General features: G+C 44.4%; 51 protein-coding genes and 1 pseudogene (1 of these 52 running past the window's edge). 24 read left to right on the top strand and 28 right to left on the bottom strand.

Translation table 11 applies throughout. The annotated features are described in order from the left end of the window. Positions 1 to 1320 carry the 3' end of a pullulanase-type alpha-1,6-glucosidase gene (pulA, locus tag AB4517_RS16145; RefSeq protein ID WP_372148726.1) on the top strand. Its footprint begins 2283 nt before the window's first position, so only the last 1320 of its 3603 coding nucleotides appear in the window; its start codon lies beyond the left edge, outside the window; its stop codon occupies positions 1318 to 1320. Positions 1321 to 1752: 432 nt separating this feature from the next. Next, positions 1753 to 2082, top strand: coding sequence for a hypothetical protein (locus tag AB4517_RS16140; RefSeq protein ID WP_017058851.1), 330 nt, complete (start codon positions 1753 to 1755; stop codon positions 2080 to 2082). 102 nt (positions 2083 to 2184) lie between these two features. Here the strand turns inward: AB4517_RS16140 and AB4517_RS16135 are convergent, their stop codons facing one another. Both AB4517_RS16135 and lamB read right to left on the bottom strand, forming a co-directional pair. Next, positions 2185 to 3012, bottom strand: coding sequence for a MalM family protein (locus AB4517_RS16135; RefSeq protein ID WP_372148723.1), 828 nt, complete (start codon positions 3010 to 3012; stop codon positions 2185 to 2187). A 163-nt stretch (positions 3013 to 3175) separates the two neighbouring features. Continuing rightward, positions 3176 to 4399 (bottom strand): maltoporin LamB, encoded by a 1224-nt coding sequence (lamB, locus tag AB4517_RS16130; RefSeq protein WP_372148720.1) that lies wholly within the window; start codon positions 4397 to 4399, stop codon positions 3176 to 3178. A 434-nt stretch (positions 4400 to 4833) separates the two neighbouring features. On the opposite strand from lamB, the gene glgX reads away from it, so the two are divergent. The 3 genes from glgX to AB4517_RS16115 all read left to right on the top strand — a co-directional run bounded on the left by glgX (position 4834) and on the right by AB4517_RS16115 (position 9662). Then, positions 4834 to 6819 (top strand): glycogen debranching protein GlgX, encoded by a 1986-nt coding sequence (gene glgX / locus AB4517_RS16125; protein WP_104216189.1) that lies wholly within the window; start codon positions 4834 to 4836, stop codon positions 6817 to 6819. 240 nt (positions 6820 to 7059) lie between these two features. Continuing rightward, positions 7060 to 8802, top strand: a complete 1743-nt coding sequence (locus tag AB4517_RS16120) for a diguanylate cyclase (protein WP_102398418.1) — start codon at positions 7060 to 7062, stop codon at positions 8800 to 8802. A 131-nt stretch (positions 8803 to 8933) separates the two neighbouring features. After that, positions 8934 to 9662: a tRNA (adenine(22)-N(1))-methyltransferase TrmK gene (locus AB4517_RS16115; protein ID WP_017069730.1), complete on the top strand. Its 729-nt coding sequence runs from the start codon at positions 8934 to 8936 to the stop codon at positions 9660 to 9662. A 105-nt stretch (positions 9663 to 9767) separates the two neighbouring features. Here AB4517_RS16115 and AB4517_RS16110 read toward each other — a convergent pair whose 3' ends face one another. Continuing rightward, positions 9768 to 10712, bottom strand: a complete 945-nt coding sequence (locus AB4517_RS16110) for an acyltransferase (protein WP_017063993.1) — start codon at positions 10710 to 10712, stop codon at positions 9768 to 9770. 331 nt (positions 10713 to 11043) lie between these two features. Here AB4517_RS16110 and AB4517_RS16105 point away from each other — a divergent pair, with 331 nt between their 5' ends. Together AB4517_RS16105 and AB4517_RS16100 are read left to right on the top strand one after the other, a co-directional pair. Beyond that, on the top strand, positions 11044 to 11844 hold the full coding sequence (locus AB4517_RS16105) for a ferredoxin--NADP reductase (RefSeq protein ID WP_017063994.1): 801 nt from the start codon (positions 11044 to 11046) through the stop codon (positions 11842 to 11844). Between the two features lie 347 nt (positions 11845 to 12191). Beyond that, positions 12192 to 13187, top strand: coding sequence for a 2-hydroxyacid dehydrogenase (locus AB4517_RS16100; RefSeq protein WP_372148715.1), 996 nt, complete (start codon positions 12192 to 12194; stop codon positions 13185 to 13187). Between the two features lie 132 nt (positions 13188 to 13319). Here AB4517_RS16100 and AB4517_RS16095 read toward each other — a convergent pair whose 3' ends face one another. The 8 genes from AB4517_RS16095 to ltnD all read right to left on the bottom strand — a co-directional run bounded on the left by AB4517_RS16095 (position 13320) and on the right by ltnD (position 22675). Next, complete coding sequence (locus tag AB4517_RS16095) at positions 13320 to 14192, bottom strand: patatin family protein (RefSeq protein WP_372148712.1); 873 nt, start codon at positions 14190 to 14192, stop codon at positions 13320 to 13322. A gap of 217 nt (positions 14193 to 14409) precedes the next feature. Further along, positions 14410 to 15861: a catalase gene (locus AB4517_RS16090; RefSeq protein ID WP_372148709.1), complete on the bottom strand. Its 1452-nt coding sequence runs from the start codon at positions 15859 to 15861 to the stop codon at positions 14410 to 14412. Between the two features lie 286 nt (positions 15862 to 16147). Next, positions 16148 to 17320 carry a glycerate kinase gene (locus tag AB4517_RS16085; RefSeq protein ID WP_372148706.1) on the bottom strand — a complete coding sequence of 391 codons (1173 nt, stop codon included), beginning with the start codon at positions 17318 to 17320 and terminating at the stop codon, positions 16148 to 16150. Between the two features lie 113 nt (positions 17321 to 17433). Continuing rightward, entirely contained in the window at positions 17434 to 18888 is a 1455-nt protein-coding gene (locus AB4517_RS16080) for a GntP family permease (RefSeq protein ID WP_016799855.1), read from the bottom strand. A gap of 178 nt (positions 18889 to 19066) precedes the next feature. Then, the gene (otnI, locus tag AB4517_RS16075) at positions 19067 to 19843 is read right to left on the bottom strand and encodes a 2-oxo-tetronate isomerase (RefSeq protein WP_371724882.1); all 777 of its coding nucleotides are present in this window, start codon (positions 19841 to 19843) and stop codon (positions 19067 to 19069) included. Continuing rightward, positions 19843 to 20490, bottom strand: a complete 648-nt coding sequence (locus AB4517_RS16070) for an aldolase (RefSeq protein WP_372148703.1) — start codon at positions 20488 to 20490, stop codon at positions 19843 to 19845. The genes otnI and AB4517_RS16070 overlap by 1 nt, the downstream gene beginning before the upstream one ends. Positions 20491 to 20501: 11 nt before the next feature. Continuing rightward, positions 20502 to 21758, bottom strand: a complete 1257-nt coding sequence (gene otnK, locus AB4517_RS16065; RefSeq protein ID WP_372148700.1) for a 3-oxo-tetronate kinase — start codon at positions 21756 to 21758, stop codon at positions 20502 to 20504. A gap of 2 nt (positions 21759 to 21760) precedes the next feature. Beyond that, positions 21761 to 22675 carry an L-threonate dehydrogenase gene (gene ltnD, locus AB4517_RS16060; protein WP_372148697.1) on the bottom strand — a complete coding sequence of 305 codons (915 nt, stop codon included), beginning with the start codon at positions 22673 to 22675 and terminating at the stop codon, positions 21761 to 21763. Between the two features lie 280 nt (positions 22676 to 22955). Between ltnD and AB4517_RS16055 the strand changes: the two genes are divergently transcribed. Beyond that, positions 22956 to 23714, top strand: coding sequence for a DeoR/GlpR family DNA-binding transcription regulator (locus AB4517_RS16055; protein WP_010431743.1), 759 nt, complete (start codon positions 22956 to 22958; stop codon positions 23712 to 23714). 175 nt (positions 23715 to 23889) lie between these two features. Next, a complete protein-coding gene (locus tag AB4517_RS16050) occupies positions 23890 to 24351 on the top strand; it encodes a hypothetical protein (RefSeq protein ID WP_017064007.1) in 462 nt (153 codons plus the stop codon). 43 nt (positions 24352 to 24394) lie between these two features. On the opposite strand, the gene AB4517_RS16045 is transcribed toward AB4517_RS16050, so the two are convergent. From AB4517_RS16045 to AB4517_RS16030, 4 genes are all read right to left on the bottom strand, one after another. Further along, complete coding sequence (locus AB4517_RS16045) at positions 24395 to 26626, bottom strand: hypothetical protein (protein ID WP_372148695.1); 2232 nt, start codon at positions 26624 to 26626, stop codon at positions 24395 to 24397. Between the two features lie 431 nt (positions 26627 to 27057). Continuing rightward, the gene (locus tag AB4517_RS16040; RefSeq protein ID WP_372148693.1) at positions 27058 to 27396 is read right to left on the bottom strand and encodes a Fis family transcriptional regulator; all 339 of its coding nucleotides are present in this window, start codon (positions 27394 to 27396) and stop codon (positions 27058 to 27060) included. 199 nt (positions 27397 to 27595) lie between these two features. Beyond that, the gene (locus AB4517_RS16035; protein ID WP_372148691.1) at positions 27596 to 28570 is read right to left on the bottom strand and encodes a Gfo/Idh/MocA family protein; all 975 of its coding nucleotides are present in this window, start codon (positions 28568 to 28570) and stop codon (positions 27596 to 27598) included. A gap of 3 nt (positions 28571 to 28573) precedes the next feature. After that, positions 28574 to 28897 carry a putative quinol monooxygenase gene (locus AB4517_RS16030; RefSeq protein WP_229648088.1) on the bottom strand — a complete coding sequence of 108 codons (324 nt, stop codon included), beginning with the start codon at positions 28895 to 28897 and terminating at the stop codon, positions 28574 to 28576. 106 nt (positions 28898 to 29003) lie between these two features. Here AB4517_RS16030 and AB4517_RS16025 point away from each other — a divergent pair, with 106 nt between their 5' ends. Continuing rightward, positions 29004 to 29861 (top strand): LysR substrate-binding domain-containing protein, encoded by an 858-nt coding sequence (locus tag AB4517_RS16025; protein WP_372148689.1) that lies wholly within the window; start codon positions 29004 to 29006, stop codon positions 29859 to 29861. Positions 29862 to 29889: 28 nt separating this feature from the next. Here AB4517_RS16025 and AB4517_RS16020 read toward each other — a convergent pair whose 3' ends face one another. From AB4517_RS16020 to AB4517_RS16010, 3 genes are all read right to left on the bottom strand, one after another. Beyond that, a complete protein-coding gene (locus AB4517_RS16020) occupies positions 29890 to 31098 on the bottom strand; it encodes a winged helix-turn-helix domain-containing protein (protein WP_017072304.1) in 1209 nt (402 codons plus the stop codon). A gap of 34 nt (positions 31099 to 31132) precedes the next feature. Next, on the bottom strand, positions 31133 to 31780 hold the full coding sequence (locus AB4517_RS16015; protein ID WP_017060931.1) for a DsbA family oxidoreductase: 648 nt from the start codon (positions 31778 to 31780) through the stop codon (positions 31133 to 31135). A 181-nt stretch (positions 31781 to 31961) separates the two neighbouring features. Then, the gene (locus AB4517_RS16010) at positions 31962 to 32759 is read right to left on the bottom strand and encodes a Cof-type HAD-IIB family hydrolase (RefSeq protein ID WP_372148687.1); all 798 of its coding nucleotides are present in this window, start codon (positions 32757 to 32759) and stop codon (positions 31962 to 31964) included. A 262-nt stretch (positions 32760 to 33021) separates the two neighbouring features. Here AB4517_RS16010 and AB4517_RS16005 point away from each other — a divergent pair, with 262 nt between their 5' ends. From AB4517_RS16005 to arsB, 5 genes are all read left to right on the top strand, one after another. Next, the gene (locus tag AB4517_RS16005; RefSeq protein WP_136973634.1) at positions 33022 to 34185 is read left to right on the top strand and encodes a glycosyltransferase family 2 protein; all 1164 of its coding nucleotides are present in this window, start codon (positions 33022 to 33024) and stop codon (positions 34183 to 34185) included. Next, a complete protein-coding gene (locus tag AB4517_RS16000) occupies positions 34182 to 34844 on the top strand; it encodes an START domain-containing protein (protein ID WP_065583761.1) in 663 nt (220 codons plus the stop codon). The genes AB4517_RS16005 and AB4517_RS16000 overlap by 4 nt, the downstream gene beginning before the upstream one ends. Positions 34845 to 34875: 31 nt before the next feature. After that, positions 34876 to 35283: a glycine zipper family protein gene (locus AB4517_RS15995; protein WP_029235181.1), complete on the top strand. Its 408-nt coding sequence runs from the start codon at positions 34876 to 34878 to the stop codon at positions 35281 to 35283. A gap of 192 nt (positions 35284 to 35475) precedes the next feature. After that, complete coding sequence (locus AB4517_RS15990) at positions 35476 to 35817, top strand: ArsR/SmtB family transcription factor (RefSeq protein WP_372148685.1); 342 nt, start codon at positions 35476 to 35478, stop codon at positions 35815 to 35817. A gap of 109 nt (positions 35818 to 35926) precedes the next feature. Beyond that, positions 35927 to 36982 carry an ACR3 family arsenite efflux transporter gene (gene arsB / locus AB4517_RS15985; RefSeq protein WP_102320692.1) on the top strand — a complete coding sequence of 352 codons (1056 nt, stop codon included), beginning with the start codon at positions 35927 to 35929 and terminating at the stop codon, positions 36980 to 36982. 135 nt (positions 36983 to 37117) lie between these two features. Here arsB and AB4517_RS15980 read toward each other — a convergent pair. Continuing rightward, positions 37118 to 38005 (bottom strand): annotated as a pseudogene (locus AB4517_RS15980) (LysR family transcriptional regulator). A gap of 163 nt (positions 38006 to 38168) precedes the next feature. On the opposite strand from AB4517_RS15980, the gene AB4517_RS15975 reads away from it, so the two are divergent. From AB4517_RS15975 to glpD, 5 genes are all read left to right on the top strand, one after another. Further along, entirely contained in the window at positions 38169 to 38600 is a 432-nt protein-coding gene (locus AB4517_RS15975; protein ID WP_372148682.1) for a PACE efflux transporter, read from the top strand. A gap of 448 nt (positions 38601 to 39048) precedes the next feature. Further along, positions 39049 to 39903, top strand: a complete 855-nt coding sequence (locus AB4517_RS15970; RefSeq protein ID WP_004732234.1) for an MIP/aquaporin family protein — start codon at positions 39049 to 39051, stop codon at positions 39901 to 39903. 59 nt (positions 39904 to 39962) lie between these two features. Next, on the top strand, positions 39963 to 41483 hold the full coding sequence (gene glpK, locus AB4517_RS15965; protein ID WP_372148680.1) for a glycerol kinase GlpK: 1521 nt from the start codon (positions 39963 to 39965) through the stop codon (positions 41481 to 41483). A gap of 260 nt (positions 41484 to 41743) precedes the next feature. Next, positions 41744 to 42538, top strand: a complete 795-nt coding sequence (locus AB4517_RS15960; protein WP_061032073.1) for a DeoR/GlpR family transcriptional regulator — start codon at positions 41744 to 41746, stop codon at positions 42536 to 42538. 288 nt (positions 42539 to 42826) lie between these two features. Further along, positions 42827 to 44386: a glycerol-3-phosphate dehydrogenase gene (gene glpD / locus AB4517_RS15955; RefSeq protein WP_372148677.1), complete on the top strand. Its 1560-nt coding sequence runs from the start codon at positions 42827 to 42829 to the stop codon at positions 44384 to 44386. 253 nt (positions 44387 to 44639) lie between these two features. Here the strand turns inward: glpD and AB4517_RS15950 are convergent, their stop codons facing one another. The 7 genes from AB4517_RS15950 to AB4517_RS15920 form a co-directional block, all read right to left on the bottom strand. Further along, the gene (locus AB4517_RS15950) at positions 44640 to 45536 is read right to left on the bottom strand and encodes a LysR family transcriptional regulator (RefSeq protein ID WP_017069708.1); all 897 of its coding nucleotides are present in this window, start codon (positions 45534 to 45536) and stop codon (positions 44640 to 44642) included. Between the two features lie 192 nt (positions 45537 to 45728). Beyond that, entirely contained in the window at positions 45729 to 45965 is a 237-nt protein-coding gene (locus AB4517_RS15945) for a YdcH family protein (protein ID WP_017067743.1), read from the bottom strand. A 267-nt stretch (positions 45966 to 46232) separates the two neighbouring features. Further along, positions 46233 to 47105, bottom strand: coding sequence for a radical SAM protein (locus AB4517_RS15940; RefSeq protein WP_372057863.1), 873 nt, complete (start codon positions 47103 to 47105; stop codon positions 46233 to 46235). 199 nt (positions 47106 to 47304) lie between these two features. Beyond that, on the bottom strand, positions 47305 to 47427 hold the full coding sequence (locus tag AB4517_RS15935; protein WP_258182976.1) for a hypothetical protein: 123 nt from the start codon (positions 47425 to 47427) through the stop codon (positions 47305 to 47307). Positions 47428 to 47650: 223 nt separating this feature from the next. Further along, positions 47651 to 48346 (bottom strand): aspartate/glutamate racemase family protein, encoded by a 696-nt coding sequence (locus tag AB4517_RS15930; protein WP_065583757.1) that lies wholly within the window; start codon positions 48344 to 48346, stop codon positions 47651 to 47653. Positions 48347 to 48554: 208 nt separating this feature from the next. Next, positions 48555 to 49538 (bottom strand): HAD family hydrolase, encoded by a 984-nt coding sequence (locus AB4517_RS15925; protein WP_372148674.1) that lies wholly within the window; start codon positions 49536 to 49538, stop codon positions 48555 to 48557. Between the two features lie 236 nt (positions 49539 to 49774). Beyond that, positions 49775 to 51019 carry an NADH:flavin oxidoreductase/NADH oxidase family protein gene (locus AB4517_RS15920; RefSeq protein WP_372148671.1) on the bottom strand — a complete coding sequence of 415 codons (1245 nt, stop codon included), beginning with the start codon at positions 51017 to 51019 and terminating at the stop codon, positions 49775 to 49777. Positions 51020 to 51298: 279 nt separating this feature from the next. Here AB4517_RS15920 and nfsA point away from each other — a divergent pair, with 279 nt between their 5' ends. Continuing rightward, positions 51299 to 52021 (top strand): oxygen-insensitive NADPH nitroreductase, encoded by a 723-nt coding sequence (gene nfsA / locus AB4517_RS15915; protein WP_017060948.1) that lies wholly within the window; start codon positions 51299 to 51301, stop codon positions 52019 to 52021. Positions 52022 to 52144: 123 nt separating this feature from the next. On the opposite strand, the gene AB4517_RS15910 is transcribed toward nfsA, so the two are convergent. After that, complete coding sequence (locus tag AB4517_RS15910) at positions 52145 to 53677, bottom strand: phospholipase D family protein (protein WP_372148669.1); 1533 nt, start codon at positions 53675 to 53677, stop codon at positions 52145 to 52147. Positions 53678 to 54172: 495 nt separating this feature from the next. Between AB4517_RS15910 and AB4517_RS15905 the strand changes: the two genes are divergently transcribed. Together AB4517_RS15905 and AB4517_RS15900 are read left to right on the top strand one after the other, a co-directional pair. After that, the gene (locus tag AB4517_RS15905; protein ID WP_372133128.1) at positions 54173 to 54670 is read left to right on the top strand and encodes a hypothetical protein; all 498 of its coding nucleotides are present in this window, start codon (positions 54173 to 54175) and stop codon (positions 54668 to 54670) included. A 207-nt stretch (positions 54671 to 54877) separates the two neighbouring features. Next, positions 54878 to 55168 carry a putative quinol monooxygenase gene (locus tag AB4517_RS15900; RefSeq protein ID WP_017062386.1) on the top strand — a complete coding sequence of 97 codons (291 nt, stop codon included), beginning with the start codon at positions 54878 to 54880 and terminating at the stop codon, positions 55166 to 55168. Between the two features lie 121 nt (positions 55169 to 55289). Here AB4517_RS15900 and AB4517_RS15895 read toward each other — a convergent pair whose 3' ends face one another. Continuing rightward, positions 55290 to 56171: a LysR substrate-binding domain-containing protein gene (locus AB4517_RS15895; protein WP_372148667.1), complete on the bottom strand. Its 882-nt coding sequence runs from the start codon at positions 56169 to 56171 to the stop codon at positions 55290 to 55292. A gap of 281 nt (positions 56172 to 56452) precedes the next feature. Here AB4517_RS15895 and AB4517_RS15890 point away from each other — a divergent pair, with 281 nt between their 5' ends. Then, positions 56453 to 57640, top strand: coding sequence for an MFS transporter (locus AB4517_RS15890; RefSeq protein ID WP_017062388.1), 1188 nt, complete (start codon positions 56453 to 56455; stop codon positions 57638 to 57640). Positions 57641 to 57671 lie beyond the last annotated feature (31 nt).

Genomic DNA, 57671 nt, shown 5'->3' with positions numbered 1-57671 from the left:
GCCAACGAAGAAACCAAAGTTGATCAAGATTCGATCAATGGTCGTTTACATAACCAAGACCTTGTTCGTTTAGGTATGGCAGGTAACCTCGCAGAATACGTACTGATTGATTACAAAGGCGATACCAAACTGGGTAAAAACGTTGATTACAACGGCGCGCCAGCTGGTTACACCAAGATGCCTTCCGAGAACATCTCTTACGTTTCCAAACACGATAACCAAACACTTTGGGATAACAACGCTTACAAGATCGCCACTGGTACTAGCTCTGCAGAGCGTGCGCGTATGCAGTCTGTATCGCTTTCTACCGTGATGCTAGGCCAAGGCATACCATTCATCCATATGGGTTCTGAACTGCTACGATCTAAGTCTATGCAGCGCGATTCTTACGATTCTGGTGACTGGTACAACCGCGTCATGTTTGATGGGACGGACAACAACTGGAATGTTGGCTTACCTCGTGAAGATAAAGATGGTGCAAACTGGGATCTGATCAAAACAATCATTGCTGACAGCGCGGCTAAACCAGACTCAGACGACATTGAGCTGACTAAGCAGCAATTCCTAGAGCTATTAAAGATCCGTAGCTCAAGCGAACTGTTCCGCTTAGATACAGCTGACGAAGTTATGAAGCGTGTCGACTTCCGTAACGTTGGCGAAGATCAAGTCGAAGGCCTGATTGTCATGTCGATCGATGATGGCGTGTCTGCGGGCGACGATCTTGACCCTGCAAATGATGCGATTGTGGCAGTTGTAAACTCAACTAATAAATCTCAATCATTCAAAATCACAGGAGCAACCGGCTTTACACTTCATGACGTTCAACAAAACTCGGCTGACGACACAGTGAAAGGTGCAAGCTTTGCTAATGAATCATTCACAGTTCCGGCACTAACGACAGCTGTGTTTGTACAAGCACAAAACGGTGCTCAAGGCGCTGGTTTGCCGGTTGATAACTCAGACAAGGATGTATCTAGCATTCCTCCGTACGGTCAAACAACCGTGTACGTGCGTGGTGATATGAATGGTTGGAACCCTGTTGATGATTGGGCGATGAGCTTTGTTGCTAATGGGGTTTATTCTGTAACAGGCAATTTGGAAGCAGGTAACTATGGCTTCAAGTTTGCAGATGCTGATTGGAAAACACCTAACTTTGGTTGCGATTCTGTAGAGCTTGCAAGCGGGTCAATCGATATTGGCACAGGTGGCAATTGCCAATTGAGCGTAACGGAAGCGGGCAGCTACACCTTCACCTTGAATGCCATTCACGAGCTTGACGACAATGTAGACAAAGCTGTGGTATCTGTCACTAAGAATTAAGCTCCAAGCTTAGGTTCAAGTAACAGATAATAAAACAAGCGAAAGCTAGCCTTTGGGAGACGTCAGTCTCCCTTTTTTACAACTATTGAACCCAGCAGATTTAAGCAAATAATAAACAACTGCATCGCCCATTAAAATTCGGGGCATTTCCAACCATACTTTATAGCCCCTACATTCGATTACATGGCTGAAAACTTAGAACTAAAGGGAAAGGATATTCCTTAGAACCGTTAAAACCAGATCTTAACGATATATCATAGTAGGAATGCCGCTCTCCCTTAAGTGAACAGAATTAATCCTGGCAGCCTTTTTTGAAGGGTTACGCCCTACAATTACGATTAAAATACATTCAATTCTCGATGTAATATTCTATCAACAGCAAAACACCGCAGTTGTTTGCGGTGTCGTTAAATTTTGATTAGGAAAACTTCCATGAACCGTAAACATATCATCAAAACCATCCAAATGGGCATCGTGACTACAGCATTGATGGGCGGGATGGCTTTGGCTAATACCACTGATCTTGTAGAATCTACCGACGCTGCTCGCGCCCTGGCACATACTCCTAGCACTGCAACAACGCAACAAATACAAGCTGAAAATGCCGCGCACAAACAGGCACTGCAAACACTTGAAAGCAACGGTAATGTTGATCAATATATGGAAACGGATAAAGCAGGGGAAACGACTACTGGTCACGTATCAAAATGCGAAAATACAGAAGTCCCTTTAGGCGAGAAAGTTGCTGAACATTGCAAATAAAAAGCATATACATTAAAGCGGTATTCGATAGGGTTCCTTAGAAGATGCTAACCGATGCTTAACTTACAAGCATTGCACTTTTAAAGGAACCCTTTATCTATATTACTTGGCGTTGACGGCTCGCACAAAGGCTTCTTGTGCACCTTCAATACCAAGGGCTTTTGCTTCATCTAATAAGCTAAGAGCTTTAGGAATATTGTCTTCAGTTACAGCTGTTTGAATCGCATTGTGATAGTAGGTTTGCGTTTGAGGTTGAATAGTATCGATTTTAGCAACAGCAGGTTTAGCATTAGATTCACTGTTTGATGAACCAATTGAGAAGAAGCTCGCTTTATCGATTGTAACTTCTATCTTACCAACGTTAGCATTTGGAATCGGGATATCTTTTACTTCAGGTAAATAATTACCACGGCCTTCCGCGTCCAAGCGAGCAGGATGGATCACATCAGTAAAACCACCAAGATCAGCTTGATCTGTATAGATAACTAAATAAACTGATTTTGCTGTTGTCGGTGGGTAAAAATCGTTCTCAGCAACGAGGCGGTTTCCTAAGTGTAGTCTTGGTTTTGCGTATTCGAAGCTCTCTTTACCATAACGCTCTAGCTCACGACCGTTTTCGTCATAGATGACCGCATTTGGAACAAACGCTGTGTCGCCGATAATGCTCGTGATATTAATCGAGTACTCACCGCGATCTGCAGGCAGTTCAACCGCGACTACAGGGCTGTTTATTCCTTGGTAATTTAATACTTGGCTATTTGGTGTCACATCAAAAATTGCCGAACTTGGTAGCTTCATAGGAGCAAATTGAAGACCAGCAATAGAGTTAACTTGTTCAGCTTGTGCAACTTGCACTTGCTCTACTACTTGCGCAGATTGGCAACCAGCCAATGCAACACAACCACTCAACATCAGAGCGCGAAAATACATAGTTCTTCCTTATTTTTATTTTTTTAAGAAATTTACTTAGTTAATTACCATAACGAAAATAATTAACCTAGGAAACCTTTTTACTAATCGTACATTCCTTAAAAAAATAGCCGACGTAAGCCGGCTATGAATTAGGACAGTTTAGGATTTTAAGCTAAGTGGCTTACCACCAAGCTTCAACTTGGATACCAACAACGAAATCGTTGTCAGCACCTTTAGCCTTTACAACACCATTTTCTTTAACTTCACCGAATGAATCGTTTTCTAGATCCATCAGGTAGCTACCGTATACGCGGATTTCAGGACGAGCCCAGAAGCTGTCACCCATTGCCCATGCTTGAGCAACAGTAAATTTAGCGCCACCAAAATCTTCTACACCAGTGCCAGCTTGATTAATCTGCTCACCCGCATTGTAGCCAGCTTCAAAAATAGTACGCATAGTGTTGTTCCACTTGTACATTGGACGAACAACTACAGAATATTGGTTGATGTCTTGCTTTGAAGCACCGATATCAGAACCAGCTAAGTAGGCAAGTTGGTGACCCATTTCCCAAGACTCGCCAAGGTTCATTACACCCCAGTTAAGGATTCGGTAACCGAAACCATCATCCTGGTCTCCAGAGCGGTCATAATAAGCACCAGAGCCCCACAAATTAGCCATTTGAACACCGTAACCAGCCGTACCTACTTGAACGACCGTTTGGTTAAAGCCATTGCTCATACCTTGGTGGATGATACCTGTAGCAAGTAGGCCGTCATCGCCATCGTATTTGCCATTCTTGTTTTCAGTACCGAAGTTGTAAACAACTCCAAGCTCTAAACTAGCATCTTCCCATAGCCCGATATTTGCTAGGCGAGCATCAGCCATGTAACCAGCACCATTATCATCTTCGCCATCTTGAATAATCGCTAAAGAAAGTTTTTGGTTACCAACTGAAATATTTTCAATACCGCCACCAGTACCTGATGTATTTAGGAAGTAGAAGTCAGTAATATGAATATCTTTACGTTGGTAGTATGTTTTACCAGCCCAAAGAGTCGCTTCTTCATCGAAAGATAGAACGCCTTTTGCTTTAACAGCGAACTGAGCGACGTTAAAGTCACCGTCTTCCCAGCCATTTGCGCCATCAGCACCAGAAGCGATCATTGATTCTAAACGCCAGGTTTGCTCACCAGTTTTTAGTTCTTCAGCTAAGCCAAACTCAGAATAGTTGTCGTTTTCATTACCTAGACGGCCAATACCATTCTTCATGAATGAAACGTCACCACCATCATTTCCGCTAATACCAGTACCAGCACGCATGTAGCCATTAAAATCTACAGCGAACGCAGAGCCAGCAGCTAACGTAGTTGCCACTGCAGCAGCAATCAAACTTACTTTTTTCATTCTTAACTCCATTAAGGACGATTTATTTTAGGTTTTTATATTTTTGCTCTCTTGCGGCAACCAAAGGCAGTTATGGTAGTCGTAAGATAGAGAGGTTTAGGGTTTCCCCTGATTCGTTTCAACGGGGTCAATATTAAGAGGGGATGACAAGTTTGACTTCCTCCGCCCCTAAGTTAATTAAGGGGGACTAGAGGGGAGTAGAAAATATACAGAATGGTGTTTTAAAGAGGTAGATCACTTAATATAGGAGGAGTAGACAGCACACAGATCTAATTATTCAACATAAGTGAGATCTAGCTCAAATATATAATTTGAACTTCATCGATGAATTATTTTTTTTACCGTAATTAATCTGTGAAGTTGCTTGACCTTATTGTGACAAAGCTTTTTACTTATAGTTCACTGATGTCGATAAACGAACAAGAAATCAAGCAATGACTAGAACGCTCGCTCGCCCTTATCCGCTAGGCGCAACGCTAGGTAACACTGGCTGCAACTTCTCTATTTATTCTCCTGACTGTAAATCTCTTTCACTCGCTCTTTTTGACGAGAACGACGAATTCACCACTTATAAATTGGAAAATGAATACGCTGATATCAGATATGTCTTTATTGATGGTATTAAAGCGGGGCAAAAATACGGCTTCATTGCCGAAACGGACAATGGCCCTATCCTGCTTTCAGACCCGTATGCCAAAGCAATAAGCGAACCGCTCGATTACGTCACGCCATATACCAATGAAAAAAGCTTTGCTATGGCGAAATGTGTCGTTGTTGATGACACCTTCGATTGGCAAGATGTAGAAAAGCCACGCATTAGCCGCGAAGATACCGTTCTTTTTGAAACGCATGTAAAAGGTCTATCTCAACTGCACCCAGAAGTGGCTGCCAATACTAAAGGACGCTACTTAGGGTTAGTGAGCCCTGAAATGCTTGCGTTCTACAAACAGCAAAATATCAACTCTCTACAGCTTTTGCCCATTGCCGCATGCATGCATGAACCACACCTATTAGACATGGGTAAAGTGAACTATTGGGGTTACAACCCATACTTGTTTATGGTGCCTGACCCTCGCTACGCAGAGAAAGATGCCGTAAACGAGTTAAAGACTGCGATTCGCGAACTGCACCGCAATGGCATCGAAGTCATTCTAGACGTGGTGTACAACCACACAGCAGAAGGTGGGGAAGGCGGAACCACCTTCAACCTAAAAGCACTCGATAGCCGCTACTACATTAAACATGGCTGCCATTACGCGAACTTCACTGGCTGTGGAAACACCGTCGACCTTACCCACCAGCCAGCACTCAACTTAGTAATGGATACGCTTCGTTACTGGGTAAGCGAATTCCAAGTCGACGGCTTCCGTTTTGACTTGGCAGCGACACTGGGGCGCGAAGGTGACAACTACAACCCTGAGGCTGCTTTCTTTAAAGCCGTAGCTCAAGACCCTGTACTTAAAGAAACTAAGTTAATCGCAGAGCCGTGGGATATTGGTCCTAATGGTTATCAAGTGGGTAATTTCCCGCTTGGTTGGAATGAATGCAATGACAAGCTGAGAGACATCACACGTAGCTTCTGGCGCGGTGATCAGGGTTACCTAAAAGAGTTTGCTACACGCCTAATGGGCTCTCGTGATATCTACAGTGCAGCGCACTGGCCTTACAAATTAACCGTCAACTACATCACTTACCATGATGGCTTCACCATGCAGGACCTTGTCTCGTACAAGCACAAGCACAATGAAGAAAATGGTGAGAATAACCGCGATGGGCATGGTGATAACCGTTCTGAAAACTACGGTGTTGAAGGTGAAACCGAAAACCTGTTAGTTATCGCAACACGTGAAAAGCAGAAACGCAACTTCATGGCGAGCCTGCTGTTTGCTTTTGGTATTCCTCATATTTTGACGGCCGATGTGTTATCTCATACTCAAAAAGGTAACAACAACGCTTACTGCCAAGATGGCGTGACCAGCTGGCTTAACTGGGAAGATTCAGAGCGCAAGACTTACTTCAAGACTTGGTTATCTGAAATGATCTCTGCTCGTCAGCAATACATGGTGCCGTTTATTAAGGCATTCAGTGGCGAAAAGCGTAACTCTAACCGCATCTTCTGGAGCCGTGTCGATGGCACACTTATGGAGCATGACGACTGGAACCGCTTAAGCTCAGTCGCTTTGCATTTAGGTATTGGTAAAGATGGCGACGAGTTAATTTATCTTATCAACCAAACCAATGCGCCAGCACGTTTCTCGTTACCGAATGACCGTGAACAAAACTGGGTAACCATCTGTGATACCAACTCGCGAAACGTTAAACCCGGTCATGCAGAAGGTGAAATGTTGTTGTCGCCAACTTCGATGGCAATTTTGCACTATTCGCCAGATCAGGCTGATTTGATTAAAGCAAAAGCTTAGTCAGCTTAATAAAACACCGAAAACCATAGAAGCCAGTTATATTTACAGCTGGCTTTTTTGTTAGCTGAATATCACAAAAATCATTCATCCATATGGAATCATTTGCATTGATGTGGTTAATGAAACTGTTTAGTATTGCCGTACTATAAAAATGAATCTATAACGTCTTTGGATATCATGGCTTTACCTAAAACATTAATTCGGCTTTTTAAACCATACATTATTTTATTAACTGGAGGGATGCTCTATCTTGCTATGACTCAGCTTGAAAAAGTAGAAACAGCAGCAACAGAACAATCATCATCAAACATTCGTATCGCAAGCTCTACCATTCGTTCCAACATCGAAGCCACATTCGGCAAACTCTATTTTTTAGAAACCAGTCTAGGCTTGCCTAAAACGGCTCCAATCGGTGATAAAAAATTCAGAGAATTGAGTGATAATATTCTAAGAAGAACACCAAATTTCTCCGATATCGTTCGATACCAACCTAACTCCCAACATTATGTCTCCACTCGTGGCCTTCCTCTTTCCAATGAACAAATCGCCACAATACAATGGCATTCAATAGACGGTGTTGTAGAAGATTTTTACATCTCTTCCGTTTACCAAAAAGCCGATGGACGATGGGTTTTCGCCGTTAAACACACTGCAGAAAAGCTCAACGAAGAAATATGGATTGAGTTTGATTTAATGCATACCACGCAAGGTTTAAGAGATTTAAAAACGCTTAATAATGGCTATGTATTTGTTGTAGACAGAGCAACAGAGCGACTGGTATTCCACCCGGATCCACAGCGTATCGGTTCTAAATCCATCAGCTTCCATGCAGGGATCAGCCACCAACTCTCACAAGGTGAAACCGTTGGTAAGCACGAATATTACTATCAAGATAACTTCAAAATATCGGTATTTGACGCAGACAACAGCTTAAATTGGGTGTTCATTGCGGGCACTGACCGCCATGACATCTTAACCAGCTCACATCAATTTACGTTGACGGGCTTAGTACTGGGCTCACTCCTGCTATTGTGGATTGGTGCCAACTATCTGGCTTATCGTTTGAACGTGTCCTTGTCGCAACTGAATAAAGTCGATGACCTTGTAAGCTTTAAGCGAGAGTTAAAATCCATACTGGATAGTTTCACCTACCAAAAAGGCATTCAATTCTGTCTCTATCAGCTTGAGAACCACGCATTCAGTACCATCGACTATCACGGAAACAAATCCACGGTACATTGTGACAAAGCCCTTGCAGAGCGATTTACACCGGACACTATGGCTTACCGAAGTGGTAAGTACGCCGATCCACTGGCGTGTAAACTCAAAATACACCAACGTCATTACTGTATTCCTTTGCACTCTCGTCAGCAGTTGATCGCAGTGTTGTACGTAAACGTAAACTTACCGATCAGCCAGAGTATTCTACGAATGATCCGTGATTACACTGAAGTCTCTTTGTCTAACTTACTGCTTCAACATCAATTGAGCAGCAAAGATCTGATGACGCAGTTAGACAATAAGAGCAGTTTCAGCATCGCCATCGAAAACTACGTGAGCGAGCCCGATACCTATGTCGCTCTGCTTGATATCGATAACTTCGACCACGTAAACCGAGCCTACGGTGAAGCGGTTGGCGACAAGATGATCAAGCTGACTGCAGAATCGATACGCAGTTACTTCCCCAAGCCAAAGGGACTTTGCTTGGCTCGTGTTGGAGGAAAGGAGTTCGCAGTATTATTCAAAGCCAATGATGTGAAAGATGCCAAATTCCAGCTAGACCAGTGCAGAGTCGCAATCGCGGAGAAAACCATCGTCACTCCAGATATCACCTTATCGCTAGGGGTTAGCGTGGGATACTCGCAAATAGAGGGTGAAACAGACTCAGCTTTAGCGCTGGCGGAACAAGCGAAACTTATCGCGCAACAACTTGGTAAGAACCGAGTGGAAGGCCATATCAGAGCCGTTGCCAAAGCATCGTAAACCTATACTTACATTTCTGTAGCCACTACAAAGCACCTAGGATTCATACCCTAGGTGCTTTTGTTTTTATGGAAAGTCATTACAATGCGCGTTCAACACGACAATACCCCTTTTCTAACGACACGAGCCTTATGAAGCTAAGTAACCGACTGCAAACTCTCCATTCCCTTGTCAGCAATGACTACCAACATATTTGGGACTGTTGTTGTGATCACGGCTTCTTGGGTGTTCAACTGTTGTCGGATAACAAAGCACCTCAGCTTCACTTTGTCGATATTGTCCCGTCTCTTATGAGCGATTTGGAAAGCAAACTTACGCGTTACTTTCCGCAAGGTGCAATAGCAGAACAGAAAGTGACTAGCCAATGGCAAGTCTACTGTATGGATGTCGCCGCTATCCCGCTTGAGAAACATACTGGCAAACACCTGGTGATTATTGCGGGCGTCGGTGGCGATCTTACTCAAAAGCTCGTCGATGATATTCATCGTCAACACCCAGACAAAGCGATCGATTTCTTGCTTTGTCCGGTGCATCAGCAATTCGAGTTGAGAAGCCATTTAAAGGCGATCCATTTTGGTCTTATTGATGAAGTGTTGATTGAAGAGAACCGTCGTTACTACGAGATTTTATTGGTGAGTAATAGTCGCGGTGATTCAGAAAAGAGCCAAACCGTTAGCGAGATATCAAACGTCGGTGACAAGATCTGGACACCAAGTTGTGATGAACAAGTGAAGGTATCACAGCAATACAAAGCCAAAACATTGCAGCACTACTTACGTATCCATCAAGGACAAGAGAAGCAAGGCAAACCTAGCCAAGTAAAGCATATTATTGATGCTTACCAGGCGGTTAAGCCATAGTAAGTACTAACTTAATGGTTTGAATATTAAGAAAGTCAAATTAATAAAAAAGCCGATAGTTCAATGAGCTATCGGCTTTATTAATGCTATCGATTCAGTTTTAGCTTACTGTTCTTGTTTCTTATAAGCCACATCAGGCTCGTCAACTGTCTCTACCTCAGAAGGCTTATCAACCCCATAAACCGTATCAAGGTAGACGTCTTTCTCTTTCCACGTGCTGTTCAACCAATTGTGGAAGCGACGTTTAAAAGCCTTATCTTCAAAGTAATTACCGTTCACGTTCTCATCCATTGGATGCAATTTAATACGCACAACGACCTTAGTCATTTTGCCCTTCAGCATATCTTCAAACGGAGAGGTTTGGTTTTCAGGGTAAGCTAAGGTCACATCCACGATGCCATCCAAAATTGGGCCCATTGCAGATAAAGCAAATGCCACGCCCCCAGTTTTCGGCTTCAATAAGTGGCGATAAGGGGTCTTTGCTGACGCCAGTTTCTCGTGGTTTGCACGAGTCCCTTCAACAAAATTAACCAATGTTGTCGGTGCTAATTTGAACTTAGTACACGCTTTATTGATTGCATTAAAATCATCATTACGGCGTTCTGGGTTGCGTAATAGGAACTCACGAGAGTGGCGTCTCATGAATGGCATATCTAAGCCCCAGCAGGCCAAGCCAACAAATGGTACGTACAACAATTCATGTTTCAAGAAGTACTTCGTCATCGGCATTTTGTCTTTTAGGATTGAAGACAAAATCACAATATCTGCCCAGCTTAGGTGGTTAGACATCATCAAATACCACTGCTTGGTCGAAATATCTTCCCCCCCTTCCACTTGCCATTCGATATCGTTATTGGCGTTCAACATCCATAAATTAAGAGAAGCCCAACACCAGAATGTGAAGTTAGCTAAGCGAGTGCATGATTTTTGAACGACAGAAATTGGCAAAATAAGTTTGATTAGGGCAAACAGGCTCACAGCCAATGCGGTGAATGCAGTATTAATGGTCACGAACAATACGTTCAAGGCCATACGAAGATTATCAAGCATAAAACACAGTTATAATGAGAACGAAAGCCGCCATTATACGCATCTATAAATTATTCTCTTCAGTAATTGATTGAATATCCTAGGGGTCAAACCACTCAACCTATGTTAACGATGTTCAACCAGCTAAAGTCTATTAAAACGAAACCAAAACACATGCACGAGTCATTTGGACTCAAATAGTATGTTGTCTTTTTGACAACATTCGACCCAATAATTAACCTTTAATCAGTATTGATAAGCATTCTCATTATTGGCGTGGTACATGCAACTCTAAAGTGTAAATAGTTGAGTATCCTTAATGAGATAACTTCTCTTCTTAAAGGTGGATGATATGACAGATATTCCTCATGGTTTAGTTACAGGCAAAGTCCTAAACAAAACAGAATGGACAGATCAATTGTTCTCACTCCAGGTTAGTGCACCTGTCTCTTCTTATCAGGCAGGTCAGTTTACTAAGCTTGGCTTGCTCAATAACGAAGGTGAGTTTGTGAGACGCGCTTATTCTATGGTGAATGCACCAGAGCATGAGCAAGGACATCAGCATCTAGAGTTTTTGATTATTAAGGATCAGAACGGTCAGCTCTCGCCTCAACTTCACGAATTGCAAGCTGGTGATGACATCTTTGTCGGGAAAGACCCAAGTGGCTTTATGACATTAGATGAGATCCCAGAGATCGCCGACGATCTATGGATGCTTTCAACCGGAACCGCGGTAGGCCCATTTATCTCAATACTTGAGAGCATGCAGATACAGCAAAATGAGTTGGCTTCAGACAAAGCCTCTTCATTCAAGAATCTGGTTCTAGTGCATGCTGTAAGAACAGAGCAAGACCTGACTTATCGAGATCGTATCACTCAACTCGTTAATCACTTTCAAGGGAGACTTAAATATGTGCCAATTATTTCTAGAGAATCAGTTACCGGAACTTTGCGCGGACGAATCCCAAATTTGTTACTTGGAGGCGACCTCGAGCAAGCCGCGTCTGTCGCTTTCAATCAAACCCGCAGTTTTTTCTACCTTTGCGGCAATCCGCAAATGGTTCGTGACACAAGCGAAGCGCTAACTAGCTTAGGTTTCGAAAAGCACTTACGCAGAAAACCCGGTCAATTCAGCAGTGAGAACTACTGGTAAATAACAACCGCCACTCGTTAGACAGAAGCACAACTTTCAAAGAACAGTTAGAGAAGAGGTTTTATATGAGTCATTTACGTATTCCGTCACACTGGAAAATTCAACGTTCCACACCCGAAAGTAAGATTCATTCAATATTGATGAACTTATAAGCAAGCAACCTCGTAATGTGATTTTTAATGTTCAATAAGTGAAGACAAAAGATCAAATAACCATAGCAATTACAATGACTAATGGTGATAGACAAGAGAAAAAAACTCTAGCACACTGAACAGAGTTATTAGTTTTAATCCCGTCTCAGAGAATGAATTAGTGGGTTATTTATATTTTAGGTAAGAGAGGAAGCCATGCTCAACATTGCTTTTTTTAGCTCAAAATCATACGACGAAAAATCATTCGAACTGGCAAAAGGCGAACTCAACGCTGAGTTTCATTTTCACGATTTTCGACTCACCACAACAACAGCAAAAATGGCGCACGACAACGAAGTGGTTTGTGCGTTTGTAAACGATGACCTATCGCGAGACGTGTTAGAGATTCTTGCTCAAGGCGGCACCAAGTTAATCGCGATGCGCTGTGCGGGCTTTGACAAGGTCGACCTAGACGCAGCCAAAGAGTTTGGTCTGCAAGTGGTTCGCGTTCCGGCTTACTCACCAGAATCGGTAGCAGAACACACGGTTGGCATGATGATGTGTTTGAACCGTAAACTACACAACGCATACCAACGCACTCGTGATGCGAACTTCTCTCTTGAGGGGTTAGTTGGCTTTAACTTCCACGGTAAAACGGTCGGTATGATTGGCTCGGGTAAGATTGGCCTAGCGACGATGCGAATTCTGAAGGGTTTAGGCATGAATATCCTATGCTACGACCCATATCCAAACCCGTTAGCTGTTGAGTTAGGCGCTAAATACGTTGAACTCGACGAACTTTACCAAGAGTCTGATGTGATTTCTCTACACTGCCCAATGAGTAAAGAGAACTACCACCTATTAGATGCGACTGCGTTTGAGAAGATGAAAGACGGCGTGATGATTGTCAACACCAGCCGTGGTGAACTACTGGATTCCACAGCTGCTATCGAAGCGCTTAAACAGAGTAAGATTGGCGCACTTGGTCTTGATGTGTATGACAACGAGAAAGAGCTGTTCTTCCAAGACAAATCAAATGACGTGATTGTCGATGATGTGTTCCGCCGTCTATCTGCTTGTCACAACGTGCTGTTCACAGGTCACCAAGCTTTCTTGACTAAAGATGCGTTGTTCAACATTGCCAACACAACGCTCACCAGTGTTGATGCCTTCTTTACTGGTAACACCAGCGGTAATGAATTGGTCGAGTAATAGACTGGTTTAGTAACAGGCTGCTTTAATAAAATATTGTTTTAAAAATAGATTGTTTTCTAAAATATAAAGCCACGCTAGGTCTTAATGAATAGCGTGGCTTTTTAGCTTAGTCCATTATCGAAAACAGAACTAGACACAAAAGTGACAATCTTCAATATCCAAACCATACACGCCTTTTCGGATCGCGATATGCTCTTCCCCAGCTTGGATGCCCATCTCGTAACCTGCATCAAGTGTCACTTGATCCATGGTCAAACGCTTCACCGCGAAGGCTTCTGGCGGCGCAATCACCTTGATGGTCGCATCTTTTGGTGGATTACGAATGAACTCTAAAGATTGGTTGTAGTTTTCAGCACGTACCGCCATCGACTCAGCAATGTTTGGGAATTTCTTTAACAGCTTTTTCAGCATCCACTGATACTTCTGCGGTTTCATTCGATAACTCAGAGGGTGAGAAAGAATCACGGTAATGTCACGCGCACCACGTCGATATGCTTCGCGAACCGGAATTGAATCCGCTACGCCACCATCGGTATAACAACCACCAGAGAAACACGGAGTTTCGCGGTAAGCAATAGGTAACGCGGTGGTCGCTTCAACCACGTTAGAGAGGTTTTCTGGCTTGATATGGTAGTAGTCTGCACTGCCTGTATCGACGTTTGTTACAGCTGCAATGAGTGGGATACTTGAAAACAGCTCACCACAATCGAGTGGGTAACGTTGGTTAGACTCATCCCACAACCACTTCACGTCCACCAAGTTACCGCCTTTAGCAAAGCGAGTTGGATTAAAGAAGGTTTTGTCGGTCGCCATGGTAGTAATCACGTTATAACTGCGCTTTGGCGCTTGAGATAAGTAACCAACGAGGTTCGACACGCCCGCAGATACACCAATAGCAAAATCATAGGGACGGAAATCGTCTTGCATAAAGGCGTCCAACACTCCGGCTGCGAAGATGCCTCTCATTGCCCCACCTTCAACAATTAATGCGCTTTTACTCATCTCAAACTCTATTACTTTATAAACTGATAGTCGTAGAATAATCCGATCGTTCTTACAAAGATAATGGGATAAATTTATCAATTCGATAGGTAAAAACTATCAATGTGAATAGTTCAACTTTTCAATGATTTAGGGTTGCTTGATGATCAGCGAGATCAAAAAAGGCCGTTGAGTGATTCACTCAACGGCCTTTCAATTAACGAATCAAGATGATTGATTACGACTTAAATTCGCTCACGTCGATTTCAAGCAGTTTACCAATGCCTTCACCGTATGCAGGGTCAGCTTTGTAACAGTGTCTTAGGTGACGCAATTGAATCTCTTTTGGCACGCCGCCTAGGTTGCGAGCAGTGTTATCAAAAAGAATCGCTTGCTTCTCTGGTGTCATTAGGCGGAACAAGTCACCCGGTTGCGAGAAGTAATCTTCATCTTCGCGGTGATCCCAGTGTGCTGCTACGCCATCTAGGTTCAGTGCTGGTTCAGCGAAATCTGGTTGCTCAGCCCATTGACCTTCGTTGTTTGGCTCATAACCTAATGTGCCACCGAAGTTACCATCGACACGCATCGCGCCATCACGGTGGTAGCTGTGTACTGGGCAACGAGGCGCATTCACTGGAATGTGCTGATGGTTTACACCCAAACGGTAACGTTGTGCATCACCGTAAGCAAACAGACGCCCTTGCAGCATCTTGTCTGGCGAGAAGCTGATACCTGGAACTACGTTCGCTGGGTTGAATGCTGACTGCTCTACTTCTGCGAAGAAGTTTTGCGGGTTACGATTTAGCTCAAATTCGCCCACTTCGATCAACGGGTAATCTGCATGAGGCCAGATCTTAGTCAAATCGAACGGGTTGTATGGAACCTTCGCTGCATCCGCTTCTGGCATCACTTGTACTTTCAACGTCCATTTCGGGAAATCTTGGTTATCGATGCTGTCTAGCAAATCACGTTGGTGGCTTTCGCGATCATCACCGATCACTTGTGCCGCTTCTGCGTCAGACAAGTTCTTAATACCTTGCTGAGATTTGAAGTGGAATTTAACCCAGAAACGTTCGTTGTCAGCATTGATGAAGCTGAACGTGTGACTGCCGAAACCATGCATGTGGCGGTAAGTCGCAGGGATACCGCGATCACTCATCACGATAGTAATTTGGTGAAGTGCTTCAGGTAAAGAAGTCCAGAAATCCCAGTTGTTCTTCGCGCTGCGCATGTTAGTGCGAGGGTCACGTTTAACGGCGTGGTTTAAGTCTGGGAACTTAAGAGGATCACGAAGGAAGAATACTGGCGTGTTGTTACCCACCATATCCCAGTTGCCTTCTTCAGTATAAAACTTCAACGCGAAACCGCGAATATCACGCTCCGCGTCCGCTGCGCCACGTTCGCCAGCTACCGTTGTAAATCGTGCAAACAGATCCGTCTTTTTACCGATTTCAGAGAATAGTTTTGCCTTGGTGTATTTTGTGATGTCGTGTGTAACGGTAAATGTGCCGTAAGCACCTGAGCCTTTCGCGTGCATACGACGCTCTGGAATCACCTCACGATCAAAATGCGCCATTTTTTCTAAAAACCAAACATCTTGAAGAAGTTGAGGACCGCGTTTACCCGCAGTTTGAACATTCTGGTTATGAGCAACAGGACAACCCGCAGCTGTAGTTAATTTTTTACTCATCATCTATTCCTTATTACCTTTTAGATGCACCATCTTTGTTGCATCTTTACTTCTGAATGGTGGCTATTCATCACACAAAACCACGCAGTAATTAAGGATATAGAATACGCCTGGGCTAAAGTAAAATATAATCGTTTGTATTTATCGTTATCATGGATAAAACCTATCAAATTAATGATCTAAATCATAATCATTCAATATTGACAATAATATTTACAATATAATAATCATGAACTTACAACACGAAGAAAACCAAAGCTAGGCGCAGCCTACCTCGTAGAAGCCACTATTTTTGAGATATTTTGTGACCTAACCGTAAAGTCGCTGCGATATTTCTTGCCGTTCTTGTTAAGTTAAGCTCCGCCTCTTGTAATACTTTTTCTAAAGTTTGTGGCGATCTTACAGTTCCAAACAAGCTGCTCATTTCGCCGTAAAGCGCTTCTACTTCGGTGCCTAAAGATCCGGCAATTCCTATGGTTGGAATGCCCTGTAAGCTCGCACGTTTGGCAATGCCATAAGGTGTTTTTCCTTGCAGAGTTTGATTGTCCATTTGCCCTTCACCGGTAATCACAAGATCTGCGCCTTTCAATACTTCATCGGCTTGCAAAACATCAAGCACCATCTCAATACCCGGTTTAATCTGCATGTTAAACAACAAACCAAGCCCCATTGGAGCACCACCAGCCGCGCCATAACCAGTACGCTTGTGAACGGGATCATCCCCACGAACACAACCTTGCGATTCAACTACTTGAGCAAAATTCTCAAGCGCCTTATCAAGCATCACAACTTGTTCTGGGCTTGCGCCTTTTTGTGGGCCGAATATATGGCTAGCACCGTTATCACCACACAACGGATTATCGACATCGCACGCCACAATTAACTCGATATCAGCATAGCGTGAATCTAAACCAGTAAGATCAATCGATGATAAATCAGCTAGTGCAACGCCACCTCGGTTAAGCTCTTGCCCTGCATTATCTAACAGTGTCCCACCTAATGCTTGAACAATACCTGCACCGCCATCATTAGTTGCACTGCCACCCAATCCAAGAATAATCGTTTGAGCGCCCTGCTCTATCGCCTCCAAAATCAATTGCCCCGTTCCGAATGAAGAAGCAATCAATGGATCACGCTGCTCTGGTTTCAACAAGTCCAAACCAGAGGCAGCGGCGATCTCAATTAAAGCCGTTTTCTTAGGATTCTGATCCGACGGTTCTAGCATTGCCCATTCTGCATTGACTGGTTGCCCTAACGGCCCTTCGACTTGGCTATGTCGCTTTTCACCAAAAAGCCCTTGGAGCAATACATCCACAGTCCCTTCACCGCCATCGGCCAAAGGCAAGGTCACATAGTCAGCGTCAGGGAAGATTTCACGAAAGCCCTTTTCGATACACGCTGCCACCGATAAGGCAGATAAAGACTCTTTAAACGAGTCTGGTGCAATAACAATTTTCATACTGAGAGATCCAAAAGATTAGTAATTTTGATGAGTGCCCGATCCAAAAATGCCCCTATTGAAGATCAGCAAGCTAATCACTTAATAGGGGCAGTATATAAAGCTATGCAATATTAGTTAGTAACGGCTGTCTTTACTTGTGATTTCTCTTTACTTTTTAGCCACACAAACAGAGCACCTAACACAGCAATTGGTATCAGTGGATCAATCCACGTACCGCCTTTACCAAATACCAGGTTGAGAACCATGATGATGCTTGCACCAATCGCCCATGCGATAGTTGAAGACACAGACCAGATCTTGATTTGGTCTGCAAGTTCAGTAATACCTAACGTACGGTTAATGATATGAAAGTATGAATCGTTCAAGTGAGAGAAGCCTACAGGACCTACTGCACAAGCAAGGGCCACGAACACAGGATCCAAACCTAACGTTTCAACAAGAGGTAATGTCATTGTCGCCGCAACCATCATGGACGCCGTTGCTGAACCTTGGATTAAGCGAAGCATAGATGCAATTGCTAATGGTACTAATAATGGTGGAATGCCACTGCTCGCGATCGCTTCTGCAACTTGAGGCCCAGCACCTGATGCTTTAAGTACTGCACCCATTGCGCCACCACAGCCAGTTACCACAAGAATTAGACCTGTAGTAGACAGAGCATCATCCATAGAGCTAACCATGTCTTTACGTTCGATGTGGCGAGTAAGACCGTATAGCGCCATAAGAACACCGATACCTACAGCCACCACTGGGTTACCAATCAACGAAATAACGTTGTGCATTGCAGTATCACCTTGACCAACAAGCGTATTGATTAGAATGAATGCGATTGGCAACAAAATTGGACCGAATGATAAAAAGTTACTTGGTAGCTCTCTGTCATCTGTCTCTTTTACTTTTTCAAGGTTTGCCCAATCAGCTTGGTTCGTAATCCATGTTTCACCGTTTGGTACGCGGTAGTACTCGTTACCTACTCGGCGAATATAAATCATAGAAAGAAGCATCATAGGGATAGAAACCATCAAACCCCACAACATGTACTCACCTAGATCTACACCTAGAATTCCAGCCACAGCAACTGGGCCCGGTGTTGGTGGCACAAGTGCGTGAGTGATAAGCAAGCCAAGTGCTAGAGTCACACCAAGGCCAACCGCTGACTTACCCGTATCTCGTGAGATTGCGCGAACAAGGGAATGCAAAATGATGTACGCAGAGTCACAAAAAACCGGGATAGCCACTAATACGCCAGTGAAACCTAGTGCTAAATCTTCACGGCCTTTACCACAAAGCTTAACAAAGGTTTTTGCCATACGAACCGCAGCCCCAGAACGCTCGAAACACGCGCCCATGATCACGCCAAACGCGATAATCAGGCCAATGCCGCCTAAAACACCACCGAAGCCTACTTTAATTGCGTTGATCAATTCGGTTGGTGCCATTCCTGCAAACAGACCCATGATGATACTTGCAATAATCATAGCAAGTGCGACTGGGATTCTCGTTTTAATAATCATACCCATCATGGCTAAAATGCCAATTACGATGCCTATCAGTGCTCCATCCATTTTATATTCCTTTTGTCTCTTTCTTCATTTTTATGAAAGTTGTAGGGTGGTGCATATAGGTGATATCGGGATCACCTATTGCACTTTATCGTTATGTGTTGGCTTACCTGTAAGCCGTGTTATCTAAATCAGTTTTTACTTTTATGGTTCGTTACATATAAACGCCATTCACACCGCGCTATAAATAACTTTTTACCCAGCTAAGCCCCTCTTCTGTCGTGCTTCTTGGGTTATATTCACAGCCAATCCAACCTTGGTAACCTGAATCATCCAAAACACTAAATAAATGTGGGTAGTTCAGTTCGCCTTCCGATGGTTCATGCCTCTCTGGTACAGAAGCAATTTGGATATGACCGGTATAAGCAGCAACTTCACGAATCAAAGTACTTAAATCACCATCCATGATTTGCGCGTGATAAAGGTCGAGTTGAAGTTTCACATTTGGTCTATCGACCAACTTAATCAGTTCGACAGCTTCACGTTGATGCGCCACAAAATAGTTCGGAACATCACGGCTATTAAGAGGTTCAATCATCAATTCGATGCCTTGCTCAGCAAACTTATCAGCCGCAAAACGAATGTTTGAGATGAAGGTTTCAACGTGTTGTTGCTTAGTAAAGTTCTCATTCAATATGCCTGACATTGCATGGACTTTTTTACAGCCCAGAGCTGTCGCGTACATAAGCGCCGTATCAACACTAGCTTTAAATTCCTCTTCACGATCTGGAATAGCGGCAAAACCACGCTCACCCGCATCCCAATTACCTGGAGGCATGTTAAAAAGCGCCTGCTCAAAACCAAATCTCTGCATTTTTGCTGCAAGCTCTTCGGCCTCAAATGCATAAGGGAATAGGTATTCAACAGCTTTGAAACCGGCTTGGTGTGCTTTTTCAAAACGCTCTAGAAATGGTACTTCTGTGAATAACATCGTTAAGTTTGCTGCGAACTTAGCCATTATTTGCCTCTCCCTTTTAAATCCATCACTTCTTCGTCCGTTAGGTAACGGATATCATTCCCTTTCAATAAGAATGCTAATTTGGCGGTCTCTTCTAGCTCTTCAGCGTTATCAACGGCATCAACAAAGTCAGTGCCTGTTACTACTGGGCCGTGGTTTGCTAACAAAAATGCTCGATAATCACCTGCTCGTTTTGCCAACTCTTCAGCGATTTGTGGGTCACCCGGACGTAGGTAAGGAATCACTGGTAACTCACCAATTCGCATCACGAAATACGGTGTGAAAGCCTTAATCGCGTTGTTACCATCCAACCCTTCAAGGCAAGACAGTGCAGTTAGATATGTAGAGTGCAGGTGCACAATCGCATTGCACTCTTCATTATTTCTATAAATCGCTAAGTGGAACGCGGCTTCTTTCGAAGGCTTCTTACCTGAAATGTGGTTCCCATCAATATCAACAACCGACAATTCCTCAGCGATAAGGCGACCAAATGAAGAGCCTGTTGGTGTTGCTAGAAAATGTCCATTTGGCAATTTGATAGATAGGTTACCTGCGCCACCTGTAGCATAACCTCGCTCGAACATTGAACGAGCGAGCGTGACCATTTGCTCTCTTAACTGCTGCTCGTTCATCAAAACTTTACTCATTTGAATCTCGCTTATGAAAAGAATGATTGAGCTTTAGCGAAGAAGTTTTCATCACCAAAGTTGCCAGATTTAAGTGCCAATGAAAGATCACCTTCAACCGACCTCACCCAAGGCACACCTGGTGCGATTTGAGGGCCAATATGAAAACCTTTCACAGCCAAGCTTTGGGTCACTACACCAGAGGTTTCACCACCAGCGACAATGAAGTTCTTCACTCCTTTCTGCTGCAACTTAATCGCTAGCTGGCTAAAGAACTGTTCAACCGCATAACTAGAGGCATGCGCGCCATACTCTTCTTGAATAGCTTTTAGTGCCGTTGCTTCAGCCGTCGCGTATACCAACGGTGCAAATTCACTTTGAATATGAGTCATCACCCAATCGAATACTTCATTGGCGTATTGATCATTGGTTAAGCAAGCCTTCACATCGATAGCAAAGTGAGGAGCAAGCTGTTTGTATAGCGCAACTTGTTGGTTAGTCATCACTGAACAAGAACCAGAGAACACAACGGTTGGTGCTTTGACTGGGCTACCGGCATGTTTTGCATCACTTTGGTCAGCAAGATGTCCTGTCCAATTTTTAGCGATACCAGCAGCTAGGCCTGAGCCACCTGTGATTAGCTTCAGAGATTTAGCCGCTTGACCTAACGTCACCAAGTGCTCTGCATTAAATGCGTCTACCACGGCGTAGCGACTACCTTGAGCTTTGAGTTCGTTAAAACGAGCGGTAACCGCATCAGCGCCCTGTTCAATCGTTTGAAAGTTAACTAAACCGGAAACACCTTCTGATTGTGCGTCCATCATTCGAACCACACTTGAATCCGTCATTGGTGTAACAGGGTGATTACGCATACCTGAATCACTGAGCAACTCACCAAAAACAAACAAGTGACCGTTGTAAACCGTGCGACCATTTACTGGCAATGCAGGGCAAACCATAGTGAAAGATTCTCCAAGTTCCGCCAAAAGTGCATCTGTTACGGGACCAATATTGCCCTCAGCGGTACTGTCGAACGTTGAGCAGTATTTAAAGTAAAACTGTTGGCAACCTTGAGATTGAAGCCATTTAAGCGCAGTAACCGAATCCGTCACCGCTTGGTCAACTGGGCAAGAGCGAGATTTAAGGCTGATCACCACAGCATCTGCTGATGTGTCAAACTCTCCCGTTGGAATCCCATTCAGTTGAACAGTGCGCATACCGTTTTCAACCAAGAAACCAGCAATGTCTGTTGCACCTGTAAAGTCGTCTGCAATAACACCTAATAACATGATTATTTCTCCGCCTTTGACGTGTTTACACCCGGCAGGTCAATACCTTGGAAGACTTTTATCACTGCACTGTCGTCTTCTTGACCAAATCCAGCATTACTCGCGCTAACGAACATGTTCAGTGCAGCACTTGATAATGGGAGTGGGAATTTCAGGTTTTGAGCGGTATCTGATACCAAGTTCAAATCCTTCACAAAGATATCAACCATAGATTTTGGAGAGTAATCACCATCGACTACGTGCTTCATGCGGTTCTCGAACATCCAAGAGTTGCCCGCTGCATTCGTAACAACGTCGTACATCAAATCAAGCGGAATGTTTGCGCGTGCGGCTAGTGCCATCGCTTCAGCGCCCGCAGCAATATGAACACCTGCTAGTAACTGGTGGATAATCTTAACGGTCGCACCAAGGCCAATGGTCTCGCCGATGTTGTAGACTTTAGCTGCAGTTGCATCAAGTACCGGAGCCAGTGCTTCAAATGTGGTCACCGCACCTGAAGCCATAATCGTCATTTCACCCGCTTCTGCTTTTACTGCACCGCCGGACACTGGCGCATCCAGCATCACAAGATCATGTTCAGCAAGCTGAGCTTCGATTTGTTTCGCGTCTTCTGCTGAGATCGTTGCCGAGACCATAACTGGCGTGTTAGGTCTCAGTGCCGCCGCAAGACCAGTCTTAAACAGTACCGTGTTAACTTGAGCTTCATTCACAACCAATACCAAAACTGAATCAAGTTTGTCGGCAAACTCAACCGCGCTTGTAGAGACCGCTTTTGCGCCATATTCACCCAATTTTTCAATCGCTTGCGGATTCAAATCGAAACCATATACATCAAGCCCTGCACGCACGCATGACTTCGCTGCGCCCATGCCCATAGAACCTAAACCGATAACACCAACAGATTGAACTTCATTCATAGCAAGATGCCTTTCACGTAATTGTTAAACTCTAAATTTGTTAATTCTTGTTTATGTTTGTGATTATATGTGAAGCAATCGAATGCGACTTAGTGATAAGTCACACTTTTAACAAAAGTTAACATTCATGAGTAATTTAACCCTTTCGAGGCATTTGATAATGATAATTTCGGCGACTATCACAGTTCTAATTACTATTTAACAACAGATATTCACAGATATTCACAAAACAGAGAAAGATTGATAGGATGATGAAAAATAAGAACATAGAAGAAGAATCATGATTCCAGCGGAACGTCAGAGAACCATTTTGTCACTATTATCACACCAAGAAGTGATCAGTATTTCTGAGCTTGTAGAGCACCTAGAGGTCTCTCATATGACCATTCGTCGGGATATCGTAAAGCTAGAGACATCAGGGAAAGTGATTTCAGTTTCGGGCGGTGTTCAGCTGACTAAAGCACTTCACAGCGAATTGTCACACGACATAAAGGTAGAACAGCAAGCAAGCGAAAAAGCTCAAATAGGTCAACTAGCGGCTCAATTGGTTCCTAAGTATTCGACTATCTACTTAGACGCTGGAACAACCTCTTTGGAGATCGCCCACCAACTTGCAGGGCGAGATGACCTGCTTATCATCACCAATGACTTCGCAATTGCCGCGTACCTAATGAACAACACACAATCTGAGATTTACCATACTGGTGGCAAGATTGACCGTGAAAATCAATCGAGTATTGGGGGTAAAGTGGCTGAGTTTTTGGCAGGGATGAATATTGATATTGCGTTTATCTCTTCTTCATCTTGGAATCTAAAAGGGCTCTCGACACCTTGTGAAAATAAGGTGTTAGTCAAACAAGCCATTGTTCAAGCAGCTAATTCAAACTATCTGATTTCAGACTCAACCAAATACGGGCGCATCGCTACCTTCCACGCCTTAGATTTAAGCGCGCTTGATGGCGTGATCACCGATATTGATCTTTCGAGTAGTGTGATTGATGAACTTCAAGACAAAGGTATTAAGGTCATTAATTCGTAACGGATCCTCATCAATTTTCAGGCTCACCAACCAAACATTCAGAGCCTGAATAACCCAATTCCAAGAACATTTATCCACTCGATAAAAATAATTTTTACAGTTAAGCGTGTTTATTCATTAATAATATTGGCGGCGGGCGGCATAATAGCCGCGAATCCTTCTAACGAGTTTGGTTATGTTCTACAAGCGTCTTTTGGTATTGGCTTTACCGCTTACTTTTGTGTTTCCCATCCATGCTGAAACGTTTGGTGAGCGAATGGCGCGTATCGAACAAGAGAATGTACTGGCGAAAACCATGAGTGAAGAACAAGTTGAATTGATACAAAAAGTCGTACAGACCAACCACTGCGCTAAAGTGGCGTTAACCCATCACCAACGCATTTTGGGCCAATATAAGGTTGAGACATCTTCTTCTGAGTTATTCGTAAAATGGCGTCAACTCGGTAAGCAGTTAGACGCTCAATACGAGATGGATTACCCCGGCTACCCTAAGCACGCTTTTCAAGAATATCCTGCGGCTTCAGGCAAAGTCGATGGCTACCTTTTTGCTCTAATCGACAATGGTTTAAACGAGCAATCGTGGATCGCCAAAGAATTTAAGCAGTGTAAAAAGAATAAGCTCATATCCCGAACCTAAGCTCTAGTCTGCTCTGGTTCGAGAGTGCTCACTCGCATTAGTTCTAATAAAGTAAGAACAGCCCTTCATAACCGCCAATTTCTATTTCACTCACATAGTCACCAACGTTACCGTTAGCATCAACAGGTTTCATTGGAACATCCAGCGCGATGGTGAGTTTTGCCGCGTCATAAAAGCTCGGATTCTTACCGTGGAAATCCGTGCGATACAACACACGACCATTGCTGAACTCTCTCGCTAACACCATGTCCTCAGGGCCACCAGCAACCACCTGATTTTCAGATTGATACATAAAGTACGTGAACGTCGGTAGAACGTGAGTGATACCATTGGGCAGATCAGCATGCACCATTTCGTTCATCGAGGAATCGCCAACGATGGTGTAGTCAGCAGGCTGAGGTGTCGTTGTCGAAAGCATCAAAGGAATCGGCGCAAAGCCATGTGGGATTTGATGACTCGGCTCTCCCAAGTCAACGGCCAATAACGAACTGGGTTGGTAGGCGATGTTTTTAGGGACACCACTTTGCCAGAAAGTGTCAGCCGTCGTATTGCCACTTCCATAGACGTAACCATTGTTCCACTGATTAAAGTAGCTATGTTGAGCGTGTCTATTGAGGTGGTAGATCGCTAGGGTCGAGTATTGGTCTTGCTTCCAATTATCTTCACTATTTCCAAGATACTGAACTCGCCCATAACGCGTTGTCGCCTGAAAAATAACACTTTGCCCATTGTAGGCGAGCGCAGAATTATCCCAGAATTTTGAGATCCCCGAGTAACCACTAAACCCAGTAGACGGAAAAATGTAGTGCTCGCGTAAATACAGAGAGCCCGCCTCGCTAAGATGAGACTGTCCATTTCGACCCAGTAAGTTCGCGGTTCCGATATTCAACCCAATCGACGCATCACTTTCTAAAGCAGAAAGATTTTTGAGAAACGCTGAAAATTGTTGCTTGTAGAGATCATCCGCTTGATTCGAACCCGCAACAGCTCCTAACTCTTGAACATGCCCGCCAGAGTGAACATAGAACTGGTTCGAGCCAATGAGTTTATTTGTGTCGTCGTTGTACGCACCATTCAAACCTTGTCTTGCCCAGCTTTGCTTGTAGTAGCGATGAATAGCAGATAGATAATCCGCGTTTGCGACGTTCGTTAGCGACCAAGATGAGTTAGCGCTCCACATTCGACCAAATGGCACCACTCTTGATTCCCAACGAAAACGTGCTGTCGCGTTCTTATTGGTTCGATTTCGATACTCGCTTGGCGACAAGTAGTTATCACCATCTAGGTCTGCAGACACATCAAAACCACGGATTTTTCGCCATTGGCTGATAGCATTGCCGTCCGGGGTTGAAGTCGGAGCATCGGTTAACTTGACGGTTGGAAAACTGTTTTTGAGTTTTACTTCTTTTAAACGCGGCCTGTCGTCGGCATTCTCACTTTGCCAACGAACTCTCACAACGTATAAGCGCCCACCATCTCTCAAAAAGGTTGAACCAAAATACTGGCCGCCGCCATAACTCGCACCGCTCCCATCATGAGTTGTAGCTCTTAACCAGTTATCCGGAAGGTTCCAGATCACCGATTGGTTTTTGGTCATATTGAGCGTTTTGTCTTTCTTTACATCAAGCCTTTCCCATTGTGAAACCCTACCCTGAGAATCAATAGCAGTTGGGTATTCAATCCAAAATTCACCGCTGCCAGCAAACTGTGAGAACTTAAAGGTCAGCCGTTCGAACTGTTCAGCATGATAGACATACAAAGCCCCACCCTGTTCGAAATTCTCAAACACATCGGCATCCCACGGAGGCTCTTGATACAACCAAAAACCAGCATGGTCTTCACTGGCTGTATAACCCAAGATCATAGGTTTTCGGTTTAAAAGGGTCTTTTCGCCATGAGTTTTATCAACTTCGGCAATGACAGTATCTTCAGAAAAGTGCAGGAAATAGTCTTCGAAATTGAGGCCTTCTAACTCAGCTTGGTTACGGAGATCGTTCTCCAACCAACCCGAGTTCATCGCCATGACTTGGTTGTACATATAACCAATTGTCGTGGCCCGCTCATTGTCGGCTTTGTCGGCATAAGCTCCGAACACAATATCACTGTTGGAAATTTCCCAATCAATGACGGCATTCGTAGATAGTGGGGAGCCCAAAAGATCAACACCAACTTCATGTTGCCCTGGCAGCACAACCGCTGTACCAACAGCAAAAGCGTAACCAGCGATTAAACATGACGGTATGAGTGCGAGCAGCACAGAAATGTAGGTTTTCATGATTCAAATTTCCTAATCGATACTGTCATGCCTTAAATCACAAAACGAAAAGTCAGCCAACTTACGTGTCAATTTAGGAATCAAAATACGAAAAAAGTATCGACTACATGGCTCTATTGTTCAAGTGCTCGTCTGTCTTGTTTCATCGGTGGCAAGTAAAACGAGCAAATGCCGATTCAAAATCAATGCATTAAGGAAAATATAAGTTTTTGTGATTTTAATTTTATTTGGAAACCAAGTATCTCCGGCTAACGAGAAATCAGCTCAGATTTTCTCAAAATGAGAATAATACGGTTTGGAAGATGAGAAGTTATCAGAGCCTAGAACTCAGAATAGGACTTGGATTTGCTGTATCGAATCTCAGTTTGAGCGCCACACTATTGAAACTCAATTTGGATAGGCTGTCTAAACAAGAACGATGACAACGCTCCTTAAAGCCTCTTGTTCCACTTCCCTTGATGGTCGCGATCGCAATTTTCTTGCGTATCGTAGCTAACATGCTTATCGATATTCTTCAGTTGAATTCCAACTTGATTGAACGCTTGTTGAATAGCCCCTGAGACACTCTGTTGACCTTCGCCACTTAAGAAGTTCGTTCTATCCTGATTGGTATCGAATACACAGACAATTTTCAAACTTTGCGGAAAAGAGGAAAAGTTGACCGAGTGAGTCACCCACAAAAAACCATCGAAGCCTTTCAGCGTGTCTTCACAAACGTCAGTTAACACGTCTCTGATTTGATTCTCGATTTTCTTATCTGATTTAAGCATGCGGCAAAGGTCCTATTTAACACCTTAAAAAATAAGGTTTTTCGATCAATGTAGTCTCAACCGATATTGGACACTGCGACTGTTTCAAATGCAAAGTATTTATTGAGGATAATGGGCGAGAAGGATTAGAGAAACACCTCATGCTTGATAGCTTACGAAGCTACCAAGTATGAGGCGTGTACAGGAATTAGCAAAGAAACTAGCTCGCCGCTTGTTCCCAATCCGTCAGTAACTTCATGATTACGCGAGAGTCTTGATGAGTCGCCATGGGCGCAGCAAGTTGTGTATCACCTTGCTCAACCGCTTGGCGGATATTGCGCACTTGATAATGGAAACCATCACCTTGCGCTTCGACTTTCACTTCACGTGTCGACGTTTCATAGATCTCTACCGTAAACGTGTTTTCTGCCGTCGGTAGCCATGGATTAGTATCTAGCGTGATACAGCCTTTGCTGCCTAGGATCGTAAAACCATGCTTTAAACCGTGGTCTTCTGCAGTATGGATTTGCGCTGTGAAGTGGTCGTTGAAGCGCATCATCGCCGATGACTCGCAGATGTTACCATCTTGACCACGTCGGCCAATGGCTGAAATCTGCACGTCATCGAACACGCTCTCACCAAATTGCTGCTGCGCAACAGAGTGAATCAGCGACATTGGGTAACAGCCAAGGTTGTATAGCGCGCCTTTGCTCGCAGGATTCACGAACTGATCAATCGCCGCAACGTAGGAACCTTGAATTGAACGCACTTCGCCAATCTCACCAGTTGCCAGTTCTTGATGAAGCTTGGTGATAAGTGGATGGTTTAAATACATCAAACCTTCAGCAAAGAATACGCCCGCTTCTTTCACGGCTAGTAAAGCTTGCTCGGTTTTTTCCATATCTACCGACAAAGACTTCTCACACAAGATCGCTTTGCCTTTTTGAGCCGCTTTAATCACATACTCATGATGAACGTGGTTTGGTAGAGCAATGTAGATAATGTCGACCGACTCATCTTCAATCAAGGCTTCATAGTTGTTGAAGGTTCGTGTTGGCTGGTATTGGGCAGCAAACTCATTGAGTGTTTTCTCTGTGCGTCCAGCAACAGCATACAGCTCACTTTGAGCATCGCCTTTAATCGCATCCGCCATTACGCCTGAGATAAAGCTGGTTCCTAGGATTCCCCATTTCATGTCTTAGATCTCCTGCTCTTGTGCTTTGATAGGCCCACGTTGCGTTTCGAATGCTTGAACCAACTCGGTAATATCACGCTCAATAAACGCTTGGGTATGAGGCATCACAAAGTGCTGATTGATCGCCTCGCGGTTTACGTATTGCTCAAGCAAGATCACACGATCGCTTTGGCTTTGATCATAGGTTGCAATTGCTTGTAGGCAGCCCGGTTCGCTTTGCATGTCTAAACAAAACTGTTCGATAGCTTCGAGCGCAGCTGCTCGTTCTATGTTGGTTTTGATCTTAAGTTCGGCAGTAACAAAGATAGTTTCATTCGTTTGAGGCATTGCACACTCTTATTTTAGTTAATTATCGGTTTGCCATTAATATAATTAACCCCTAATAATTGATAAACTCACCTTTTGTTTATTGTTTATCAACCAAGAGTGTTCAATGGATAAGTTAACCAGCATGAAAGTCTTCGTCTATGTGGTGGAACAAGGTAGCTTTCGCAGCGCCGCAAACCACTTCAACCTGTCGGCGACCATGATAAGCAAACATGTCCATTCCTTAGAAGCCAGTTTGAAGTCTCAGCTGATCCACCGCACCACGCGTAAGCAATCGTTAACCGATTCAGGACAACTTTACTATCGTGAGTGTAAGCGAATTCTCGAAGACATCAGCAATGCAGAGAACCTGATTCAAACCTTGGAAAATCAACCACAAGGCACGGTAAAAATAAACTGCCCTGTCACCTATGGAAACAAGGTACTCGCCCCTATCGTAGCTAAGTTTCTCGCGCATCACCCAACCATTAACGTTGACCTGATGTTGAATAATGACCTTGTTGATCCTTATTCATCTGACATTGACCTGATTGTGCGAATTGGTGACCTATCCGATTCAAGCTTGGTCGCAAGGTATTTAGGGGATTATGAGATGTGTTACTGCGCGGCGCCCGCTTACCTAAACCAACATGCTGAAATCAGAGTATTGGAAGACTTGGCGCAGCACCCATCGCTTGGATTCAGTTACAGCAGCCAAGCTCCTCACGCCACACCGAATAAAGAACGTGTGCGCTTGATGTCGAATAATGGTGATGTGTTGCGGTATGCCGCCCTGCAGGGGGTGGGCGTGTTGTTGCAACCGACTATCTTAGTCGCAGAAGAGATTGATCGTGGAGCGCTGTTGGAAATCCTACCCGGCATGGCGCCGTTACCAAAGCCGATTCACTTGCTCTACAAAACCAAGCAACTGTCGTTGAAGAACAGAACCTTTGTCGAGTTCTTGTTAGCTGCGTTTGCTGAGTAACTAAGCGCTTTCTAAACAACAAAGACCGCTAGACTGTTTGCCATTGGCTCATCAAGCGCTTGCCAAGATCAGAGGGCGTGGTGTTATGGACGATCATCTCATCACATTGGTTGAACACCATGAAGTGTTTTAGTTCATCGCATAAAGCATGAACCAACAACTCATGGTTTTTAATTCGTTCTTCCACAACCAAGTTACGGATATTGAGCAAACCACTCTTCCTGTCGACCTTGCAATCCATTCGTGCCACCAGCTCACCTTGCCACAGAATCGGTAAGCTAAAATAACCAAACTGACGCTTGGCCTCTGGAACATAGCATTCTAGGAGGTAATCAAAGTTGAACAATGATTGCATTCGCTTTCGTTGAATCAGCAGGTTATCAAACGGAGACAGTATCTTAAGCTTGGTTCTGGAAAGAGGTTGATTCAGCAGTTCAAAAGCACCTGGCAGGACATAGTAATCAGAGCCTTGAATATCTACTTTCAGAACCTGCTTATCTTCAAGCATCTGTTGGAGTGCTCTCTGAATCAAAGGCTTTGTGTTCTTGAGTAGGTAGCTCATTTCCGACGCTATTCCAACTCCGTTAGCCTCTAAATAACGTGTTATCAGATGCTCGATGTACTCTTGTTCTGTCGGCTCAGAGGTATCAATTCCGCTCGGTAAAACTCGCTCGGTTAGGTCATACACCTTATGAAAGTTAACTCGGCTTGGCACCATTAAGTCGCCTTGCATGAACAATGTTTCTAATGCTTGCTTGGCCGGTTTACCGCCCCAACCGCCGGGGTTTGGCCTATCCCCTTCAAAATCTTTCGCCATCAACGGCCCTTCATTCTCAATACGTTTGAGAACATGAGCCATCAGTGCGTCATTCTTTTTATACCAATGCTTGAGCTTACCGCTCGCAAAGCCATTCTTGCGGTGTAGGCTGAATCGGAAGTCACGCATGGGTAAATACGCGGCGGCATGCGACCAATACTCAAATACTTCTCGACGCTCTAACAGCTTATCAAGATGGTTCAGTTGGTAATCTTGATTGCGATTCCAAAGCGTGTGGTGGTGAGCTCGCTGAATCACAGAGATGGTATCAATTTGCACATAGCCAAGGTTTTCAATCGCAGACAACGTGTTCGCCAAAGCGCCCCCATTGCGTTGCTTTTTAGGTGGCAACTTCTTAGGCGGCAGCTTTTGCGAAAGCAATACCAGTTTTTGCGCTTGAGCGAGTGACAGTGATTCCATGAAATTCAGACTCCAATTGATAGCAATGATCCGTTTATGATTCAGCAATAAGCTCTTGAAGAATCTGCTTGTAGGTTTCTACCGTCTGCGCGCCCGTTACTGCACTCTTACGGTTGAACACCACAGTAGGAACCGCAGAGATCCCCATGCGTTGCCATTCAAACTCTTGCGCTTCAATTTGCTTCAAGTTGTCGGTGTTCTTTAGGCGCTTCAGTGCCTTCGTTGAGTCTAAGCCAACCGCTTCAAGCTCTTGTGCAATGACTTCAAGATCGGACAGGTCTTTTTGCTCTGTGAAGTGAGCAGCAAAGAAGCGTAGCTTTAACTCAGTCTGTTTGCCGTGCGCTAGTGCAAAATCGAGAAGTACATGTAGATGACGTGAATTGACCATTCTCATACTGTCATAGAAATTGAAATCGAAACCAACCGCTTGGCCGCGAGCCGAAAGCTGTTCTCGTGAACGTTGGCTCTCTTCTGCGCTAGAACCGTATTTTCTCATGATATGGGCACGCAGGTTTTCGCCCTCTTGCGGCATGTCAGGGTTAAGCTCAAACGGCTGCCATTCAAGTTCAATCTGGTCTTCTAAACCAAGTTCCGCAACGGCTAGCTCTAAGTTTTTGTAACCGACTACGCACCACGGGCACATTACGTCAGAAATAATATCAAGTTGAAGTTTCTTGCTCATCGTCATTCCAAATGATCATTGATAAGGCATGTCCGCTGTATAAGCAGGCATCCAATTTATCTTCAGACTACAACAACCTGAACAATCGTTCAAATTTAACTAACTGGATCTGTAGCCAACAAAAAAGCCAACTCATGTTCACGAGTTGGCTTTCATAAAAATCGGTTGGAGCTTAAGAGCGTTACGCTAGCAGCTTCTTAAGCACTTGGAATACACCTGCATCAACGTTACTTGGCGCGCCAAAACGAGCAATCTCTTTCAGCTTTGGATGTGCATTTTCCATCGCGTAAGAGTGGTAGCTCTCTTTAAGCATTTCCAAGTCATTTAGGTAATCACCAAAGCTCATGGTCTGCTCGTAAGTGAAACCTAATGTGTTCTGTAGATGTTTAATCGCCGCACCTTTTGACGCTTCAGCGTTCATCACATCCAACCAAATTTTTGCGCTCACAACCACTTGGTAATTCTCACCGAATTTGGCATCAATAGTTGGGTTCACTTTCTCTTGTGAACCGTCGAAGTGACAGATAGCCACCTTGATGAAATCGTCTTCTACCGCCAGTAAGTCTTCTACTTGCTCACGGCGATGGTAGTACTTAGAGATCTCCGCCAGAGCACGCTCATCTTTGGTTTCGATGTATGCCGATTTCTTACCGCATAGCACCACATGCGCGCCTTCAATAGCTCGAGCTTCTTTAATGATCTCTTTAATGGCATCGGTATCAAGCAAGCAGCTGTAAAGTTCTTGGCCTTTGTGCATCACTAATGTGCCGTTTTCAGCAATAAACATCATGCGATCTTTAAGCGGGGAAAATGTTTCTAGCAAGCTGTAATACTGGCGGCCAGACGCGGCAGCAAAAATAATATCTTGCGCTTCTAAGCGCTCATAAAGATTGAAAAACTCAGGGTCGAGCTTTCCATGCTCATCGAGTAAGGTGCCATCCATATCAGTCGCGATAAATTTGATGTTTTGTTGGGGCATGTCGGGCGTACCTATTATTGGATTATGATCATTCGTTATCTTGAGTAACGGTTCTGGGTTCGATTATATCGCTAGAGTCGCTGGTGAATACAATGCTTATTTTACCGCCTGTCAGTCACTGTTTCACATCTTTCCAAGGCAAACGCTAACAGAAGCGCATTCCAGTTTGAAGGGTTAAGTCCTACATACAAGATGTGCGTTAGGTCACACTCCACTATATTCTTTCCTGTCTCTCCATCACTTTATTCCGACCACAGTCATTATGATTTTAGCTATTATTACGACCTTGCTTTGCATCGTTACCGTCAAGTTTCTAATCACACTTGCGAACTTAGAGCGCCATCGTATTCACATTGAACCTAAAATATCGTTCAAAAGAACTGAGTGGCCGACTGTTTCCGTCATTATTCCTGCGCGAAATGAAGAAGACAATATTGAAATCAGCCTTGGCTCTCTATTGAAGCAGAGCTACCCAAAAGACAAGTTTGAAGTCATTGTTGTTGATGACTTTTCTACTGACTCAACCCGTGCAAAAGTAGAAGCATTGATCAGTAAGTTCGACGTTAACGCGCGCTGTATTTCAGGTAGAACGTTACCGACCGGATGGCTTGGTAAGAGCAATGCATGTATGGCTGGCGCACTCAACGCGAGCGGTGAATATGTGTATTTCATTGATGCAGATACCGATTCAGCACCCGAGATGCTACAGAGCGTTATCGACTTTGCTATCCAACAAAAAACTGATCTCTTATCGTTTAATCCAAAACAAACTTTTGCGTCTGTGGCAGAAAAAGCGACCTTGCCGGGCATCTTTCTGTCGATCGCATCTTATATGAACTTTAAAAACTCGAACGACATGACTAAGGAAGAAGCGATTGCTAACGGTCAGGCGATGTTGTTTACCCGAAAATCCTACGACGCAGTCGGTGGACACGCCGCAGTAGCAAACGCGATATCGGAAGACATCGCCTTTGCAAAAGTCATGAAGGTCAATGGATTTAAGATTTTCTGGGCATTTGCAGACAAACTAATGAGTACGCACATGTATTCAGACTTCAACTCAATCTGGGCTGGCTTTTCCAAAAACATGAATCTTATTGTGAATTGTCAATCGCAAGCACAAGCTTTAAAAGTCTTCATCAAAGCCAACATCATCGCATGGGCGGGACCGCTTTTGATGCTGGTATCGGCGAACGCCTTCATCAGTGACATTTCTGCCATTCATGCTTATTCGCTCATTGTCAGCTCTGTGATGCTCTTGGTGTCGATCGTCACCTACTTCATTTTGGTTAAGGAACTGTTTGTTCCCGCAAAATTTGCGTTAACCGTACCCTTCGGTATTTGTGTTCAAAGCCTACTCGTGCTGAACAGTTACCGCTTATCTAAAACCAATAAAATCAGCTGGAAAGGGCGCTCATTAACATGATGAATAAGATTATTACTTTGCTTCTTCTTGCTTGTTCAGTTTCGGTGTTTGCATCAGACACCGATGGCTGGTCACTGGCACGCGATAAAAAAGGCATCGAGGTTTATAACCGTAAAATTGAAGGCAGTCACTTTAAAGAATTTCGAGCAGAAGGCGACATCAACGCGTCCCTCACTTCTATTATCGCACTCTTTATCGATACCTCTGTTGGCACGCAATGGGTAGAAAACATCGATGACATGGAAGAAATAGAGCATTTTAGTGCGGCGCACACGATCACCAAAACCTATACCAAGGCACCTTGGCCAGTTGCCGATCGTGAAGCTATCGTAGAGAACGTCATCACTCAAGATCCAGAGACGATGGTTGTCACCATTGATCAGCATGGTAGGCCTGATTACCTGCCAAACAATAATAAAAAAATCATCAGAGTGGCTGAATTAGAGGCGAGTTGGATCCTGACACCAATCGACGAAAACACCACCCATATCTCTTATCGAGTATTGAGTGATCCAGGTGGCGATATTCCGTATTGGCTCATTAACATGGTGGCCGTTTCTCAGCCTTACAACACGCTTCGCGGGTTATCTAAGATGTTGGATTCTGGTGAGTACACCGATCGTCGCCTTGATTTCATCGAGAACTACACGTCACTTTAACAATGCAATGAATACTCTAGAGGTCTATATTGTGAAATTTCCATTCTCTCCAATCGCAGCGATATTGCTTGTAGCATCAAGTTCAGTATTTGCTAATCAAATCATTGTCGATACTAAAGGTGTTGATGAAACACAGTATCACGCCGATCTGTATGAATGTGAGCAATACGCTCAACAAGTGAAGCCTGAAGAGGTCGATTCTCTTGGCAGCGATATTGTCGGTTCAACCGCTAAGGGTGCAGCGCTGGGTGCGGTTGGTGGAGCCGTCTCTGGAGGGAGTGGTCATGATGGTGCAAAAATTGGTGCTGGCATCGGTATTATCAGCGGCGCTTTAAAGCACGGTGCTCAAAAAAGACAATCCGCCGAGCTATCTGAGCAGCAGAAGTTTCAAGTGAATCGTAACTGTATGATCAACCGAGGCTATACCGTTCTTAACTAGCGGATAACCGAGCAAAATGGCGTTTAATCGATGTTCACGCCATTTTGCGTAGCTGAGTCAAAGCAGAGTTCAACCATAGTCCCTGAATCGCCACCTTAGAGTTCGTTCAAATAGACAGTGAGCATTGACCCCTATTTAAAATAGGCTTATCATTAATCGTCTTTTAACGATTAATGAAAGTGAGACGTCAATATGAACTCAACTTGCTCGACATCTGGTGGCTGTTCTCTGCCCATCGAACACGGTGATGCTAAAGCAGAAAAGCAAATGGCCGCACTGGCGAAAGCACTCGCTCACCCAGCAAGAATACGTATATTGAGTATCCTTTCAACGTTAGAAAAATCGGGCGGCTGTTTGAACAGTGACTTGGTGAGTGAATTAGGTTTGGCTCAATCAACAGTATCAGAGCACCTAAGAATCTTGAAAACCTCAGGCTTCATCACTGCTGAATCGATACCACCGAAGATGTGTTACCGCATCGACCGCGACAATATTCAACGCTTCGAATCGATATTTAACAGCATTTTAAAATAGAAGTTCACGCTTGAATGATCGGCTTTGATAGCCTTTACTTTTAAGCGTGTTTTTTTGCCACAACCAATCGTTTTTCGACGATTTACGATATCAACTAAGAGAGATTATCATGAAACCAAAGTTAGGTTTTCTAGATCGCTACTTAACACTGTGGATTTTTATTGCCATGGGCCTTGGTGTACTACTCGGCACCCTATTCCCACAGATCGAACAGTGGAACGATTCAATGTCTGTTGGCACCACTAACATTCCGCTTGCGGTTGGCCTTATCTTAATGATGTACCCACCTCTGGCTAAGGTTAACTACAACCTGCTAGGCACTGTGGTAAAAGATAAGAAAGCCATTAAGCTCTCTTTGATCATGAACTGGATCGTTGGTCCAATTCTGATGTTTGTATTGGCACTAACTTTCTTGGGAGACCACCCAGGTTACATGGTTGGGGTGATTCTGATTGGTCTTGCTCGTTGTGTGGCGATGGTTCTGGTTTGGAACGACATCGGCGGCGGTAACAAAGAGTACGGCGCGGCATTGGTTGCTCTAAACAGTGCATTCCAAGTGGTGAGCTACAGCTTTATGGCGTGGTTGTTCATCAGCGTTCTTCCACCAGTATTTGGTTACGAAGGCATGTTGGTTGATATCTCGATGATCGACATTGCACACAGTGTACTTATCTACCTAGGTATCCCATTCCTAGCGGGCTTCCTAAGCCGTAAGATCCTTGTGTCGATGAAAGGCGAGCAGTGGTACAACGACGTATTTATTCCACGCATCTCTCCAATCACACTGATTGCACTACTGGCGACTATCGTTCTGATGTTCAGCCTGAAAGGTGAAATGATTGTTGAACTGCCAATGGACGTTCTATTAATTGCGGTTCCACTGACTATCTACTTCACTGCGATGTTCTTCATCAGTTTCTTCATCGGTAAAAAGATGGGCATCGAGTACGACAAGAACGCATCAATTGCATTTACAGCAACAGGTAACAACTTCGAGCTAGCGATTGCCGTGGCTATCTCAGTATTCGGTATCAACTCAGACCAAGCGTTTGCAGGTGTTATCGGTCCACTGATTGAAGTACCAGTATTGATTTACCTAGTGAACGTGGCGCTTAAGATGAAAGACAAGTACTACAACGGTCAGACGGTTAAACCTAGCGTATAGCATCTACGTCTACACCTAGAACTAGAACTAGAACTAGAACTAACAAAAGCAGTATCACTTTGAACAGAAAGGCTCACACGTTAAACGGTGAGCCTTTTCTTTATTCAGTTTGATCCAATTTATGTCTCGTCCAGCTTACGTTTCGTCTAATAGGCCTTTCAATGCTTGTTCAAGCCAAAGCAATGCTGGGCCTTTCGAGCGTGTTTTAGACAAAACAAGATCAACGGGCGGCGACCACGTTTTGTGATCGAATGAGACATTAATCTCCACTAAACGCTGCTTATTCAGCTCCTCTTCGACGAGGTGCCTAGGTAAGTATGCCTAGCCAATATCACTGCCAAGTACCATCTCTTTGATCACAATAAAGCTGTTTGACCACCATACCTTTCCGGCAATCAGCGGAAACTGGTCCATCACCTTGCCTTTGTCTCCCCTCAACATTAACTGACGATGCGGGAGTAAGTCAGTGAGTTTCGCCACACCTGTTTTTGCGAGCGCATGACTTGGATGACACACAGCAATAAACGGTAAGTGACCGATAAAGCAAGGCTCAGAACCGACATCAAAAGCCAAGTTGGTAAACATCAATCCAATGTCGGCCCTCTCTTCGATAATTAACGGATTGACCTCTGTCGTGGTACACGCAACCAGTTCCACTTCAGTCGCAGGGAATTGTTGACTGAACTGACTAAGGATCTTAGATAGATTCGGGACCAATAGTGAATCATCTAATGCAATTTTGATGAGCCCCTCTTCACCACTGCCCATCGCACTAACCGTCACATTCAGATCTTCAACCTGAAGCACGATCGCTTTCACCTGTTTAAATAACTGCTCGCCCGCTTTGGTTAGTGAAGGCTTTCGAGTCGAACGATCAAAAAGCTCAACATTAAAATCTATTTCAAGATTACTGATGCCTTGGCTCACCGCCGACTGCACCTTCCCCAAATGACGAGCACTGGCAGAAAATGACCCTAATTCAACGGCATACACAAACATTTTCAGTTGTTCAATGTTGTACATTCGGTGTCTCCCAAAACTTACTATCACTATATGTGATGCTAACTATCTTTATATTATCACTATATGTGATGCTAACTATCTTTATATTATCACTTAAGTAGATATTATTTAGCCAAGTCTTTAGCCCATCGGCGGCTATTTAATCGTAAAGAGAGTTAGAAAAATGTCACATAAAGAACGCATGTTGCACATGGTGCTATTTGAATTGGTTGCTTTGGTTTTGATGGCAGGGCTTGCAACCTATATTACAGGAAACAGCGCAGGTGAAATGGCAGGCTTAGCACTCGCAATATCATTGATAGCGATGGCTTGGAACTACGTTTATAACTATGGCTACGACAAAATTTACGGAGCAGACCGAAGCAAAAGAACCACGAAAACACGTATCCTGCACGGATTAGGTTTTGAGCTTGGCTTAATGACAGTGACTCTACCTGTCTTGATGTGGGTTCTACAACTCGACTTCCTAACCGTACTGATCATGGACATCGGCCTAGTTATTTTCTTCGTACTTTACGCGATTGCGTTCAACTGGGCGTATGACTCGGTTCGATATCAATTGGTTGCGAAAGGAAAAGTGGCAGCTCTGGTTTAGAGCGGTAAGTTCGTCTCGTATAACAAGAACATACACCCAAATGAAAACTGCCAAACTACAACATAGTTGGCAGTTTATTCATTTATGCATATAAGCTCAGTTGTTAACTCCCTTGTTACATAGCAAAAACATCACACAGCCCTCCCTAATTAAGTCTAATAATCCACCACTCACGAAGTAGCATCACAAATCCAAACATAAACTCCTCGTACCAGTTGCGCATTCATTTACATATAGGTAGTTTGAGCGGCTTCGCAACCTATCAATTCGAGCAATGACGTTCATGCGAGCATCTTTTTCGAGCAAAAGTGTTCGGATTAACATTTCAAGTGACTTTAATTAACAATTTTATGCTCAAACGCTCACTTTTGATGTTCGTTTATTTTCGAGTTCGCAAATACATGCACAATACACGTGCTAGATAAGCAAAACTAAAAAGGACTCGAACATGACAACAAACAAACACCCTTCTTTATTTGGGCAATGCTTGGCTGAATTTATCGGTACAGGATTACTCATATTCTTTGGCGTTGGCTGTGTGGCCGCTCTGGTATTAACTGGTGCGACATTCGGACAATGGGAAATCAGCATCATCTGGGGCTTCGGTGTTGCGATTGCAATTTACTGTACTGCCGGCGTTTCAGGCGCACACATCAACCCAGCCGTAACGATTGCACTGGCCATGTTCCATGGCTTCGATAAAGCGAAAGTGGTGCCTTACATCATTTCGCAACTGCTTGGCGCTTTCTGCTCTGCAGCATTGGTTTACAGCCTGTACAGCAACCTATTTACTGACTACGAAATCGCACATAACTTCGTTCGTAGCAGCCAAGACGCACTATCAACTGCTGGTATCTTCTCGACTTACCCACATGCTTCACTCTCTTTCTTCGGCGCTTTTGCTGTGGAATTCGTGATTACAGCAGTGTTGATGTTTGCCATTTTAGCGTTAGGTGATGAGAACAACGGCGCGTCTCGCGGTGCAATGAACCCTCTACTGATCGGTATTCTTATCGCGGTTATCGGTGGTTCTTTAGGTCCACTGACGGGCTTTGCAATGAACCCTGCTCGTGACTTCGGACCAAAACTGTTCGCTTACTTTGCAGGTTGGGATTTCGCACTAAGCGGTGCTCGTGATATTCCTTACTTCATCGTTCCAATTCTTGCTCCAATTGCTGGTGCGTGTTTTGGTGGTTGGTTGTACCCACGTGTTATCGGTGCTTACCTACCAGTAGAAGGCCAAGGCTGCACAATTCCAAACCAATGTGAAACAGAAGAAGAAGCTGAACAAGCTCAAGCTTAATCCCTAAGCGACCTTACATTTACTAAAATATAAATAACGAAAGAAAAAGGATTCTTACCATGACCGAGCAAAAATACATTGTTGCCCTAGACCAAGGCACCACAAGTTCTCGCGCTGTAATCCTCGATCACGATGCAAACATCGTTAGTTCTTCTCAACGAGAATTCACTCAGATTTACCCGAAAGCGGGTTGGGTTGAGCATGATCCAATGGAAATCTGGGCGACTCAAAGCTCTACATTGATTGAAGCTCTTGCTAAAGCAGGCATCCGCAGCGATGAGCTAGCGGGCATTGGTATCACGAACCAACGTGAAACCACCATTGTTTGGAACAAAGAGACAGGCAAGCCTGTTTATAACGCAATCGTATGGCAGTGTCGCCGTACAGCAGATATCTGTGAAGACCTTAAAGCGCGTGGCCTAGAAGACTACGTACGTGACAATACAGGCTTAGTCCTTGACCCGTATTTCTCAGGTACCAAAGTAAAATGGATTCTAGACAACGTTGAAGGCGCTCGCGAAGACGCTGAAGCTGGCAAATTACTGTTCGGTACAGTTGATACTTGGTTGGTTTGGAAAATGACTCAAGGACGTGTACACGTTACGGATTACACCAACGCGTCACGTACTATGTTGTTCAACATCAACGACCTATGCTGGGATCAGAAGCTACTTGATGAAATGGGCATTCCAGCAATCATGATGCCTGAAGTGAAGCGCTCTTCTGAGGTTTACGGTCAAACGAACCTTGGGGGTAAAGGCGGTACTCGTATCCCAATCGCGGGTATTGCGGGTGACCAACAAGCTGCACTTTACGGTCAAATGTGTGTAGAAGCAGGCCAAGCTAAGAACACTTACGGCACAGGTTGTTTCCTTCTAATGAACACAGGCCAAGAGAAAGTAACATCAAAGAACGGCCTACTAACAACGCTAGCATGTGGTCCTAAAGGTGAGCCTGCATACGCACTTGAAGGTGCAGTATTCATGGGTGGCGCATCAATCCAATGGCTACGTGATGAAATGAAGCTACTGGCTGGCGCAGAAGATTCTGAGTACTTCGCAACGAAAGTAGATTCTTCAAACGGCGTTTACGTAGTCCCTGCGTTTACTGGTTTAGGCGCACCATACTGGGATGCTTACGCTCGCGGTACGATTGTCGGCCTAACTCGTGGTGTTAACTCTAACCACATCATCCGTGCAACGTTGGAAGGTATTGCTTACCAAACGCGTGACGTATTGGATGCGATGCAAGCGGACTCTGGCATCAAGCTAGCAAACCTACGTGTTGATGGTGGTGCAGTAGCGAACAACTTCCTAATGCAATTCCAATCAGACGTACTAGATACAGAAGTTCACCGTCCTGAAGTAACTGAAGTAACGGCTCTGGGTGCAGCATACCTTGCTGGTCTAGCAGTTGGTTTCTGGGACAGCATCGATGAGCTTCAAGACAAAGCAGTACTAGACCGTACGTTCTTGCCACACCACGATGAAGAAAAGCGTAACCGCCGTTACAAAGGTTGGAAGCGTGCTATCAAGTGTGCACAAGTTTGGTCTGAGCTGCACGATGACGACGAAGAGTAAAATCGAGCGTTCGAATAATCACTCTCTTATCGATTGAATTGTTCGTTCCTCAGTAAACGAAACTAAAAAGAGCACTATTTTGTGCTCTTTTTTGCGTTTGGAGCCAATTTTTCATGTTTTGATCAACGTTTTTGCGGTTTGGACATAATTCCTTACTATCATTACTTCTCTCTTTTCATCAATTCGAGCACAATAGCGTGAGTTTATATTTTCGATTTTGACGCGCTAGAGCCCTTTGCGCGCAGGGAGTGGTAAGTTAAGTGAAGCAGATACCAAGACACCAGCAGATTGTAGATCTGGTAAAAACACAAGGATATGTGAGTACCGAAGAGCTCGTTGAAAAGTTCGATGTCAGCCCACAAACCATCAGACGAGACCTCAATGAACTTGCCGATAGCAACAAAATTCGTCGCTATCATGGTGGTGCAACCATTCCTTTAAGCTCGGAAAACACCTCGTACAACACGCGTAAAGCGCTTAACTTCAACGAAAAAGACGTGATCGCCGATGAACTGGTTAAACACATCCCAGATGGCGCGACTTTGTTTGTTGATATCGGTACCACACCAGAATCGGTTGCCCGCGCGCTCAACAAAAACCACAAACAGTTAAGAGTTGTCACCAACAACATTAACGTTGCGAGCATCCTTCTGCCGAACCCAGAGATAAAGGTTATCTTGGCCGGTGGCGAAGTGAGAAACCGTGATGGCGGTATCGTGGGCGAAGCAACACTAGATTTCGTGAAACAGTTCCGCCTCGACTTCGGTATCTTGGGCATCAGTGGCATCGACTTTGATGGCTCACTGCTCGATTTTGATTATCACGAAGTTCGTGTGAAACAAGCCATCATCGAGAACAGTCGCAGCATCTTCCTGGCAGTCGACCACAGTAAGTTTGGTCGTAACGCAATGGTTAAGCTGGGTAACATCTCTCAAGCACACATGGTGTTCACCAATAAACAGCCACCAGAAGAGATCCTGAACATCCTTAAAGATTCAGATATTCCATTAGAAGTTATCGAGACCGCGTCTCAACCACTAGCGTCGGACGAATAAAAAAACGCTCAGAAATCATGTTCATTAAAAGAGCCCATTATTGATAGATCACTTTATCGATAATGGGCTTTTTTGTTACTTAGAAAGTCGCACTTGAACATGAACAGTATCACTTCTATGCTCGAATGAGAGTTATTTGGAACCTTCGCTGTCATAAGCGAAGGTTTTTTTATGCGCAAATCACATAAAACGCGCATAAACGAAAATAATAAATGACCGCAAACGAAAGTTAATATACGATTCAATTATGTTCTAAAATGCTCGTTCGCTCAGAAAGAGGTCAAAACCATGAGTGCTCAACAAAATAATTCAAACAACAGTACATCTTCCACTTTAGACTTGATCGTGATTGGCGGCGGCATCAATGGTGCAGGCATCGCGGCAGATGCAGCAGGTCGTGGTCTAAACGTTGGCTTATACGAAGCAAATGATTTCGCGTCTGCGACGTCTTCTGCTAGCTCAAAGCTTATCCACGGTGGCCTACGCTACCTTGAACATTACGAATTTCGTTTGGTTTCGGAAGCACTCGCTGAACGTGAAGTCTTGTTAAGAAAAGCGCCTCACGTTGCTCAGCCAATGCGTTTCCGTTTACCTCATCGACCATTTTTACGCCCAGCTTGGATGATTCGCTGTGGCCTATTCCTTTACGATAACTTGGGTAAGCGCACCACTCTTCCTGGAAGTAAGACAGTCAACCTAGCAAAATCAGGGCTACTGAAACCAGAAATGAAGACAGGCTTCGAATACTCAGATTGCTGGGTTGATGATGCTCGTATGGTATTGCTCAACGTGTTGGCGGCGAAAGAAAACAACGCAGAAGTACGCAACTACTGCCGAGTTGAAAAAGCGCACCGCGAAGGCGACATTTGGCATGTAACGATTCTTGATGTGATGACAAACCAACGTTTTGAACGTAAAGCGAAAGCGCTGGTTAACGCGGCTGGCCCTTGGGTTAAGCAGTTCTTTGATGATGGATTAGAGCAGGCTTCGCCTCGTAATATTCGTCTGATCAAAGGCTCGCACATTGTTGTGCCACGCATTCACGACGAACCACAAGCGTATATTCTGCAAAACAAAGACAATCGTATTGTATTCATGATCCCTTACCTAGATAAGTTCTCGATCATCGGCACTACCGACCTTGAATACAAAGGCGACCCTCGTAACGTCGCAATTGATGATGTTGAAGTGGATTACTTGATTGATATAGTTAACCAGCACTTTGTTAAACAGCTTGGCCGTGAAGACGTGGTTTGGACATACAGTGGCGTAAGACCACTTTGTGACGACGAATCAGATTCACCACAAGCGATCACTCGAGACTACACATTGGAATTGGACGCAGAGCTTGATCAAGCACCACTGCTTTCGATCTTCGGTGGCAAGTTGACCACTTATCGTAAGCTCGGCGAAGCGGCACTTAATAAGCTTGAGCCACACCTAACCAACATGGGCGCACCATGGACAGCGAACGACACGCTTCCAGGCGGTAACTTTAGTTGCAGCAGAGAGCAGCTTGCGAAGATGATCCACACGAAATACCCTTGGGCATCTGAAGCGTTATTACTTCGCTACGTGACTCAATTTGGTACTTACACATGGAAACTATTGGAAGGCGCAAATAGCGAAGCTGATCTTGGTACCCAATTCTCAAGCGAAGCACACGGTGTTTACCAAGCTGAGATCGATTACTTGATTAATGAAGAGATGGCGATGACTGACGAAGACATCTTGTGGCGCAGAACCAAGCTTGGCCTGTACTTAAGTGAAACAGAGCAGCATGCAGTTTCTAGCTACTTAAAAGAGAATCTTGAAAGCACTGTGGTGAACTTTTCTCAAGTCGGTTAGTTCTTCTAGCAAAACCATCCGCTCCTGAACATAAATAATGACAAAGCTTAGCGCTCCCCACGCTAAGCTTTTTTATTGTCTACTATTCCGCTCAGCCTGAGACTTTATTCACACCTCTATTTTCAACAAAAACTAAATAGTGTTTTATTAATCCGGTTGATTATCAACTTCACAAAAGGTTGCTATTCTTTATCTCAACGAAACAACACATTTAAAAACGCTCACCATGTCAGCGCTTTAATAACGTTTGTCTCTATGTTTTCTCCCAATACGGCGGATTACCATAATATTCAGAGAAGTAGTCAATGAAGGCTCTCACCTTTGGTGCAAGTAACCTTGTGCTTGGGTACACAGCCCAAATTGCAGGCTCTGATGTTAATGGGTAATCTTCTAATATTTGAACCAGCTGACCGCTTTTCAGTTGTTCATAGGCACACCAATTCGATGTCACCGTGATCCCCATACCACCTGAGGCTGCGTCACGCAGTGCTTCCCCGTTATCTGCCCTGAACGACCCAGATGCCTTAATCGTCTTAGGCCCGCTTTCAGTATTGAAGGTCCAGTTTTCTAAACCAATTAAGCTAATACATTGATGATCGTTAAGATCTCGAGGTTTGGCTGGCTTACCATATTTGATTAAGTAATCAGGCGATGCACACACAATACGCTTGTCTGTCGCAAGTTTTCGGGCAATCAGTGTCGAGTCTTTCAGCTCCGAGATACGAATCGCGATATCAAAGCCACCCTCAACAACATCCACCATCGAATCTGATAGCCTGAGATCGACTTTTAACCCAGAGTAGCGCTCTAAGAATCCAGGTAAGGCAGGAACAAGATGCAAACGTCCAAAAGACGCAGATGCGGTAACTCGCAACGTTCCGGTTGGAGAATCACAACCCACACCGACCGCCGATTTGGCAGCATCCACGCTCGATAACACTTCTTCAGCATGAGGTAAGAATGCTTCCCCCTCTTCGGTTAAAGAGACCTTACGAGTGGTTCGGTGGACCAAGCGAACGCCTAAATTGTCTTCCAGTTTACTGATGTGCGAGCTTGCAACAGCAGGAGACAAACCAAGCTCTTGCCCAGCCATGCTGATGTTATGTGTGGAAGCTAAACGAACAAACAATTTGAGGTGTTCAATATTCATGAGATTACCAATAAAATCTTAAAAATCGTGTACCAGTAACCCTCATTATGCGTCATTCACATAACAATACAACGTATTAACTCAGTTGAATTGTGAAGATGTTATTGTGCCAAAACGAAAAAACTCCCGAAGGAGTTTTTTTGTCTAAGTCTGCAATTCGCCATTTAGCTAATCAGCAAAATTACTAGCTCACTAGCCAGTTAAACGTGCATGCAGTGCATCTTTCAGTACAGAACGATCATGTTTCAGTTGGTGCATCGAGCCGTCATCAATGGGTGAATCTTTCAGCTCAAGCTTACGAATCTCTTTATCAAGGTTGTCGTACGTCTTCATGTCTGCTGCAAAGCCATCGTCAGTTTTAACAAGCTCAGCAATTTTATCTTTCATTTCAGGAAATTCGTGAACAAGAGAATGATTTTCACCTAGCATAGAAACCTCTTAAGTTGAGTAAAGTGATTGGTATTACGCATTCATTATTAACCTTAGCAAGGGAGTCAAATAACAAATGAGATCCAGTACACAGCATAGAATATAGACAATTCAGATTCACAAATTTACAACATCCACCAAGAAAATGGCTTTGCTGATTTTGAATTGTCTCAGTAACGGAAGTAGGTTTATGGCGATTATCCCGCCTCGAAAACAATACTTCTTTCGATTTTTACTTAGCCTGCAAGTATCGTTTTTAACTAAACGCTACCAAGCAAACGTCTGAATAACACTGTCTTTAGCCATTGGGTTTGATGCTATCGCATGGTTCACCTTAGCCAAAAATTGCTCTCTTGAATCAAGCAGGAAACCTTTCTGAGTCACGATGTTATTACCATGGTCGCCCCAATAGAAAGTGTCGATGTTTAGATTCTCAAGCAGATACTTTTCTTCTTCTAAGATCTGAAGTTGCGTCGGCATAACGAACTTGCCATCTTTTACTTCTTGTTCCATCACGGTTCCTGGCTGAATCGCTAACGCCATTGGCGCTATCTGCTCAGGCTTCATGATATTCAGTAATCTTGTGGTCTCGACAATATGTTCACGTGATCGATCACGACCGCCAAGGCCGAAGATAAACGAAAGTAAGGTTTCAATGCCGGCTTCTTTGGCTAATTCCATGCCTTCGATCGCTTGTTCTGGTGTCATGCGCTTTTTGATGTTGTCGAGTACAACCGCATCGCCTGACTCCAACCCCGCATAAGCCATAGTGAGACCGGCACTTTTAAGCTCTTTAAGTTCGCTCAAGCTTTTACGACGGAAATCGTTCAAACCACTATAGAGCGATACTTTTCTGCTTTCTGGAAAGGTATGACGAAGCTTATCCAAAATCTTAAGGAGATAATCCGTGCGGGCGGCCATCACGTTGCCATCGATAAGGAAAATTGATTCAACATAAGGATAAATCAGGCGAGCTTCTTCGATATCTTTAAACACATCCTCAATATCACAAACCTTGAATCGTTTATCGCTGAACATATTACAGAACGTGCACGTGTTGATACTGCAACCTAAAGTGGTTTGAATCAGAATGCTCTTCGCCTCTGTCCATGGACGATATACTTTTCCCTCGTAATTCATATTGGTTTCTCCGGTCTATAAGCACGAGAGCGTGCTTTAATAAAACAGAGTTTATCAACACCAGTATTCATTGATAATTCGCGATATAGTCGAATCATTTTTTAGATTTTGTATAAAATAAAAGCCTTGTGACAACACAAGGCTTTGTAGGGGTAACTCTCTACCGGAGCAGCTGAAAATGTGTTTCCACAAAAGAAGATTAGCTGCTGCACCCTTGGGTATGAACTCGATTCATGTCGTCACCGACTTGTGCTTCTTGAGACCCCGTCGATTGGCATCCTGCCACGAATAACAGCGTTACAGATAAGATAAGCCATTTCATAATAAATCCTCTTTCGGTCATGACTAAAGCATAGTGCTTAAAAGCGCGGATACCTCAGTCATTAACTAAAACCTTACCTACCGATAAGGCCTTGGTTAATGAACAAAGCATCGCTTCTTTAACTAACGACCTGCTTTTGTACAAAAAACTTTCACTTCAACGAATGAAAATCGTACAAGAGCGAAAATAGGACAGCTATGGAACTAAGAATAAGAACTAGAAGTTAGTCACTCGTCGCCAAACGTACAGCCGCTTCTGCATGAATGGCTGTGGTATCAAACAAGGGAACATCAGTGTGTTGCTGCTGAATCAGGAGGGCGATTTCAGTACAGCCCAGAATAACGGCTTCTGCACCTTGTTGGCCTAGCTTCTCAATGATTTGACGGTATACATCTCGAGATTCTTCTTTTACTTGGCCTCGACACAGCTCTTGATAAATGATGTTGTGGACTTTCTCTCGGTCACTCTCATCAGGAATCACCACATCGATACCGAATTTGTTAGTCAGGCGGCCTTTATAGAAATCTTGTTCCATCGTGAAAGCCGTGCCGAGTAATCCGACTTTCTTCACTCCTTGTTCCAGCAACTTCTGCGCTGTGGTATCAGCGATGTGCAAGATAGGAATCGTGATCTTCTCTTCGATCTCAGGAACGACCTTATGCATGGTATTGGTACAGATCAGGATGAAGTCCGCTCCGGCTTTCTCTACCGATAAAGCCGCGTCCGATAAGATATCCGCCGTCTCAGCCCATCGACCTTGATGTTGAAGCTTTTCTATCTCATCGAAGTTCACGCTGTACATACAAACCTTTGCAGAATTGAGCCCGCCGAGTGTGGCTTTAACGCCCTCGTTGATGGATTTGTAGTAGCTCACTGTCGACTCCCAACTCATACCGCCGAGCAAACCGATCGTTTTCATTTTGCTATTCCTTTAATTTCCGACTAACTCGATTAAACCGTCATGCATTGAAAATTTATAGTACGTTCTTGCTTAAAGCGAACCCATAACACCTTATTCCTTTCAAACGATTGCTTTCAAACCGTTCATTCCCAAAACCTCCGCTCACAAAAAAGGCTCGAATTTAAAATCCGAGCCTTTGAAGTTTTGACCAAGGGTATACTTGGCGTTAGTACACCTCACACCAATCTGATTTCATGTCGATCAGTGTCCAATCCTCTCTGGAATTCGCCTCATCTAGCGCTTTATCAAGCTTGCCAACGTGAGACTCACGATCGTACTGCCACTCGCGCTCAGCATCAGTGTGATGAACAATCATCGCCATTGAGTTGGGTTGGCTCGTAGCCCATTGCATCATCGCTTGGTCACCGTCTGAGTTGCCGACCGCTAGAATAGGTTTCTTGCCGATAATATGCTGAATGTTAGTGACCTTTCCGGCTTTGTCATCAATGGTCAAAATGGACGAGTCTTTAGTAACGGTTGGCTTACCATCGTTGTAGCTGTAGTTGTATTTAAGCGCGCTACCGATGATTTGCTCTGTAGGAATATTATAAGCTTGTGGAGCCCACGCTCTCATGAAATCAACGCCTCCGCCCGACACAATATAAGTCTTAAAGTCATGCTCTTGCAGGTAAGTCAGCATCTCTTTCATTGGCTGATAAGTAAGGTCTGTGTAGGCTTTGTTGAAGCGTTTATCTTTTTTTACCGTCAGCCATTGCTCAACGTCTTGCTGGTATTGCTCAACAGTCATACCAGAATGTGTCGCCATGATGATTTTCAATAGCCCTTCTTCACCGCTGCCCAGAACGCTCTCAATATCATCTTCGAGTACAAACTTAAACGGTGCTTCGGTTTTCCATTCAGGGTGATCAGGCGCCATCTCTTTTACACGATCTAGTGCAAAGGCTAATTGGAAGTAATAAGGCTTTTCCGACCAAAGCGTACCGTCGTTATCGAACACGGCAATGCGATCTTCAATTGCCACGAACGTATCAGACTCAGCTTTAGTGGCTTGCCCAACAAAGTCGACGATAGCGGATTTGCTCTCGCTGTCCTTCCAAGAAGGCAGCAAGTTGGGATCACAATCTTTAGCAAAAGATGAGAAAGAGAGACTGGATAAGATCGCGACAGATAAGAGGGTTATTTTCATCATAGCAACTACCATGTTGTTGAATTAATTGTAGGGTTTAATTCAATTCATCCTAGTTGGTCTACTCTGATTTGCCACTTATGAACACTATAACCAATGCTCATGTTGGTATTAGATTAGTACCACAGCTAAGCTGGCTGAGGGTGCTCTGCGATGTATTTATCGAGAACTTAAAAGGAGACAAACAAAAAAGCAGAACTTCAATTCCTCAAAGTTCTGCTTTATCAATCCATGACTGCTTACACTCTGCGCTTTTTGAAAGCGTGCCAGCCAGCGCTGAGAATTGTTTTTACCACCACGCTTAATGCGCTAAGTTTAGGGTCAGCATTCTTGCCAGAGGCAATGCGCCACATTTGATGTTCATACCAAACCAGCCCGACCATCGCCACTTTGTCTAATGCGGGTTTTCCTGTGGTTGGCACCGTTAATGGCATGCCGTGGCTAGGGTTTTCAATTAACTTGTTAGGGAAATCAGGATCAACCGCCATTGTTCGCGCAATACCAATAAAATCGGTCGCCGAGGTGTTTAATGCTTCATTCATTGCTTGCGCGGTTCGAAAACCACCCGTGACCACCAGCGGTGTACTCACGAGTTTTCTCGCCTTAACCATGTAATCCATAAAATACGCTTCACGTTTTACTGTGCTGGACTTGATTGATTCAGCTTTGCTCTTTGAACCCATCATTGATGGACTTTCATAGGTGCCGCCAGAGATCTCAATCAGGTCGATACCGTTATCACTCAGAGTTTGTACAACCTGCATCGACTCTTCTTCAGTGAAGCCACCTTTCATGAAGTCAGCACTGTTGAGCTTAATTCCGACAGGGAAATCTTCACCGACCTCTTTTCGAATCGCGCGATAAACCTCAAGCACGAAACGAAGTCTGTTTTCGAGTGACCCACCCCATTTGTCTTGGCGTTGATTGTGTCTAGAAGACAAAAACTGACTTACCAGATAACCATGAGCACCGTGAATCTGCACACCGGTAAAGCCTGCTTGTTTTGCAAGCTTTGCACTCAGCGCGAATTTATCAATGATTGCGATTATTTCCGTCTCAGTCAGAGCTCGTGGCGTATTGAAACCTTTTTCTAATCCACGCTCTAAAGAGATAGCCGAAGGAGCAACGGGGCTATCACATAAGAATTTAGGGATTTGCTTTCCTGGGTGGTTCAATTGCATCCATATCTGCGAACCATTTTGCGTTCCAGCCTTCGCCCACTCACGAAATACGATTAAGTCACTTTGCTCATCCAACACAACGTTTTTAGGTTCACCAAGCGCACCTCTATCGACCATCACGTTGCCCGTCATGGATAGGCCAATTCCTCCTTGAGCCCAACGCTGGTAAAGCGTGACTAAACCTTGCTTAGGGTTATGATGTTTATCACCTAGCTGTTCACTCATTGCCGATTTGAACAGGCGATTTTTGATCACTTGGCCATTAGGAAGAGAAAAAGGGTCGTTGAGGCAGATTGGATTCATGCGCGTGGTTACTTTCTTTGGTCTATATATTGCGTCCAGTATGCCCTATTTTATCCGACAGTTCTGAGCATTTAGTGCCTATTTCGAAGCAAATTTCACTCAATAATAAAATGCCAGCGGCATAGCAGCTGGCATTAATCGATTATAAATAGAATCTCAAAAACTGGGCTGACGCTGCTGAAATATGTCAACCAGAAAGGCTCAAACACTCTTTACGCTCATGGTAATTGTCGTTATTGTGATTCTCTACGTCATCACCACAAGGACTGTCTGAGAGTTATGAACAGCACGATTGAAACTATTCTGGGGCACCGCTCCATTCGTCAATATACAAATCAACCGATTGAAAAAGCACAACTTGATGTGATTATTCAGGCTGGTCTCGCGGCTTCATCATCGAGCTTACTGCAGGCTGTTTCTATCGTGAGAGTGACAGACACAGAGAAGCGTAAACTGTTAGCTGAATACGCAGGTAACCAAGCTTACGTTGAGAATGCGGCTGAGTTTTTAGTGTTCTGTATCGACTATCAACGCCACGCTCAAATTAACCCTGAAGTGAAAACCGACTTTACTGAACTGACCCTGATTGGCGCGGTAGATTCTGGCATCATGGCGCAAAACTGCATGCTGGCAGCTGAGTCTCTAGGTTTAGGTGGCGTGTACATTGGCGGGCTGCGTAACAGCGCACAACAAGTCGATGAACTGTTAGAACTACCACAACATACCGCCGTGTTGTTTGGGATGTGCTTAGGTCACCCGGCACAGCAACCAGAGGTTAAGCCTCGCCTTCCTGCTCATGTGGTGATGCACGAAAACCAATACCAACCGCTGAGTCTAGATGAAATTGCCAGCTACGATGATTCGATGCAAAGCTACTACGCAAGCCGTTCAAGCAACCAAAAGCAGAGCAGTTGGTCACAACAGATCACTCAAAAGCTGTCTGGCGAATCTCGCCCGCATATCCTGCCTTACTTGAACAGCAAGCAGCTGACCAAGCGTTAAGCCGTTAAGCCGTTAAGCCGTTAAGCCGTTAAGAGCTTGCAACAAACCACAGCAAACAGCAGTACAAACAAAAATGTCAGCGTAATATACGCTGACATTTTTATTTATCCGGAGGCGGCTAGCTTACAGATATTTCTCAATCGGTAACAACTGTAGGAAGCCTGACTGCGTTCGTTCCCATTGACCAGTGTCAGGTTCGCTGTCCCAACGTTGATCGCCTGAATACCAATACACATCACCGTCTTCCAATTCCAAGCGCCAGCTATTATCTTCACTCATTGCTTGCTCAATAGTGTCTGCTAACGTTTCAGCAATCTCTTTATTTTCGATGATCAAAACCGATTCAGTATTGAGGTAGGTAGAGCGCAAGTTGAAGTTAAATGAGCCGATGCTCGCGATGCTGCGGTCGAATACGACTGATTTAGCGTGCAAGCCATAGGCTGTCTCAGGCGCACATTTAGACACGTCTTGAGTCGATGCTTCACACAGCTTAGATTCTGGTTTTAGCTCAAACAGATCGATGCCATGCTCCAACATGTCGTAACGTCTGCCTGCATAAGCAGAATGATTAGTCACCAGATCATTAGACGCCATAGAGTTAGTTAGCGCTTTTATCTCAACGCCCTTGTTGTTCAATACCTGCCACTCTTCAAGCTGACCATCATCGAATACAAGGTAAGCGGATTCCAGCAAGATCTCTTGTTTCGATTCGCTCGCTAATTTCCCTAGAAGAATCGCGGTCGCTTTCGGTTCATCGGTATTGTCTGAATCATCAGGAACAGGCTGATCGTAAACAAAACGCGCATTCACCCATGCCATCTCACCAATCACCTCTTTCAGCAAACTATCAGCAGCCTTACGATCTAGTGGCAATTCCGGGTAATTTTGATAATGCGGAACGACAATATTATCTATCTTCGAGAGATCAGGTTGCTCGTCATCACCCAGCATATCGACAGGGTAAGACCAACGGCTGTTCCAGTATTCAACAAAACTGGTTTGGATGGTGTTAACTACCGAGCCCATGACTAATACATCGCGGTCTCGGAAATTGATTTCATCAGAAAGGTCGAAGTATTCATCACCAATATTACGTCCACCCACCACAGACAAAGTACCATCGACGGTAAACGACTTATTGTGCATACGGCGATTTAAACGAGAAAAGTCGCCGACAAAGCTCAGCCATTTACTGAAACCGCGGCGTGTTGGTGTTGGATTGAAGATACGAATCTCGACGTTCGGGTGTGCATCCAGTGCCGACAGCAACCCTTCACGTTCGTTGAGGTTGATATCATCCAGCATTACGCGAACCTTCACACCGCGCTCGGCCGCTGCTAATAAACGGCTAGCGAGATAGCTGCCCGATTCGTCAGAGTTCCAGATGTAATATTGAATGTCGATGGTGTGCTCGGCACTTTCGACCAGCGCTAATCGCTGTGCCAAGGCATCCCAACCAGACTCTTGCAGACGAACCGCAGTGGTGCCTCGCTCTAAAGCTTCAGGCTGAAATTCATTGGTTAGAACCGATAAAGAACTAGGTGCAGGAGAGGTTGGCGGTTCTGTTGGATGATCGATGCCTTCAGGAAGTGAAGAACACCCACCTAAAACGGCGATTAAGATTAACGTTAAACTGATGCGTTGGAGCACAGGCATGTATCTGACTTCCTTTTCACGATGGCGTCTTTAGAAACTTTCCGTACAGCTTTTCAATGAACAAGCTATTCCGATCTATTCATTGATTATTACTGCTAAAGCCTGAAATTTATATGTAATTATCCAGTATAAATTTAAAGGTCGGTAAATTGGCCCACAAATCACTTAAGTTGGGTGAGTGCCAAACAGTATAAACTCAGCGGCTTTTCGACCATGTCAATGGTGAGCTCTATTCGGTCTGGGTGATGCTTCACCATTGTTTGGAGATCTAGTTTCACCGCTTGATTTCACACTAACAGGCGTGTCGACTTACTTATATGAGATTGTGCAAACGCATTACTTACGTAAGCGCTAAAGCTGTTGTTCATCTAAGGGACATGTAAGGGTCAACACCGAAAACATTGTTCACGCTGCATAACCTTTATCGTCTCTACACAAGCCTTCCTTATAGTAGTACCCTTTATCGTATTTCATTCTTAATGGTATTTATGTCTTATGAAGCTTTTGGTCGATCGCACTGGTGAACAGTTTTTAGATATTCTGCAAGAATCGGGAGATACATTGACGGTTCAATTCATTACCAATGAAGGCAATCGAAAGGGTAAGCCGTTCCAAGATAACTTGAGTGGATTGTTCCTCACAGGGTGGAAGCCGCGCACCACTTCAACCGCCATCGGATTAGAACGCTTTAAGCAAGGCAAACTTGAAGATCCCAAAGTGAGTTTCGCATTGCACCAACTCTATCCACTGGGTCGAGACGTAAAGTTACCTTCTGGTGATATCGCAACTATCGCGAGTTACGCCAATACCCATGCCGATGGCTACTATATGTTTGTGCGCCTCAACGATGAGTTAACCCGACTCAAGATTACACCCGATTGGGAACTGCAACCTTCCGCTCAAAGATTGGCTCTGCCTTATTACCCTGCGCCAAGAACCAAGGAAGAGCTCGACAATATTGACGATTTTGATGCGTGGGCGGGCGGCTTCTAAATACTCCTCACCTACGCCTAGTAGCACATAATACCCAAGCTATTATCAATTATTTTTTGACAATAATTCAAATGTAGCACTGTTTATCGTTTCAAATATTCCCACTATTATTTATCCATCGACACAGACTGCAGCTCAATGAACAAAGAGTGGCACTGTAAACACAGACAAATCACCATTTCGGTGAAAAATAATATAGGTACCAACATGACTCAACTAACTATCGTCGCAAACATCGTCGCTAACGAAGACAAAATTGAATTGGTTAAAGCAGAGCTGCTAAAGCTGATTGATATTACTCGCGCTGAAGAAGGCTGCATCAACTACGACCTTCACCAAGACAATGAAAACCCAGCACATTTCACTTTCTACGAAAACTGGACGTCTCGTGAACTTTGGCAAACACACATGGGTAATACCCACCTTGCTGAATACATGGCAGCAACGGAAGGTAGTGTTACGTCATTTACACTTAACGAGATGACTAAGATCGCTTAAGTACAGTTTCAATAGTCTGTAACTAGAAAGCACACTGACAAGCTATCGAGTTCGATTTGAAAGCCCCGCGGCGCGTCAGCGGGGCTTTTTTATTTAAGCGGGTATCGTCGGTCTGCCTTAGTTAGAGCTTCAAATGGGGCTGTATAAAATCAATAAACGCCGAGATACGTTTAGAGACAGAGGACGACTTGTAATAAACCGCATTCACTCGCTCTCGGTCTGTGTTGGCAAGTTTGTCTTGTTCCAAGATAGGGATTAGACGCCCTGCTGCCATATCTTCCTGCACCATAAACCCCGATAAACAAGCAATCCCATTTCCAGCTAAGACTAGTTGACGCACGGTTTCACCATTACTGGCTGTCACAGTAGGCGCGACATCACTTTGGTTTGGTAAAGGCCAATGGTTAAGCACTTTGTTACCCGCAAACCCCACAATTTGATGCGAACTCAAATCTTCAGGTTTGGTGGGCAGCCCACGCTTAGCGAGATAATCAGGTGACGCCACAATATGGAGTAAACTTTTTCCTAACGGGCGAGCGTGCAGTGTTGAATCGGACAGCTTACCGATTCGAATCGCAACATCAGTTCTCTTTTCGAGAAGATCAACGAAGCCTTCGTTGGAAGTGAGTTCCAACTCAATGTCTGGGTAAGCCTCTTTGAATGACTGCACCAACGGCACTAGCTGATGGAATACGAATGGACTGGCGGCATCGACTCTTAAACGACCTTTTGGCAACTCACCGCGCGACACGATTTCTTCTTCCGCGCTCTGGATCATCTGTAGTCCCACCCTGACTGAATCGACAAACTGTCGCCCTTCCTCCGTCAATTCCACGCGTCTCGTTGTTCGGTTGAATATTGAGACGCCGAGTTGCGACTCAACCTTACTCACCGAGCGAGACACCTTGGCGACCTGCACATCCAGCGCCTCTGCCGCCGCAGAAAAACCACCAGCATCGACAACGGTGAGTACCATTTCTAAATCATTTGAACGGGTTAACATGAGGCTCCTTCGCTATCTTCATTTTGTTTAATGTCATCTCGCTTGTGCTCATCACAGCTCAAATCATCTATGCCTTTTCGATCTCATTAGCTTAACCCAATGATCGGCTAACTCTTTAATTATTGCAAATTTAACAAAAGTTATTTGTTAATGATGGCATTTTTAACAAATATATTTTACTAGATAATCCTCGCCATCAAACGAAGCGCTCCTATTGCAGTCACAAGCTGCCCCATTTTATCGCGCTCGGTATTTAACAAAGAACAGTAAGAGAGATGATTATGCCACTAGCATTACTTGCATTGACGCTCAGCGCCTTTGCCATCGGAACCACAGAATTTGTCATCGTAGGCTTGATTCCTACCATGGCGAGCGACTTGAATGTATCTCTGCCATCGGCGGGCCTATTAGTCAGTTTATACGCGCTTGGCGTTGCTATTGGTGCGCCAGTGTTAACGGCATTAACCGGTAAATGGAATCGTAAAGCGGTGTTGCTGACCGTGATGGCATTGTTTGTCATTGGTAACTTATTGGCGTGGCAAGCTCCAGGCTATAACACGCTGATCGCCGCACGAATTTTGACCGGCCTTGCCCATGGTGTGTTCTTCTCGATTGGATCGACCATCGCGACAGGTTTGGTTTCAAAAGATAAAGCAGCCAGTGCCATTGCGATCATGTTTACGGGTTTAACGGTTGCATTGGTGACCGGCGTACCACTGGGCACTTACATCGGCCAAACCTTTGGCTGGCAAGCAACCTTCTTGATCGTTGCCTTGCTTGGTCTTATTGCTCTTATCGGTAGCGCTATCTTGGTTCCAAGCAACCTTAAGCAACCACCAGCGGCGAAGATTTCGGCACAACTAAAGGTTCTAACTCAACCACGCTTGCTGTTGGTTTACGCTATCACAGCACTAGGTTATGGCGGTACATTCACAGCGTTTACGTTCCTTGCTCCGATACTGGAAAACGTATCAGGATTTGATTCGAGCTCTATCAGTCTCATCATGTTGGTTTACGGTGTGTCAGTGGCGGTAGGTAACATCTGGGGCGGAAAAATGGCCGACAAGATGGGCCCGATTAAAGCACTGACCGTTATCTTCTCTGGTTTAGCCGCGGTACTGGTAGTATTCAACTTTACCGCAGTGAACCCTTACGCAGCCGTTGCTACCATCTTGGTTTGGGGTGCATTTGCATTCGGTAACGTTCCGGGGCTACAAGTGTATGTTGTGAAACTGGCTGAGAAATACACACCAGACGCAGTCGATGTCGCTTCTGGGTTGAACATTGCAGCCTTCAACGTCGGTATTGCATTGGGATCATGGGGCGGTGGTTTGATTGTCGCAAAATCTGGATTAATGAACACCCCTTGGGTAGGTGCTGTGATTGTTCTGATCGCTCTTGTTCTGACTCGATTCAGTGGTGCGTTAGATAAGAAGCAAGCACAACAAGCTGTTCCATCTAGCATCTAGCATCTAGCAAGGATAGAATCGAGTAGGAGGA

This window comes from Vibrio sp. 10N.222.52.C3 (genome assembly GCF_041474195.1).
Lineage (GTDB): Bacteria > Pseudomonadota > Gammaproteobacteria > Enterobacterales > Vibrionaceae > Vibrio > Vibrio crassostreae_C.
Note: the sequence above shows the minus strand (reverse complement) of the source record. Positions and strands in the feature narration are given on the sequence as shown.

Coding starts and splice junctions, on each gene's coding strand:
- AB4517_RS16070 (WP_372148703.1), bottom strand. CDS start 20,490: ATGAGTAAAGTTTTGATGAACGAGCAGCAGTTAAGAGAGCAAATGGTC.
- arsB (WP_102320692.1), top strand. CDS start 35,927: ATGAAACCAAAGTTAGGTTTTCTAGATCGCTACTTAACACTGTGGATT.
- AB4517_RS15990 (WP_372148685.1), top strand. CDS start 35,476: ATGAACTCAACTTGCTCGACATCTGGTGGCTGTTCTCTGCCCATCGAA.
- lamB (WP_372148720.1), bottom strand. CDS start 4,399: ATGAAAAAAGTAAGTTTGATTGCTGCTGCAGTGGCAACTACGTTAGCT.
- AB4517_RS16100 (WP_372148715.1), top strand. CDS start 12,192: ATGCTCAACATTGCTTTTTTTAGCTCAAAATCATACGACGAAAAATCA.
- AB4517_RS16105 (WP_017063994.1), top strand. CDS start 11,044: ATGACAGATATTCCTCATGGTTTAGTTACAGGCAAAGTCCTAAACAAA.
- AB4517_RS16120 (WP_102398418.1), top strand. CDS start 7,060: ATGCTCTATCTTGCTATGACTCAGCTTGAAAAAGTAGAAACAGCAGCA.
- AB4517_RS15950 (WP_017069708.1), bottom strand. CDS start 45,536: ATGAATATTGAACACCTCAAATTGTTTGTTCGTTTAGCTTCCACACAT.
- AB4517_RS16040 (WP_372148693.1), bottom strand. CDS start 27,396: ATGCTTAAATCAGATAAGAAAATCGAGAATCAAATCAGAGACGTGTTA.
- AB4517_RS15905 (WP_372133128.1), top strand. CDS start 54,173: ATGAAGCTTTTGGTCGATCGCACTGGTGAACAGTTTTTAGATATTCTG.
- AB4517_RS15925 (WP_372148674.1), bottom strand. CDS start 49,538: ATGATGAAAATAACCCTCTTATCTGTCGCGATCTTATCCAGTCTCTCT.
- AB4517_RS16025 (WP_372148689.1), top strand. CDS start 29,004: ATGGATAAGTTAACCAGCATGAAAGTCTTCGTCTATGTGGTGGAACAA.
- AB4517_RS16095 (WP_372148712.1), bottom strand. CDS start 14,192: ATGAGTAAAAGCGCATTAATTGTTGAAGGTGGGGCAATGAGAGGCATC.
- AB4517_RS15930 (WP_065583757.1), bottom strand. CDS start 48,346: ATGAAAACGATCGGTTTGCTCGGCGGTATGAGTTGGGAGTCGACAGTG.
- glgX (WP_104216189.1), top strand. CDS start 4,834: ATGACTAGAACGCTCGCTCGCCCTTATCCGCTAGGCGCAACGCTAGGT.
- glpK (WP_372148680.1), top strand. CDS start 39,963: ATGACCGAGCAAAAATACATTGTTGCCCTAGACCAAGGCACCACAAGT.
- AB4517_RS16050 (WP_017064007.1), top strand. CDS start 23,890: ATGTTCTACAAGCGTCTTTTGGTATTGGCTTTACCGCTTACTTTTGTG.
- AB4517_RS15895 (WP_372148667.1), bottom strand. CDS start 56,171: ATGTTAACCCGTTCAAATGATTTAGAAATGGTACTCACCGTTGTCGAT.
- AB4517_RS16090 (WP_372148709.1), bottom strand. CDS start 15,861: ATGAGTAAAAAATTAACTACAGCTGCGGGTTGTCCTGTTGCTCATAAC.
- AB4517_RS16080 (WP_016799855.1), bottom strand. CDS start 18,888: ATGGATGGAGCACTGATAGGCATCGTAATTGGCATTTTAGCCATGATG.
- ltnD (WP_372148697.1), bottom strand. CDS start 22,675: ATGAATGAAGTTCAATCTGTTGGTGTTATCGGTTTAGGTTCTATGGGC.
- AB4517_RS16140 (WP_017058851.1), top strand. CDS start 1,753: ATGAACCGTAAACATATCATCAAAACCATCCAAATGGGCATCGTGACT.
- AB4517_RS16110 (WP_017063993.1), bottom strand. CDS start 10,712: ATGCTTGATAATCTTCGTATGGCCTTGAACGTATTGTTCGTGACCATT.
- AB4517_RS16045 (WP_372148695.1), bottom strand. CDS start 26,626: ATGAAAACCTACATTTCTGTGCTGCTCGCACTCATACCGTCATGTTTA.
- AB4517_RS16005 (WP_136973634.1), top strand. CDS start 33,022: ATGATTTTAGCTATTATTACGACCTTGCTTTGCATCGTTACCGTCAAG.
- AB4517_RS16020 (WP_017072304.1), bottom strand. CDS start 31,098: ATGGAATCACTGTCACTCGCTCAAGCGCAAAAACTGGTATTGCTTTCG.
- otnI (WP_371724882.1), bottom strand. CDS start 19,843: ATGGCTAAGTTCGCAGCAAACTTAACGATGTTATTCACAGAAGTACCA.
- AB4517_RS15975 (WP_372148682.1), top strand. CDS start 38,169: ATGTCACATAAAGAACGCATGTTGCACATGGTGCTATTTGAATTGGTT.
- AB4517_RS16035 (WP_372148691.1), bottom strand. CDS start 28,570: ATGAAATGGGGAATCCTAGGAACCAGCTTTATCTCAGGCGTAATGGCG.
- AB4517_RS16015 (WP_017060931.1), bottom strand. CDS start 31,780: ATGAGCAAGAAACTTCAACTTGATATTATTTCTGACGTAATGTGCCCG.
- AB4517_RS16010 (WP_372148687.1), bottom strand. CDS start 32,759: ATGCCCCAACAAAACATCAAATTTATCGCGACTGATATGGATGGCACC.
- AB4517_RS15900 (WP_017062386.1), top strand. CDS start 54,878: ATGACTCAACTAACTATCGTCGCAAACATCGTCGCTAACGAAGACAAA.
- AB4517_RS15945 (WP_017067743.1), bottom strand. CDS start 45,965: ATGCTAGGTGAAAATCATTCTCTTGTTCACGAATTTCCTGAAATGAAA.
- AB4517_RS16085 (WP_372148706.1), bottom strand. CDS start 17,320: ATGAAAATTGTTATTGCACCAGACTCGTTTAAAGAGTCTTTATCTGCC.
- AB4517_RS15890 (WP_017062388.1), top strand. CDS start 56,453: ATGCCACTAGCATTACTTGCATTGACGCTCAGCGCCTTTGCCATCGGA.
- AB4517_RS15935 (WP_258182976.1), bottom strand. CDS start 47,427: ATGAAATGGCTTATCTTATCTGTAACGCTGTTATTCGTGGCAGGATGC.
- AB4517_RS16030 (WP_229648088.1), bottom strand. CDS start 28,897: ATGCCTCAAACGAATGAAACTATCTTTGTTACTGCCGAACTTAAGATC.
- glpD (WP_372148677.1), top strand. CDS start 42,827: ATGAGTGCTCAACAAAATAATTCAAACAACAGTACATCTTCCACTTTA.
- AB4517_RS16000 (WP_065583761.1), top strand. CDS start 34,182: ATGATGAATAAGATTATTACTTTGCTTCTTCTTGCTTGTTCAGTTTCG.
- AB4517_RS16115 (WP_017069730.1), top strand. CDS start 8,934: ATGAAGCTAAGTAACCGACTGCAAACTCTCCATTCCCTTGTCAGCAAT.
- AB4517_RS15910 (WP_372148669.1), bottom strand. CDS start 53,677: ATGCCTGTGCTCCAACGCATCAGTTTAACGTTAATCTTAATCGCCGTT.
- AB4517_RS15970 (WP_004732234.1), top strand. CDS start 39,049: ATGACAACAAACAAACACCCTTCTTTATTTGGGCAATGCTTGGCTGAA.
- otnK (WP_372148700.1), bottom strand. CDS start 21,758: ATGTTATTAGGTGTTATTGCAGACGACTTTACAGGTGCAACAGACATT.
- AB4517_RS16135 (WP_372148723.1), bottom strand. CDS start 3,012: ATGTATTTTCGCGCTCTGATGTTGAGTGGTTGTGTTGCATTGGCTGGT.
- nfsA (WP_017060948.1), top strand. CDS start 51,299: ATGAACAGCACGATTGAAACTATTCTGGGGCACCGCTCCATTCGTCAA.
- AB4517_RS16055 (WP_010431743.1), top strand. CDS start 22,956: ATGATTCCAGCGGAACGTCAGAGAACCATTTTGTCACTATTATCACAC.
- AB4517_RS15920 (WP_372148671.1), bottom strand. CDS start 51,019: ATGAATCCAATCTGCCTCAACGACCCTTTTTCTCTTCCTAATGGCCAA.
- AB4517_RS15940 (WP_372057863.1), bottom strand. CDS start 47,105: ATGAATTACGAGGGAAAAGTATATCGTCCATGGACAGAGGCGAAGAGC.